The organism is bacterium (genome assembly GCA_041648665.1).
Lineage (GTDB): Bacteria > UBA10199 > UBA10199 > 2-02-FULL-44-16 > JAAZCA01 > JAFGMW01.
Genome location: JBAZOP010000002.1, coordinates 102,678 through 152,044, shown reverse-complemented (window position 1 = coordinate 152,044; position 49,367 = coordinate 102,678). Strand labels below are relative to the sequence as shown.

The window sequence follows — 49,367 nt, the reverse complement described above, 5'->3', positions numbered from 1 at the left end:
ACCGGTAGGGCCCCTCGCTGACGAGGGGCGCAAGCGCAGGACGGCGTATCCGTCCGGGAGGCGGGAGCTGAGTGGGCTCGATGGGGCACAGCAAGCTGTCCGGCCTGATGGCAACAAAACGGGGCGCCGCGTCTCGTCCGCTGCCAAGCGCAAGACAGATCGAAATCCCATCGCCCGCACCGGCCTCCAATTCAAGCGGTGGAAGCAGTGGTGAGCCGACGGGGCCCGCACCAATGAGCGAGGAAGAAGCCATGTCGAAGCAGTTGCTGATCGAGACCACGGCGCCATCGGTGTTCGAGTTGACCGAGGCACGTGGCGCCCCTGGGTCCGGCAAGCTGGTGGCGCGCGGAGAGTTCGGGCGCTGCGATACGCCGACGTTGAACGGCCGAATCTACAGCACCAAGCTGATGGAGCGGGAGATCAAGCGGCTGAAGGAAGACCTGGAGAACCGGCGCGTGCTCGGACAGCTCGACCATCCGCAGAGCGGGAAATCTTCGCTGTCCCTGGTGAGCCACGTGATCACGGATCTGTGGCTGGAGGCGGACGGGCGGGTGATGGGCGAGGCGGAGATACTGAACACCACGACGGGCCGCGACCTGCGGGCGCTGGTGGAGGCGCGGATCCCGGTGCCGGTGTCCAGCCGGGGCTTCGGCAGCACGCGCCCTTCGTCTGGCAAGGTGGAGGGCGAGGAGGTCCAGGACGACTTCGTGCTGCGGACCTACGACTTCGTGGCGGACCCGGCGGTGCGCACGGCCGTGCCCACCATCACCATGGAGTCGGTGGAGGAGGCGGATCCGGCCACGCTGGCCGAGCAGTTCCTGGCGGAGTTCCCCGAGGTGGCGCAGCAGCTCCAGGAGCAGGCGGCGGCGGACGCCGTGGCCAAGGCCAAGGAGAAGGTCGTGGCCGGCGTGGACGCGGCGGTGGAGGCCGAGCGCACACGTGTTCGCACGGAGATGACGGAGGCGTTCGAGGAACGCCTGGCGGCGGCGCTGCTGGAGGCGCGGGAGGACCTGGGGCAGCAGCTGCGCGAGGAGTACGCGGCCGACCCATCGGTGGGCGCGGCCCGGGCCACCCTGGCGCAGATCGCGGAGATGGTGGGCGCTTATCGTACCCAGCCCGACGAGCGGGCGGTGCGGGATGCCATGAAGGCCGAGACGCTGGCGCGCACCGAGGCCGAGGCGGCGCGGGACGCGGCGGTGGCCGAGGCGCAGCAGGTTCGGCTGCAGCTGCTGGTGGAGCGGCAGCTGGGGCAGGGGGAGACGGCGGAGGCCGCCCGCGCCCTGCTGGAGGGCGTGCAGTTCACGTCGGAGCAGGACGTCGAGCAGCGGCTGGCGCTCCTGCATGAGCGGCTACCGGCGCCGGGGCCGTCGGCGGCAGAGCAGCGGCTCCTGGAAGAGAACACGACGCTGCGGGGCGAGATGTCGTCCCTGCAGGAAAAGGTAGCATCGTTGGACGCGCGGTTGGGCAAGGCAGCTGAGTTGAGCCGTGGCATGCTGTCCTCCCTGGAGGAGGCGCAGGCCCAGGCCGAGCAGGCGGAGCAGACCTTGGCCGAGGAGCGCACCCGGTTTGAAGCCCGGGTGGACGCTCTGCGGGCCGAGGCCCTGGACGCCTACAAGGCGGCGAAGGTAGCACAATTGGCGAACGGTAGAGAGGTGTTGGGCCTGATGGAGGACGTCTCCTCCAAGGCCGAGGTTGATGCGGTCGTGACGCGGTACGGACGGACGGACATGTTGGACGAGGACCTGCGGGAGATGCGCCGGCGGCTGCAGCGCGGCCACGGCGACCAGCGGGAACTGTCCGAGGGACGGCGCGGGTCTAGCAGCACCCGAGGGGACAAGGATCCCTTCGGCAACTCCTACGAGGAGATGCAGCGGCTGGCCGGCCTGACCGACTAACCACAAAAGGAGAGAGAGTCATGACCGAAGCACGAGAGATCCTCGAACAGGGCAACAAGGGCAAGGGCACCATCTTCGACGAGAGCTACAGCGCGGCCTGCGAGCAGCGCTGGGCCAAGATGCTGTCGCCCCGCTCGCCGCAGGACCCCATCAACCACCGCTACATCCGCCGGTGCACGGCGATGCTGCTGGAGAACCAGATGGGGCACGTGAAGGAGCTGCAGGAGGACACCCTGAGCACCAACGCGGGCGCGTTCACCAAGTACGCGTTCCCGGTGCTGCGCCGGGTGTTCCCCAACCTCATCGCAAATCAATTGGTATCCGTTCAACCTATGACTTCTCCCGTGGGTGGAATTTTCTACTACGAGAAGAAGTACGACGACCGCAAGGGCACCAAGATCCCGCAGCTGGGCATCACCAACCAGCCGTACAACCAGAACTACGGTGGCCAGCTGGGTGCGGGCGACAACATCAACGAGAACTTCGCGCGCTACTACTCCTCGGAGTACGTGGACTACGACGTGGTCTGCACGCAGACGGGCGGCGGCGCGGGCCCGCTCACCAACGTGTCGGCCAACTGTCGGCTGCCGGCCTGGTCGCCCATGCGGGCCCCGGGCGTGGACGCCCAGCGCACCTTCTCGGTGGTGGCCTACTACCGCACGCGCGACAACGCCACCACGGGCTGGCTGGACATCGTGGCCACGCTGGACCCGACCGGCGTCACCAACAACCTGGTGGACCAGTACGGCACCACGGTGGGCACGCTGGTCGTGGGCACCGGCGCGTGGTCCATCTCCGCGTTCGACGAGACCGGCGTCGCGTCGATCTTCCAGAACAACACGGTCATCTACCTCCAGTACTACGTGAACTGGGAGCAGGTGGGGTCCACCAACGGCGCCGAGGTCCCGTCCATCGGGCTGGACATCGCCCTGTACACGGTGAAGGCCGAGAGCCGCAAGCTCAAGGCGCACTGGTCGGTGGAGGCGGCGGATGACATGCGGGCGCTGCACGGCATCGACGCGGAGACCGAGCTGGTCAGCACGTTCGCCAACGAGGTGCTGCTGGAGGTCGACCGCGAGATCGTGGACGCCCTGGTGACGGGCGCGCGGTTCGCCGCGACCTACACCTACGCCTACACGGCGGGCACCGCGGGCGAGATCGAGACCATCCGCAACCTGATCACCAAGATCAGCGCGGTGGGCGCGGAGATCCACCGGGCCAGCGGTCGGTCGCCGGCCAACTTCATCGTCGTGCCCCCGGGCGTCGGCGCCCTGCTGGACCAGCTCTCGACCCACGGCGACTTCGCCAGCATCGAGCAGAACGTCCAGTCGCCGTCCTACGGGCCGCTGACCTCGGACTTCGGCATCGCCCGCGTCGGCACCCTGCTCAGGCGCTACGCCGTCTACCAGGACCCCTACATGGCCGCCAACAAGGTCCTGGTCGGCCTCAAGGGCAACAGCTACCTGGACGCCGGCTACGTCTACGCCCCCTACGTGCCGCTCCAGATCACCCCGTCCTTCCTCGACCCGGCCGACTTCCGCGTGCGCAAAGGCGTGAGGACCCGTTACGCGAGTCGCATGCTACGGCCGGAGTACTACGGCGTCATCACCTGCGCCGGCCTGCCCACCGTGACCACGGTCTAGCCTCTTTCGTGGCGTAAGCCACGCTTCCCCCTCTACATTTCCATTGGTGCGGCCCCAAACAGGGCCGCGCTATCTCCCCCCTTGCTTTTGTTTCATTGTTTGGTTACCATTCCGGCATGGAATTCAAGGTGGGAAAAATCATGGTGGCGGTGATTGACCTTGGGGATGCATCGGTGCTGTCGAGACTGGCACATGGGTTAGCTGGGGAGCCCGATCAGGTGTTTCTGTTCTCAGATGAATGGGAGCGTCGGAGGCCGCAGTGTGAAGCCTTTGTGCAGGCCCGCGCTGGCCTGTTCGAGAGACGGGTAGGGGCTCGGGCTTGCGCGGTGCGGGAGATTCCACGGGCGCAAGCCACCCCATTCCTGGATCGCTGTCATGTGCAGGGTAGCAACCGGCTGGCCCTGGTGCGGTTCGGCCTGTTCCATGGGGAGGATCTGGTTGGCGTGTTGTCCCTTGGGCGCCACCCGCGACAGATCTCGCAGAACTGGATCGTGCTGGATCGGCTGTGCTTCGCGCCCGGGGTGCAGGTGGTGGGCGGCGCGTCCCGGCTGTTCTCGGCTGCGGTGGCCTGGGCTCGGGAGCGCCAGTACGACGATATCGTGAGCTACAGCGACAACCGCCTTACGCCCGGTGCCGTGTATGAGCGGATTGGGTTCGCGCGGCACAAGACCTACCGGCCCGACTATTTCTACGTGCGGGACGGCCGCCGTGTCTCGAAGCAGAGCCAGCGCAAGAGCCACACGGGGTGTCCGGCGGACCTCACGGAGTGGGAGTGGGCGCAGGAGCGCGGGTTGACGAGGGTGTACGACGCTGGGAAGGTGTGCTGGATCTACTGCCTGAACACAGAGGTGCGGGACCAGCGTCGAGCACGTCGGTCGGCGTCCACTGCTCAGATGCACGCGGATGGCGTGTACAGGCACGCTCATGTGCGTGGGGTGTTTCCCACTGCCAAGGGAGGCGGCGCGGTTTATTTCGGATCATCCTACGAGCTGCGTTGCCTGTTCGAGTTGGACCAGGATCCGCTCGTGGCCGCGGTGCGGCGTTGCGAGACGTTCCAGGCAGCGGACGGTCGCTGGCGCAACCCAGATCTCCTGGTGACTTTTTCGGATGGCCACGAGGAGATCTGGGAGGTCAAGCCGTTCTCGCGATTGGATGAGCCGGACGTCAAGGATCAGCTGGCGGATTCAACTGCCTACGCGATCGCGCGAGGTGTGCCTCTGCGGGTGTGGACGGAGCGTGATAGCGCTCTCGGAAAGGATGCTCGGGTCATAGCGTGGGCCCATCGATATTTGGCCACCCAGCAAGACGATCATACCTACGAGGACCGGGCCAAGGCGCAGCGGAAGGCCATCCGGGACCGGCACTACGCCAAGGAGCAGGCGGCCTCGGTGACGGTGTTCTGTCCCTACTGCGGGGTGGACCACGTGGTGCTGCCGCGGACGTACGCGCGCAACCTGGCCCGGAACGGGGGCGTGTACGTGTGCGAGGCCCTGGGGGGGCACATCGGGGGCAGCAAGCCCAAGCTGGCCCTGCGCAAGGAGAACCCGTACGCCGCGGAGGGCCGGAAGCAGTGCTGCCGGTGCGGCGCCGTGCTGCCCCTGGCCGCGTTTGCCCGGCGGGCCCGGGCCCGGGATGGCCTGTCCGGCGCCTGCCGGGCGTGCTGTAGCGTCGCAGATGCCGCAGCGTACCGCGCTCGGGTGCAGAAAAAGGCCCGCGATTCCGGGTAGTTAGAAACAATCGACCAGGGGGGACGCCAGGGTGGTTGACAAACGCAACCCAAGCGGTTATTGTGTGAGCATGGCAACGCGGCAGGGACGCCGCAGAAGGAGAGAGGGAAAATGCTGCTGTACAACAACGACGAGAGGTTCGGGGACTGCGGGCCGTTCGAGGTCGCGAGCGTGGACGAGCTGGTCGGCGAACTGGCCGAATCGATCCGCACGTGGGCGCACGAGGAGTGGGAGGCCGACGTAACGGAGGGGCCTGGTGTCGCGTTCATCCCCGAGCGGACCGAGTACGAGGCGGTCGCGCGGGAGCGGATCGCTGACGAGTTCCGCGCGGCGCTGTCCGTGGTGTGCCCTCGCTGCGGCGAGCACGGCCCGGCTGGCGACCTGGACTGGGTGTGCGGCTGCTAGGTTCCGGGCCGGTCCTCACCGGCCCCGAGTCGTCGAGGCACCCCGGGAGCCGGGGCCCCTCTTCCCCCGCGGGGTGAGTCCCACTTGACGGCTCGGTGCTGCTGAGGACGCAGCGAGAGGAGGAGTGAGATGGACACGCATGAGATCACCCTGACGGACGACGAGATCGAGGACATCCGGTTCGCGCTGGCGATCGTCGCGGACCGCAACGACGAGATCGGGATGCGGCCTGCGACTGAGCAGGCGGCGCGCCTGCGTGCGCTGGCCCGCCGGATCACGGGGGGAGCATGACACGCGACGAACTTCTATCCAAATTGACCGAGTTGTGCGGCGAGCCGGAATGGACGCGTTTTCCTGATGAACCAGGCAAACACCGATCGTTCGCCACGGCAGATTTCGCGGCGGCGTCCGAAGATCTCCCGCTGATTGCCGAGATGATATCGTCTGCCGCGCCGATCCACGCCGCGATCATGTGGTCGATGGCTGGTGCGACTGTGTGTCTCTACACCGACGCGTCGGATGCGCCGCTGGATGCTGCGGTGTGCTCGTGAGAGGAGGACTGAGCATGACCGCGCACACGTGTTCGCTGCCGCGGGAGGATCGCACGCGGGTGTACCCGAGCTGCTGCACGTCGGCGTTCTGCGGCCGGGAGGCTTGTGCGGGGTGCCGGCACGAGCCGGTGCTGGCCGCGTTCAAGGCGTGGCGCGAGAGAACCAAGGCCGTCGTCACCGACCCGATCTGGTGCCCGACGGTCTGGACGGCCACCCGGGGGGCGCCATGAAGGTGAGTGGACTGTCGGGTTTGGCCGACAGGGGAATCGCCAGTAAGGTTGATTTTGGCGAATGGATTTGGTATTGTGACATGAAGGCGATCAAGCTGCCAACGGTCTCCAAGACCTCTATGGCATTTGGACTTGCCGCCTTCCGTACCGCTTCGGCACGACCGGAGCGGATGGGCTGTGTGTCAAGCAGCCTATCGTGGGGAGCCGTGTTCTGCATGGTTCACTCACAAACCGCCTGCTTAGCAGGAGGTACTTGATGATCCACCGCTGCGCCTGGTGTGGCCGGGTCCGGTCGGGGACCACCTGGGGGATGCCCGTGGCGCCCCTGGACCGCCGCGTGGTCGAGGTGACCGACGGCATCTGCCCGGCCTGCGCGGCGCGGTACGAGGCGGAGCTGGACGCGCAGGCGGCGGAGCTGGCGGCGCACGCGGAGGCGGTCATCGTTGACAAAGCGCACGGAGAGCGGTAAAATGCAGGCCGTGGATGCGAACACGTGTGCGCGGAGGAGGTGCCCGATGCCCACGATCGACCTGACCGACACAAAGCCCTGGACCTGGAAGCAGATCGCGAAGCTGCGCGATGAGAAACTGAAGCAGTTCGTCAGCAACTACGGCTACAGGGGGAAGGCGGCAATCATGGCGGCTTGGATGATGCACGGAGCGCCGTTTACGGCCATCCCGTGTTGTTGGCCATGCGCAAGATGCCCGATGTCTGCTCATCGATTGTATATGCACAATTCGATGATCCGCAATATTTTCGGTTGTGAAAACCGAGCCCTTCCGGTCTACGTCGCGATGACGGCCAAGCTCGGCTACCTGCCGGAGGAGGATCCCCGATGACGCTGAACCTGGATGATCCCCAGCCCTGGACCTGGGCGAAGCTGGCGCGCCTGGGCGACGAGGATCGGGCGGCGCTGGTCTCGGCCTACGGCGCCCGGGGCAAGCTGGCCCTGCTGATCGCGGCCCGGGCCCACCCGCTGAAGCCGGTGCGGAATCCATTCCTGCACAAGCAGTTCGCGTTACCCTGTCGCGGGTGGGAGTGCCGAGGGTGCCCCATGGAGATAGGGGTCCTCTCCATAGGGATCGTGCGCTGCATGGATACGCGGGGTCCCGACCATGCCCGGGAGGCCTACGCACGGCTGGTCGCGGCCGAGGGGCTGCTGCCCACGGGGGCGGCATGACGACGATGACCCCGGGCCAGCAGGCGACCCAGGGCGAGTTCGAGCGCCGCACGCGTTCGCGGCAGGCCAAGTTCGGCTACGCGCCGGCCCAGGCACAGATCTGGAGCTTCCTGGAGATGGCCTACGAGGCCGCGGGCCTGTGGCGCCCCGCAGGGGCCAGCGTGCCCCCGCCGACGGCCCGCCCCACGGTGCCCCCCCCGGTGGCGGCAGCGGCGCCCCCCGGCCCCGCTGCTGCCCCCCTGCCCCCTCGGGGCCGCCCCGTGGCCGCGCCCCAGCCCGAGCGCGCCCCCGCGCCCGTGCAGGACCAGCTCTCGTTGCCGGGCGCGACGCCGCCCAGGAGGTGGACCCCATGACCGTGCAACAGCCCATCGAGGTGCAATTCCGGGCCGACCTGGAGGCCCTGCTGGCGCGCTATGGCGCCGAGATCTCGGCGGAGGTCGACCGCGGGGACGCGGAGGTGCACATGGAGGTGGGCATCGCGCCCGTGTACGACAGCGCGGGCACCCGGCTGCGGGAGGGCACCGTGGTGGCGCTGGGGGTAAGCGTGGGCACCTATCGCTCGCCAGATCCCGACGCGCGCCCCTCCTTCGAGGCGGTCTACATGGCCCTGGCCCGGGAGATCGCGCGGCGCTCGACCTGTCGGCGGCTGCAGGTGGGCACCGTGATCACCTCCACCGACTTCCGCAAGGTGCTGGCCGTGGGCTACAACGGCAACGCCAGCGGCCTGCCCAACACCTGCGATCGTGACGAGTCTGGCGTCTGTGGTTGCCTGCATTCTGAGGAGAACGCGGTCATCAACTGCGACGCGCCGCGCTACGAGAAGAAGATCGTCTTCGTCACGCACATGCCCTGCCCGATGTGCGCCAAGCGGCTGATCAACCTGGGGGGCGTGCAGCGCGTCTGGTACGGCGAGGCATACCGCGACCAGGATGGACTGAAGCTGCTGGCCACCGCTGGCATTCCATACGCTCGGTTTTCCCCCGGCGTTGATCACATCTGATTCTCGTTGACAAACGCGATCCGCTTGTGCCATGGTGGGGGCCGGAAGGAGCCCCCCAAGCGAACACGTGTGCGCCCCCCGGGGGCGCCCGCACCAAGGAGGATCACATGCCACAGTGGAACTACGCCGGCGAGATGACGGTGAGCGCCCTCGAACCCGAGGAACCGCTGACCGTCGTGGGAGACGACGGCGAGCACGCCATCCGCATCAGCGTGAGGACGGATGGGTGCTTGCAGGTCGAGCCGATGATACGGGAGGGCTGCGGGGAGGACGCACCCTTGCTACCCGTTGTCGATGCCCCCATCTCCTTCAGCGCCCTCATCAAGAAGTGCCCCACCTGTGGGGCCTAGCGCCAAGGAGGAACGCATGCGCCCCTTGCTGATCGCCATGCTGGCTTGTCTTGCCAGCGCGGCCTGTGACAACTTCGCCCCCCAGATCACCGACCCAGGCTACGCCTGCGGCCTGGCCGTGGACCGCGTCGTGCCCTGGTCCAGCGAGGAGGCCCCCCGCGCCGAGCGCATGTTCGTGCGCTGCCTGGAGAGCGCCGAGCGCCGCGCCCAGGCACAGGCCTGCCCCCCGTGCCCCCCCTGCGCCGCCACCCCGGACGCCGGCGCCCCATGAAGTGGCGCCACCTCATCAACCGCCAGCTCTACAGCGAGTGCCAACTGGTCGCCGCCCTGAACGCCTACTACGTCCTGACCGGCTGCATCCACTGCCACCTGGGCGACCCCGAGTACGAGCGCCTGGTGGACCTCATCCACGCACGCGACGGAGCCGCCATCCAGGTCGTCCGCGCAGAGCGAGATCTCCAGATCCGCCGCGCCCCCCACCCGGCCTTCACCCACTGGACCGACCTGCGAAATCTCGCGCACCACCCCAACCTGCCCCTCACCATGGACGTCTGGCACAAGCGAACCGGCTACCACCGCGCCCTCATCGTCGCCTACTCGAAGCAGTGCGACGCCATCCGCGTCGCCAACTTCCCCCAGGCCACCACAGACCAAGGATGGATGTTCCTGGAGGACGTCCCAGCCACCCTGATACCAGACACCGCACGCCGCTGCCCCTTCGCCGCCTACACCCTGCGGTGACCCGTGCCATCCCCACGCACCAATCCCCCCCCACGACCCCAGCACCCCCCTTGGTGCGCTCCGCTCCAAAAACGTTGGCGAGGGCGCCCGTGGGAGGCACCAATGCTGCGAATGGGGGCTGGTTTTTTGCTGTTGACAAACGCGAGCGGATTGTGTGGTGCGAAAAAAGAAGGTGCTGTTGTCCCAGGTTGCGTGCCGAACCCGCGTTTCCCCTTCGAACGGCCGAGCAGGCCCACAACGAGAGGAGCGGAAGATGCGACGGGATGACGGGAAGAGGGATGCGCGCGCGGAGTTGTTCGAGGAGGTGGTGCTGGTTCTGGGCGGCGTGTTCGCCGTGCGGGGCACCGACGACGCGACGGTCCGGCAGGTCGCCGCGGGGCTCGAACAGGTGTGGTGGCAGGAGGAGCGCGGCGAGTCTACGCTAGCGGCGATCATTGCGAAGCTGAAGGCGGCCCCGGGGGTGCGGCCGCACCCGGCGATCGTCGCCCTCCTGCGGTTGGTGGATGGGAGGGCGGGGCCGTTGCCGCAGGCCCGGCCAGGGGAGGGAGGGGAGCCCGATCTGGATCCAGAGGAGGAGGAGGACGACGACGAGGACGAGTTCATGCGGGTCCCCGGGTTGTTCCGGCGCTGGGAGATCGAGCGGGTGCTGGAGGCGGGCGCGGACTACCACCTGGAGGACGCGGGTACCACAGCCGATGGCGGCCAGCTCTACGCGGTGTTCCGGCGGGAGGCGGCTCCCCCCGGGGAGGTGGTGGGCGCGGACGGCTGATCGGGGCGGCGCACACGTGTGCGCTTTTTTCCTTTCTACTGTTGACAAATGCGGAGGGGCGTGGTACTGTAGCGGGGTTGACGGGAGGCTGCGCGGCGGGAGCCGCGTAACGCAGGAGGACGGTCATGGAAGAGAACTACGCGCGGATGACGGGGACGGTGGCGGGGTACGAGGTGCGGGTGCCGGGGGAGCTGCTGATGCACGCGGGGCCGCACTTGGCGGCGGCCTGCCGCGCTACACCTGCGACGCCTGCGGGCAAGAGGCGGAGGCGGTGATAGTGTTCCCGCTCCTGTCGAACGAGCACTTCTGCCGGGCGTGCCTGCGGGCGGGGGTGGCCGCGCTGGAGGCGGAAGAGGCGATGCTGGCCGCGGATCCGACGGCCGAGGAGGGGGCGCCAGTGGATGCCGGGCCGCCGGCGGCAGCCTCGGAGGGTGATGATCCTGCGATCAAGTTGCCCGCGGCCATGGAGCAGATGGTGTGGGCGCTGGCGTTCATGCAGGGGGTGAAGAAGTCGTCCAGTCGGTGGCCGAACCGCTATGCGGACAACGGCATCCGGGCGGCCGCCGACATCCTGCGGGCGCTGGAGGACCGGATGAGGATGTCCCCGGATGATGCGGATGCGCCCGTGGGGATCGGCACGCTGTGGCGGATCGCGGGGCGTGCCAGGGGCGTGGCGCTTTGCGACGTGCTCGACCAGGTGCGGCGCAATGCCGCGGGGCGCGCGAAGCAGGGGGGCTAGATGCGCATCGACTGGAGCGGGGACGGGCACGTGATCGAGATCGAGGGATTCTGGCGCGGCAATCGCGTGGCGGTGCGGTACCCGGCGCCGGACGGCTACCACCACCTCATCACCTTGGAGGTGGACGAGACGGGCGCGTTGGTGTTGTACCACCAGTCTGCGAGTTACAAGGGCGGCCCGTTGGAGGACGCGGTCGGCCCGGTGAGCATGGAGGCCTTGGACCACGCCGCGCTGGGTTTACCGCCGGTGAAGGATGTTCCGGACGCGCCCGATCTTCCAGGGACGCAGGAGGCGGTGAATGCCTCCTCTTCCATGGGCTGGCCCACAGCGCAGGACGCGGTCTGCGATCCATTATGCGCCTACTCGGTGGGTGAGAGTCCCATCTGCGACCACTTCGTACCACTCGGGTTCCCGGGAAGCGTCGTGTGCGCGAACTGCAACCACTTCCGGGGGTGCCACGCTAAGAAGGCGGCGGGAGAGGAGGAGCCATGACCCAGCGCACACGTGTTCGCCGACGCGCGGGGGCGCATTTTTCTGTTGACAAACATCCCGCGAAGCGGTAGAATCATGAGCGTTGGATGGGCGTGCCCGCTAAGTTGATCGCACTCCTTCTGTCGGGAGTAGAGGCCCTTGAGGCCCGCGTTCGACGATGAGCGCATGACGCCGCGGGCACGCCGATCCAGCGTGGGGCCAGCCGGGAATGTGGAGGCGGAGCCAAGCACCCCGGGGGCCCCTTTTTAAATCGACAAACCGCGCGTAGCGTGGTATCCCCTAACACGATCTGGATCGCTGCGGGACGGGCCCGCAGCTACAACCACGGTGGAGGCCACCATGTTCAAGACGATGCGCGGATCTCTATTGTTTCCTGAATTGGTGCGGGACGGGGAGGCGGGGGCGGGGCGCCTGGAGGGGCGCCCGGTGTACCGGCTGGACTGGGCTGCGCGGGACGCGCGGCTGCGCGAGCGGCACGAGGCGTGGTGTCGGCAGTACCACCCGGACTTGGACCTGCCGTGGGTGCCGGCGCTGGACGAGGCGTGGACGGCGTGGATGGACGGGTTGAGGTTCGCCCTGGATGAGGCGTACCTGGGCGAGATCCGGCGGACGACCCGGGCCGCCCTGGACGAGTGGGGCATGGCGCGCTTCTTCGACACGATGGTGCGGGACATCTGCCTGCGGCCGGCTGTGTCGTTCGTGTGGGGGGCGTTCTTCCTGCTGGGCGATTGCAGCTACGATCCGGAGGAAGCATACTTCGCGCGCGATGATCGGCGGGGTATTTTCCGGTACGCGGCGCCATACCGCTTCTGGCATGGGCAGACGGGGAGCGGGATGCTGCGGCGCAATGCGCGGTTCGACGACATGGGCCAATGGATGGTAGGCAAGGCGGCGGGCGGGGAAGGGCGCATGCGCGAGGAGGACGCCTTCCGGTCCATGATCGATGCGCAGGAGCGGCGCCGCGAGGAGATCATGGCGGCGTGCTGGAAGGCGAATCCAAGCGCGGAGGCTCCCGTTCTCGTCTGACCCTTTGACCTATCTGTGCAATCCGGGTAGAGTGGGGGCTGTCGAATCGCGGGTGCCATGGAGGGCGCCCGCTGCAAGGAGCAGCCCAAATGACCAAGTACATGCTGGCGCGCGGCTACACGCGGCTGCCCATCGACGGGATCCGGGAGATCCCGCGCGAGGGGCAGGACCCGCTGCGTTGCGCGGAGACGGTGGTGTTCGAGCGGGGCGTGGCCGTGGAGTCGGACCTGGACTTCGGGGACTGGGTGGCGGAGGGCGTGCTGATCCGCATCCGGGAGGAGGGGGAGGCCCCGGCGCCCCCCGGGCCGCCCCCCGCGCCCCCGGCGGCGCCGCAGATGATCCAGCCCCTGCCCGTGCCGGCGGTGGTGGAGGTGGTGCGGGAGGAGGCCCCACCCGAGCCGCCGCCGCGCGCGGTGGTGCTGCCGCCCGAGCCGGATCCCGATCCAGAGCCGGAACCGGAGCCGGAGCCAGCGCCGTCTGCTGCCCGGGAGCCCAAGGCGGAGAAGCGCCGCGGGCGGAGGTAGGGAGATGCTGGCGGAGGCGCAGCGGAGGCTGGACGCAGCGGTGCCCCACGGCACCCTGGGCATCGGCGAGGTGGTGGAGGTGTGCACGCGCATGGGCGCGCGGGTGGCGCGCGGGGAGGTGTGCGCGGCCACGCCGTTCGGCGTGACGCTGCGCGAGGAGGGCACGGTCTCCCACTTCTACCACGGCGACTTCTACCTGTTCCTGCCGGAGGATCCCGAGCTGCCCGAGGAGGCGCCGGACCTGCTGGTGGACGCGCACCCGGACGTGCGCGTGCGCGCGCGGCTCCGGGCGCTGGGCGAGCAGGGGGACGACGCGGAGGCGGCGGGCAACACCGCGGAGCCCGTGGACGCGGGGGCGGAGGCGCCGGCTGAGGAGCCCACGCCGGATGAGCAGGCGGCCGTGGCCGACGACACGAGCAGCGTGGACGTGAACGCGCTGCCCGACGACATCAAGAAGGCCGTGGTCACCGTGCAGCGGCTGGACGGCGACCAGATGAACTACGTGCTGGCCCAGGCGGGCCAGGCGCTGATGAGCGCGCTGCGGCGCTCCAACGTGAGCGAGGCCCAGCTGCACAGCCTGGTGCAGCGCTCCCAGAACGCCATCTACAAGATCCTGACCGGCAAGCCCGCGCGGGACTGGAAGAAGACGGCGGCGGAGAAGTAGAGGTAGCATGGAAACGATGCGGGAGCTGCTGGAGCTGCTGGAGGCGAAGAAGCCGCCTCCCATTGACAGCACGGAACGCGATCGTCGGCGCAGCGAACCGTTCCCACGCGAGCGTCTCGCCAAGGTAGAGGCGGCCATCCGGGCGATGACGGAAGCGTTCGGGCGTGGCCCCGTGGAGGCACAGGATGCGCAGGATCTCGTGCAGGACATCGAGTGGGAGTGTGGCATCGTGCTGAAGGCGCTCAAGCGGAGCCTGTGGGGCAACTAGATGCAGCCTGCCCTGACCGATACCGAGCTGCGGGTGTGGATCAAGCGTCGCTTGGGCGACGGGGTGATCTGCGTGGAGCTGACGGACGAGCAGCTGGACGTGGCCATTCTGACGGCGAAGGATTTCTGGCGGGCCTGGGTGGGCCAGCCCAAGATGGTGTTCCTGACCACCACGGGCACGAGCGAGATCGCGGAAGCGGACATCGCCAGCGACATCGACTGCGTGGTGGACGTCACCTACCCGGTGAGCGACGACCTGACGCGGCTGTTCTCCTGGGCCGACGTGGAGGTCAACCCCTACACCTGGGTCTACACGGGCTACGGCGGCTACTCCACCATCGTGCAGCTGATGCAGTACCGCGAGCTGGGCAAGCGCGTGGTCAGCTCCGACCTGGACTGGGAGTGGGACCGGGCCCGGCGCCTGCTCCTCCTGGCGCCGCCCCCCGACGGGGGCCAGCGCGTGGGCGTCGTCTACCTGTCCACCGAGGTTGACATGCGGCGCCTCAGCAATACGGAGACGTGGCTGTTCCGGGAGTACGCCCTGGTGCAGGCCATGAAGATCCTGGCCATGATCCGCACCAAGTACAGCGACAAGCCGTCGGCCACCGGGTCGTTCGGCATGGATGGCGACGGCATGTACGCCAATGCCGAGGCCAAGGAGCAGGAGCTGACGGAGAAGATCCGCCAGATCCAGATGCCCGTCGGGTTTCTGACGGGATAGGAGCGGGACGAAATGTTGGAGCATCTCGGGGAGCTGCGCGAGGGGGCCAAGCTGCTGGAGGAGATCGCGACGCCGGAGGAGCGGCGGCTGCTGGGGTTCACCGATGCCGCTGAGGTGCGGGCCGATCGCATGCGGGCGGCGGCCCAGCGGGCCATCCAGGAGGACGGCGAGATCGGCAGCATCGAGCACGTGCCGCAGGTGCGCATGCAGGACCGCCGGGACCTGCGCCCGTGGCAGGGCAAGCAGTCCGACGCGGAGTTGGTGTTCGCCTTCGACAACCCCCTGGACGCCCAGGATCTGTACGACTTCGTGCTGGAGACGGGGCTGGTGGTGCCGGGCGAGGTGGCGCTGGTCATGGACGACCAGGCGCACCAGTACAGCGTGCACTTCACGCCATTGGTGCTGGTCCTGAAGCCGGACGTGATCCAGATGGCCATGCTGGCCTACTACGACCAGCTGGAGCCCGAGGACGAGGAGGCGTTCGAGGCGCTGGCCGAGGACGTGGGCGTGGTGCTGGACGAGCGGGCCAAGGCGCTGGCCAAGCGGCCGGCCGCAGCGCTGGCCAAGCGGAAGCCCCGGAAGCCGTCCCCCCGGGGCAGCGCGGAGCCGCGCGCGGAGCGGGGCGTGGACTTCAACCCCTACCACGACACGCGCGGCGTGTTCACCAGCCGCGAGGGGCTCAGCGATGGCGGGTCGTGGTCCGATGGCCGCCAGCGGCGCCTGAAGGCCACCAAGAAGGGCGCCAAGCTGCACTTCGCGGGCACCAAGCGGCCCTGTGGGCGCGAGGCGCGGGGCGCGGGCAAGGACATCCGGTGCTGGGACGGCAAGCAGGGGCAGGGGGGCTACCTCACCAAGACCTTCGCCAAGGCGAAAAGCCGCGAGGGCACGACGCCCATGCCGGGCCGCAAGAAGCACGAGGACGTGTTCAACCATGAGGACTGGCGCACCATCTGGGAGTGCCAGGCCCTGTATGGCATGCGGGAGGGCCGCTACCCCACGGACGACGCCGAGGCGCTGACGCTGGCGCAGCACCAGGCCGCGGCCGATATAGCATTGGATGAGGACAAGAGTCAGAAGCGGGCAAAGCGTGCCTTCCGCGCTCGCGTGCGCTGCATGGAGCCAGACTGTGGCCACCATTTTCAGGTGCGCATCGGGCGCGACACGGACATGGACGAGGATGGGAATCCTGTCGTGCGCTGCCCGGCCTGTGATCGCATGGGGGCGGTGGATGTGCTCTCTACGCAGGAGGACGCGCCAAGTGATCTGGGCAGCATGAGCGATATCCTTGGAGAGATGGAAGAGGGGTTTGGGAGCCGTTCTGGTCGCGGGCGCGATCCCTACTGGATCACGGCAAAGTACGCGGGCAAGGATGCGCAGGGGACGCCCTTCAAGAAGGGGGACCGCGTGTTCTACTACCCCCACGACCGGTCCACCTTGGCGGGCAAGGCGGCCGAACAGGCGGCCCGCGAGTTCCAAGCAGCAAAGGATGATGAGCGCGCCTATAACATGGGCGAGGCGGTCAGCGGGTCTGTGCAGACGGCGCCGCCGAACATCACCTACAAGCAGGACGGCGACCGGATCGAGTACGTCGTGTGGTCGCTCGTGCGGGGCTACTTCGGGGAGGTCCCGGCGAAGGGCGCGATCTACGTGCACACGCGGGGGCGCACGCCGGACGGGATCGACGAGCTGATCGCGCGGCAGCGCAGCATGTATGGCAGCCGCGATGGCCTGATGGGCTTCCGTGGCAAGGAGACGGAGTACCCATACACGCGGGGGCGCTACACCGGCGACACGTACGCCGAGATCAAGAAGATGGGAGGCACCACCGTGCGCGTCCGCGACGGACAGCCGGTGCAGGTGGGGGATCGATAACCATATGAGCGCACATCCAACTACGGGATGTAGAGGAAGAACAATGCGTGCACTTCTTGACAGCATCGAAGAGGCGGTACGGAGGCAGCCGAAGAACGAGGCCAGCAAGTCGTTCGTCTTCCTGACCGCGATCCAGGGGATCTTGGAGCGCCAACTGGACGGGTGGAAGTTCGATATCGACGGGCATCGAGCTGGTACGATGAAGGGGGCTCCGCGTGGGGAAGATGAAAGCGACAGCTTCATGTTGCAGGGCAGCGGGCCAGATCGGGCGTCGCTCATGGTCAGTTCCTCGAACAGCAGGGACGAGCACATGGCGCTGTTTCACGTCTATGGTGCGCGGTCTGCCGGTGGTCTTCACCTGCGCAAGTCCTATGACACGGTGAAGGCTGGGGATGCGAAGGTGGTGGCCAGCGATATCCTGGCAGCATTGAAAAAGGCGGGTGTTCCCGTCGGAAGCAAGTAGAAAGGATCGGCACACATGGGACGGCTACGACACTTGAGCGAGCAACTGGGGAATGCCATGGACGAGATGCGCGGGGTGATCGGCGACCGTGGCATCGAGCAACCAAAGAACACCATCGAGCTGCAACCGAACACCGAGTACTTCCTTGGTGCTTCCTCGTCACCGACTCACATCATCGTGACGAAGGTGGGCAAGGATCGCATCGAGTACGTGCAGGGGCCGGACTACAAGCGCCCGGTGCAGATGGAGCGATGGATTGCCCAGGATCTTATCTCGCGTGGCGTCGAGAACTGGTCGAAGCGCTACGGGGGCGCGTCCTACCCCTGGGCGAAGAAGCTGGAGCGCAACTTCGAGGCGCTGCGGAAGGGGCGCAAGGCGGACACGGTGAAGGTGGCTGACTTCTACCCCGTGCAGGTCACGGTGGAGCCCGTGGGGATGACCCGGGACGAGGCGTGGTCCGAGGCGGAGCGCTACGGCAACGTGGGCGGATCGGGGGACACCCTCCTCATCGACATGCGGTCGGGCGGCGTGGACGAGTTAAAGAAGGACAAGCGGTTCAAGGTGTCGAAGGTCGAGGATCGGTAAACCCATGGCCCTAGTCTACGGCAGCTGCCCCACGGAGATCGCGTACTTCAAGCAGTTGGAGGCGGAGCGCATCGCGCTGGTCGGCCCCACCTGCGAGTACTACTCCCTGAACCGGGGCAAGCACGTGGACCCGCTGTACGGCGAGCCGGACAACGACCCGCTGTACGGCGGCATGGACCCCCGGGGCACGCCGCAGCACCATCCCACCAGCTGGAACTTCTCGCCCGACGTGGCCGGGGGGGAGGCCCCGCTCACGTTCCAGTGCGCCATCGAGTACCAGGAGGCGGACCAGCGCCAGCCCAGCGCCCGGGCCGAGGGCAAGCAGGTCGAGTACGACGCCACCCTGTACGTGGCGGTGCTGCACTGGGAGGCCGCCGTGGCCGGCCGGTCGTTCGCCGCGCGCGTACCCAAAGAGGGCGACGTGACCTACGTGTTCGGCCTGTGGTGGGACGTGGTGAACGCCGGGTCCTCCGGCAACGTGCTGGACACCGCCAGCGTGGTGGGCTGGAAGCTGCTGCTGAAGCGCCGGTCGCAGTTTGTCCCGGAAAGAAAGGTCGGATGATGGATAATAAATTCAAGGTGATGCGCAAGGTTCTTCCGAGGCGTGCGGAACAGGGAACCTGCGTCGTGGTGCGCGGCGAGAAGGTTACGTGGGTGATGCGCATTGCGAAGAAGCCCACCAGGGTCTCGTCGAGCACCTTTGGCAATCCCACGTTGGTGCAACTGTCTGGCACGTTGGTGTACCCGCCCAAGCGGCGCGGCGAGCACGAGTCGATTCCGGTTGATGCCGAGGTTCCGCTGGAAGTGGTGAGCGGAGAGAATTTCGAGGAGAGTAAAATGGATCATCTTTTGCGCTCGATGGAGCAACTTCACGAGGGGAAGAAGGATCGTCCGGGGCAGCACGGACCCATGATCGAATACGACTGGGCAACGGTAGCGCGGGCCATGGGGGCGCGCCTTGTCGGGGTCAGCAAGGCGCGCAAATCCGTTGTCGTGAGCTATGGCAGCAAGTCCTACGAGCTGACGGACAACGGCGGCGAGATCAACATATCTGTCGTGGCGCCGGTCGGGGACAGCGTGCCCTTCTGGTCCAACGCGCACCCAGGTGGCAGCGTGGGGCCGCTGACGCTGGCGTACCGCCTCATGGCGGAGATCGACGGGCGATCCATCGACTACGACAAGGATCTGGACTAGCTGAGATTGATCGGCGCACACGTGTTCGCCGCTGGAGGACGCGATGAAGGACATGCTAGAATCTATGGGGGGGACCATGCGGGCGCTCTTGGAACGGTTGGAGGCGGTGACGCGCACCGGGGTCAAGCTCCAGGTGATCCCCGGGGGACAGGGTGGGGACGAGCAGCCCGCGCGTTCCACGATCTCCTCGGCCAGCGCGGAGCCACCCCAGGGAGGCCCGTCGGCCAAGAAGCGCCCGCTGGGCAACGCGGGTGTCCCGCTGGGGAAGACGGTCGAGCGGGAGGGGTTGCGCCTGCACCGGTACACGAGCGCCCTGCGCGTGACCGACTTGACGAACGCGGGGAAGCGCGGGAAGCAGGTGGACGAGTTCGCGCTGTACAACCTCGACTGGGACTTCTCGTTGCCCGTGGCCAGCCTCTTGGAGAAGGCGCTGGGAGCCATCGCTACGGCGCGCACCTACGCGCAGGCGCTACGCGCGGCCAAGGACGCGGTGCAGGAGGCGACGAAGCTGGGCGGCTCCTATGGTGCGCACGCTGTGGCGGTGGAGGAGACGCGGCTTCGCGGGGTGGACGTGGAGGCCCCAGCGGGGGCGCCTGGGGCCAAGGTGAAGATCGTTACGCCCACGTTCGAGCTGGAAGCCTCGGCGAAGGACTTCTCGGTGCGCCAGCGGGCGAAGGGGCTGGAGGACACCACCAACCACATCCCGCCCGTGCACGGGGCGAAGAGGACGGCCATCGCCAACTTCTATGCGTGGGTGCAGGAGCACGAGGCGCAGATCCGCCGGTGGTCCTACCACGAGCTGGCGCGGGCCATGGCCGACGCGGGGCTGGACTACCACTCGTACAGCACGTATGACTGAGGCGCACACGTGTGCGCGCGAGCAAGAAGGAGTAGGACCATGGCGACGGTACGGATGGCCGACCTGTTCGAGGCGGCGCGGTTCCGTGGTATGGGCGGTGGGGCCAGCGCTGCGGCCCGGGATCGCATGGATGCCGAGCGCGCGGCCAAGCGGAAGGCGGAGTACAGCTGGCGCTCCGATCTCCGGGGAAAGGGGGATGATCCCAGGCAGGCCAACAAGGCTACCCTGAGCAGCAAGTACTCCGATGTCGCCTGGATCACGTGGTGGGACGACGACGAGGCGCGCGACAAGTTCCGGGCCGAGACGGCGGTCCCGGGGGTGCGCGGGCAGACGCAGGTGATCGGGCGCTTCTCCTCGCTGGAGAAGGCCCAGGCGGCCGCCGAGAAGGAACTCGGGCTGTGATCCGCGCCGCGGCATTGGTGCTGGCCGCGCTGCTGGCCGGGGCTTGCACGCCGGCCATCATCCAGCACGCGGAGCAGCGCAACCCGGGCTGCCGGGTGGTGCCGCTGGAGCGGGAGGGCAACTGGGCCAGGGTGCGCGTGATCTGCCCGGGCCGGATGCCGGTGGTGCGCGAGTACGGGCCGCGGCCCAAGGGGTGAGCACGATGACGACGATGAAAGCGGTGTTCGAGGCGATCTCGCGGGAGAAGGTGGTGCCCAACGAGGTGTTCGCGGCGCTGAAGCCGTACGTGAAGCGCATGAAGAAGGAGATCCGAGCGTGGAACATGGGCGATCCCGGGGACGTATCCGATAAGGAACTCATTCAGAGCGCATGGGAAGGCATGCGTCTTGCTGGGTGGATGCCGGAAGACGTGTTGGCGCAGCCGTCGCGCGCGGTAGATGACGTATTGGGGATCTGGCGCAGCAACTAGGGAGGGGGGCGCGATGACCGAGGAGCGAACACGTGTGCGCCCCGTGATCGACGCGGGCACCGGCCTGGGCGCCCTCACGGAGGCCCTGGCCCAGCGCGAGATCGAGACGGGGCTGAGCGCCGTGTGCGCCTGGTGCACCCACTACTGGGAGGCCCGGGAGCAGGCAGCGGGCCGCCCCTGCGCCTGCGCCGTGGCGGACTGCGGGGGGCCGGCGGCGGGCCGGGCCTTCCCGCGCTACCGCGGGCCCCGGCCACACCTGGCCACCTACTGCTTCATCTGCGGCCAACCGGCCGTGTTCGGCGTCACGTTCCACGGCGCCAGCGGGGGCTCCCTGGGGTGCTGCCGCAAGCACGAGCCCCAGCTGCGGCAGATCCTGGCGCGACGTGGCATGCGCGTGGTGGTGAACGAGCGCCTCGTGGCCGCCCCCAAAAAGTGAACAATCCCCGTTGACAAACGGCCACGTTCGCGTTAATATGGCGAGGCATGGAGGGTGCGCTGCTACGATGTAGCACGGGAAGGAAGTGCGCGATGAAGAAGGACGTGGCGATGGAAAAGGACGGCGCGAAGAAGAAGAGCGGAGCGAAGAAGGTGGCCAAGGCGAAAAAGAAGGTCAAGATTCCGAGCTTGGAGGAGGCCGATGTTCAGCGCAGGAAGATGATTCGCGTGCTGGAGGGGGCTATCGCATGCTTGCAGGCAACCGTGCCGCAGCAGTATGTGAACGGCTACATGAATTCGTCGGTGCTTCACCTGCACCGCCACGTGCGCCAGGCGTCCAGCTTCGCTTCCATGATCGTCTCCTCGTCATCGGCACAGCTACAGCCGGATCAGGATCCCCGTTGACAAACGCCACCGGATGTGGCAGGATCGGGGCATCCACCGGGAGGGACGCGATGCAGATACACCTGATCTACCACATGGACGCGGACGGGCACGCCAGCGCGGGCATCGTGCAGGAGCACCTGCGGCGCGAGCGGCCGGGCGCGGAGTTGATCTTTCACCCCATCGACTACGGCATGGCGTGGGACGATGCGGTGATCCAGCAGTACGACCGCGTGTACCTGCTCGACTTCATGCTGCAGCCCGTGGCCCGGATGCGGGCCTTCGTGGAGCACTGTCGGCTCCAGGAGGCGCACCTCACCTGGATCGACCACCACCGCACGTCCCTGGTAGCCGAGGCGGAGGAGCCCCTGCTGCTGGGGGTGCAGGGCGTGCGCGAGGAGGGTCGTGCCGCCTGCGAGCTGACGTGGAACTGGTGCTTCCACGAACGGCAGTTGCCGGAGGTCATCGAGTTGGTGGCGGCCTGGGACGTGTTCCGGCGCGACCACCCGGCCTGGGATCGGCTTGTGCGGCCCCTGCAACTGTACCTGCGCGCCATCGACAGCGACCCCGCGACGAACCATGGTTTCTGGCAGCAGGTGTTCTGCCAAGATGGCGACCGCGCCGTGGTCCAGGACGCACATGAGTACGGCGCCATCCTGATGCGCTACCAGCAGCGGGTGGAGGATGACAGGATGCAGGCCGGCGCCGCGGTGGGGCCGTTCGCGGGCTACCGCGCCCTGGTGGTGAACGCGCCGGGGCTCAATTCGACGCCGTTCGAGCGCGACCCCCGGTCGGCCGAGGTGGACCTGTTCGTGGCGTGGAGTGTCGTGGCCTCGGGGCAGATCTCCGTGAGCATGTACCGGCCCCAGGGCCGGGACGTGCCGGACCTGGGCGCGCTGGCGAAGCAGCTCGGGGCTGCGGGGCCCTACGGCACGGGCGGGGGCCACCCCGGCGCCGCGGGCTTCCAGACCGACTGGGCCCACCTGCAGCGCCTGCTGCATGGCGAGTGAGAGCGCACACGTGTGCGCGAAGGGAGGCAGGGATGGACGACCGTGACAAGGCGCTGGAGCTGTTTGCGAACCCCATCGAGCGGGGGAGGGCCAAGGTGCTGCTGGCCCAGTCCCGCGAGGTGGCCATCCGCCGCAACGACGAGAACGGCGAGTGGATGTGGGCCATCGAGGCGATGGTGGACCGCGAGTTCTGGTTCAACGCGTTCCTGACGCGGGCCGATGCGGAGCGGTGGGCCACCGAGGTGGGGCTGGTGGTGGTGAAGGTGGAGCCGTGAGCGTCGGATCGTGCACCCACGGGGAGGCGTACCTCTTTTCGGCGCCGGGGGAGGACGAGCTGCACTGCGGTGTATGCTTGTTGGTCGAGAACGAGCGGCTGCGTTCGCTCGCCTGTTCCCACGCAGCGGGGTCCGCGCACAACGAGTCCTGCTGCCTCGTGAAGGGGCTAGAGCGCGACCTGGACGCAGCGCGAGCAGAAAGCGCGGAGGCATTCGCGGAATACCTCGATCAGTTCGAAGAGGCCGGAGTCTGCTACGAAGCGAAGGAACAGCTGGAGATGTTCCGCGCCGCCCTCGCCGGGAAGGAGAACGATTGATGGACGACAAGATGACCCGTGAGATTGTGATGGGAGAGCGCGATGGCATCCTGGCGTTCCTACGGCGCAAGGCGACCGATTGCCGCAACATGGCCAGCAACGCGCTGGCGGACTCGATGCAGAATCGACCCAATGCGGAACGCTGGGAGGAGCGGGCGAAGGTGCTAGACGAGACGGCGGAGCAGATCGCTGGCGAATGGCACTGGCAATAAGGAGGCCATATGACCGCATGGCGCGAGACACAAGGCGATCCCACCGGCCGTGAGGTCGTGTACTGGTCTGTCGGCGGCCACGAGACGGAGCTGACGCACGAGACGATGGAGGAGGCCATCGACTACTACCTGGAGGAGTTTGCGCTTCCTGGCGGCAAGTGGGCGGACAACCTGCCGGACGAGATTGAGGTGGTGGGGTTCGCTCGGGTGCAGTTGATGATGCGCCCCGGAGACACGCTGGAGCGGACGCTGGAGTGCATCGACGAGGAGTACGGCGACCCGGACGGAGGGTGGACGGAGCCGACTCCTGCGATGCTGGCGGCCGAGGCGGCCTACCACGCGGTGGTGCTGGCCGAGTACGAGCCGTGGATGTGCGAGCCGGTGGTCCGGCGGCAGGTGGACGTGCGAGCGTGGCTCGCCGAGCACGACGAGAGGGGATGATGCGACAGTACCAGTACAAGGAGGAGCGCCACCCGCTGCACCCGGACGAGGTGCGGCTGCTGGTGACGTGGCCCGGGTACGGCTGGTGGCACAAGCTCGGCCACGTGGTGGACTGGCGCGACGGGATCTGCGACCGGGGCCCCGTGGTCCGGGCGGAGGCGTGGCCCGCTCACGGGCTGCACCCGGACGTGTCGCGACCGTTCAACACGCACGCGGAGGCGGTTGGGTGGCTCAGGCAGCTCTGGGAGGAGCGGCAGGCAAGGAGGCGGGTAGCATGACAAACGACGAAGAAAGAACGCCCATCGAAGTGTGGGCCGAGGCGTGCGAGGGGGCGATCCGCGCCGTCGAGGTGGCGGGCTTCGAGGAGCAAGGGAAGATCGCCGTGGATCAGGCGAATGGCCTGGTGCGTCTGGCATGGAAGCTCGCTGGGCCGAAGATCAGGACGGTCGTTTGTCGGTGCGGAAAGACGTTCACGACGACCAATCCAAACGCGCGGTTCTGCCATAGAGGCTGCTCTTCCAGGAAGATGTGGCTGACCGACGAAGAGCTACTGGATGAGCTGCGCACAAAGACCCAATCGCAGGTCGCCAGGGAGCATGGTGTTACTTCAACGACTGTGTCTGTTCGCCGGAAGAGAGCCGAGAGGCGCAGGGACCGTGCTGCCGAGGTCAAGGAGTTGCCGGGCGGTCGTGTCGAGGATCTGGAGTTGTCCGTTCGCTCGATGAATGGCTTGCAGGGAATGGGCATCGAAATGATCAGCGAGCTGATCCTTTGTACCGAGGAGGATCTGGTTGCATCAAAGATGCTTGGGCGAAAAAGCCTAAAAGAAATCAAAGGGTTGCTCGCTGAAAATGGGATGCAATTGCGAAGATGATGGGAGTTTATTGATGGACACCGAGACGCGCATGACCGAGGAGCAGCTCGCGCACTTGATTGCGCAGCGCGACCCGAAACAGCAGCCAGAGTGCGAGCACTGCCTGTACGCGTTCAACCGGCGCAACTGTGTCAACTGCACAGTGCAGGGCGGGACCGGCGAGGAGGCATGGCTGCCATTCGGCGGATGGGAGTGACGATGGCCCGGTCACCGGAGGAGATTGTAGCTGAGTTGGATGCTCTCGTGGCGGTTGGCCGTGCGAGAATGGAGGCTTCGAAAGATCCGTGCATCCGAGGGTTGCACATGTCGGAGTCAGAGTGGTTATCGAGGGAGGAGTTTGAGCGTCTGAACGAACTACACCTTGAGTGGGCCAGGTCCCAGCCGACGCTTGCGGAGGTGCGCGAGCGGGTGGCGCGGAAGCGCGCGGCACGGCTGGCACGGATGCTGGAGGGAGCGCCATGAAGGTGAAAGTCGCGGTGGAGGCGAGTGTCTCGTTGGATCGGAAGCGGTGCGGTCGCTGTTCCTGGTGGGTCTGGAGGTCATCGTTCGAGCAGGACTTTTGCGATCTGTTCGGGTGGCCCATATCGAAGGACAGCCGAGGACGCCCGCTGCGATGTCGGAAGTGCATCGTTCGGGAGGTGAAGCCATGACCTTGCAAGACGGAAAGGTGTACGCGGTCACCGTGATCAAGGTCTCGACTGCTGAGATCCGCGATTGTGGCTGGGGATGCCCGCACCTTGCGATTAACAGACATGGGCGCAAGAAGGTGCGGACGTGCTACCTCAACGCCTTCGATCCGGTGGAGCTGCTGCCGCCGAGGAAGCGGAAGGGTGACCAGGATGACGAGAACGCACGCCAGGCCGCGCAGAGATCGAGTAAGTGCCTGAAGGCGGCAACATGGGTAGCGGACAACCTGAGAATGCAGGCCATCAACAGGATGATCGGATGCTGAGTTTCACTCGCCGGGAAGAGGTAGTGAGATGCGAACAGACCTGCGCAACAGAGCGGAGGCGGTGGTTGCTGCTGGCGGCGATCAATCGACTCTCGTAGCTGAGATCCTTGTAAAGTACGACTCTCTCGCATGGACGGCGAAGCGCCTGACAGACGAACGTGACGAGGCGCGGGAGGAGAACGAGCGGCTGCGGCAGGTGGTCGATGACCACGAGTGTCGGTGTCCTGTATGCGGATACAAGGCACCATGTGCCCGCAAGTGCGCCTTCCTCACTAGGAAGGAGTAGGAGATGGAGATCAAGGTTGGAACGAGGATTCACGATAACGACCCCCGGTGCACGGTCTACCGGGAGGGCAAGGTGATTGAGATCCTTTCGGAGGAGAGGGTCTTGGTGAAGTGGTTCCCGCGTGGGCGCACGACCCGGGTCAAGAAGAGCCGCATTCGCCCGCGTGCCAAGGCCCGGAGCACCGACTACGTGATCTTGGAGGAGGGGGGCCAGTCATGACGCTGCGCGACTTGGTGGGCAAGCGCGTGGAGCTGCTGCAGGACGAGCGCTGGGCTGCCCACGCCGCCCCCATCCGCGCCGGCCACCGCGGCACCGTGGCGGTGACGCCGCCCCCCGAGGCCGCGGGGTCCCTCGTCCACATCTGCTTCGACCGCATCCAGCCCCGCCCTGGCGGCTTCTTCGGGCTGGGCGCGCCAGACTGGGACTTCACCCCCTCCCGCCAGCAGATGATCCGCGTGCTGGAGGGGGACGCGCCATGACGGTGCCCGTGGACTGGGCGGCGCTGCCGACCCTGGGCGTGCTGCCGGACCGCGAGATCGCGCGGGAGCTGGGCTGCACGAGTGCCACCGTGGGCCACCACCGGCGCCGGCTGGGCATTCGCCGTTGCTACCATCCGAAGAAGAAGGTGGTGCCCCCCTGGCAGGCGAAGGTGGAGCCTCTGCTCGGCACGATGACTGATGTCGACGTGGCGTGTCGCGTGGGGGTGTCCGTGAGCACCGTGGGCTGCTTCCGGCGGCGTCTGGGCCTGCCCCGCTGCAAGCGATCTGCAATACTGCTTCCACCGTGGGATGATCAGCCCCTCGGGCAGGTGTCGGACACGGAGATCGCGCGCCGGCTGGGCGTGACGCGCCAGGCTGTGCACCAGGTGCGCAAGCGCATGGGCATCCCGGCGTGTTGGCCCCCAGGTAGCGCTGGCCCCTTAGCCTCGAATCTGCCGCCGGACCTGCCCTACGGCCAGGTGCTGGATGTAGACCTTGCGCAGCAGCAGGGCGTGTCCGCGAGCGTGATCAGCAAGCAGCGTCGCCGGCTGGGTATCCCCCCGTACTGGCATCTCTGGCGCGCCGTGGCCACGCCCCTGCTGGGCACCATGTCTGACTCCGCCGTGGCCAGAATCGCTGGCGTGCACCCGCTGGTCGTGTTCCGCCTGCGCCGCGCCCTGGGTATCCCCGCCTACGGACGCCGCCGAACGGCGCTCTCCCAGGGCGCCCCGTCCGATCCCACGCCCTAGCGAGCGCGCCCCCCGTTGACCGAGCCCCCGCCTCCGTGCCCCCCAGGGGACGCCCACGGGGCACGCTGGCGGCCGGACGCGCCCCATGCATCCACCCCCCCAGCGCCCTGAACAGAAGCCCCCCACGCCCAAACGTGCCTTCCCCCGCACCAATGACCAGAACACGCGCCACCCCCCTTGGTGCGACTCCCATCCGAAAACGTTGCCGGGCAGGGCGGACGCAAACGCCGGATTTTCCGCGGGCCCGGGCCTGGACCTGTTGACAAACGCGCAATAGGTGTGCTAGGATGGGTAGTGGCAGGGTTTAGAGGTTGACACGCAGCAATGCGGTCTTATGTTACCAGCGTGGTCCGTTCCTACCGATACCGGCTTGCGCCGACGCAGGCCCAGCAGCGCATCCTAAAGACGTGGTTGGCCCTCACGCGGGCGTTGTACAACGCTGCGTTGCAGCAGCGGCGGGAGGCATGGGATCGGCAGCGGCGCGGGCTTTCCTGCTATGCGCAGATGGGGGAGCTGCCCGCGCTGCGCCTGGAGTGCCCGGAGTTTGCGGGGGTGCCCGTGATGGTCCTCCGGGGGGCGCTGGTGCGGTTAGAGCGGGCGTTCCATGGGTTCTTCCGGCGGTGCAAGCAGGGGGGCCGACCAGGGTATCCGCGCTTTCGGGGAGCGCATCGCTGGGACACGTTGATGATCGAGGATCTGGGGGGCCGCGTGCCGATCTGCGGGGGCGGCAAGCGGGTGCAGGTTCCGTTGCTGGGCAAGGTGAAGTTCCGGCAGCATCGGCCACTGGAGGGCGTGCCGAAGGCTATGCGTCTCACGCGGGATGCGGGGGGGCGGTGGTTCGTGACATTCGCGTGCGTGGAAGTGCCGCGAAAGGCGCTGCCGCCCTCCTCCATCGACGTGGGGGTGGACCTGGGGTTGGCGCACTTCGCGGTGACCAGCGATGGCGAGGTGTTCGAGAACCCGCGGCCGCTGGAGGCAGCACAGCGGGCGCTTGCCCGAGCACAGCGGCGGGTGGCGCGCCGGAAGCGGGGTAGCCAGCGGCGCCGGGCGGCGGTGCTGCTGCTGGCGCGGCGCTACGAGCACGTGGCCAACGTGCGGCGGGAGGGGCACATCAAGGTGGCGCGGGAGCTGGTAGCGACGTATGGGGTGATCTGCGTGGAGGATCTGAACATTCGCGGGATGGCCACGGGGCGGCTAGCGCGATCTGTACATGACGCCGGGTGGGGTTCCTTCCTACACTGGCTTCGCGTCAAAGCGGAAGAGGCTGGGCGCGAGGTGGTGGGAGTGGACCCACGTGGGACGTCACAGGGGTGCAGCGGGTGCGGCGCTCTGGTGCCGAAGTCATTGGCGACGCGCGTGCACCGGTGCCCATCATGCGGGCTGGTCCTGGATCGGGACCTGAATGCAGCAAGGAACATCGTATGGCTCGGTAGGAGCCAGCGGGGAGCCGCGCCTCGGTCTGGAGGACGGCCAGGATCCGCGAAGGCCGAGTCGTGAGCCCAGGAACGGACCACACTGTTCGCAGGGCGCACGGCGCTTCAAAACAGGCCACTACCCGGCACGTGCACGGGTGTGGGGGGGGGGCGACGTGTTGGGAGGTGGAGCAGGCGCTGAAGCTGTCGCACCAGACGGCGAGCCCGCGGATCTGGGAGCTGAAGCGGCTGGGGCTGGTGGTGGCGACGGGGGCGCGGCGGAAGACGGGGAGCGGGCGGGGGGCGGAGGTGCTGGTGGCGCCGCGGGTGGTGGTGGACGCGGCGGTGGGGGCGGCGCGGGCGCCGACGCTGCGGGAGCGGGTGCGGGAGCTGGAGGCGGCGTTGGCGGACCGGGACCGGGCCATCGCGCGGCTGCAGATGCAGCTGGCGTTGCGGGACAGGAAGCGGGTTGTGGGCGTGCGGCAGATGCCGTTGCGGGGGCTGGGCCGGGACCGGGACCCCGAGGGGGAGGATCCCGAGGGTTGACAAACGCGATCGTGTGTGCTAAGATGGGGGTGCTCGCGCGGCGTGGGGGCCGGGCGAGGCAGCGCGGTGGGACGCGCGGAAGGGGAGAACGCATGGAGACGAAGGTTGGCATCGCGGGGTGGCGTCTGGCGGCGGTGCCCGACGTGGAGGAGGGGGCGCAGGGCTACTTCTGGGCGTGGGTGGTCGAGGATGCTCTGGACGCCTACGGGGGCATCGTCACGGCGCGCGAGCCGGAGGTGGTCCGCGTGACCGGCGCGATCGAGGCGTGCGACCGGCGCATCTACCGGACGGCGTCGGGGCCGGGCTTGTCCCCGGCCAGCTTCCGGGGCATGAACCGCGTGCTGGTGCTGTGGCGGGGGCCGCTGACCCCCGCGACCACGTAGGAGGAGGCGCGATGCGGACGTTTTTTTGCTACCAGTGCGATGATTTCGGCATGGTTAGCGGCCCGTGCATGATCCAGTGCGCTGAAACCGCAAACCCGCCGCACTGGTGCCCGTTCGTGACGGAGCGCAAGGCGGGCGAGGTGCTGCCCGCGACCGAGGCAACGTGGACGACGGAGCGGCGGCGCGAGCCGAGAGAGGAGTAGGACGATGGAGCGATTCCAGGCGACCACCCATGCTACGATCAGGGACACGAGTACCGGCCTCGAATGGCGCACGGACTACGCCACGGATCTGTCGTGGGACGAGGCCATGACCTATGCCGCGAAGCTCGGAGACGGATGGCGACTGCCGACCATCGAGGAGCTGGTCACGCTGATCGACTTCAAGCAAGTCGCTCCTGCATCTGAGTTTCCGGACCAACCGTCCGAGTGGTTCTGGTCGTCGTCGCTGCCCCGTGCTGCGTCCACGTCCTACGCTTGGTACGTGCACTTCAACAACGGCAGCGTGGACTTCTACGACAAGACGCGACGCAGCCATGCTCGTTGTGTTCGAGGTGGACCGTCTGCTACCCCGGAGGAGTAGGAGGAGAGATGCTGTACGGAGTTGAGAAATCAACGGACCTGCGCAACCCGCAGACGGTCGTCAAAAAATTCCTGAGTCGCAAGGAACTGCTGCAGTGGATGGATCAGCGCAGCGGCGAGTACACGCACGCCGACCCCGAGGCGGCCCAGAACTGGCATCACACGTTCCGGAGCGGGTACGAGCTGCGCGGGCGGATCAACCGCAAGGACCGGATCTTCGACAACCACGGATCCTCGACGTACCCGCAGGGGCGCGCGGACAACGAGGCGGACTACCTCGTGCGGTACGGGACGGAGGTGCGCCGATGAGCGGGGGCCACTTTGGCGACACGCCTTACTACCTGATCGCCGACGAGATCGAGCAGGTGATCGCGGAGAACGACTCGACGGAGGTGAACCGGTACGGGGATCACAAGGGGCGCCACTATCCGGCGGAGGTCCTCGCGCGGTTCAGGGAGGGCGTGGCGTGCCTTCGCTGCGCACACGTGTTCGTCCGGCGCATCGACTATCTGCTGTCGAGCGACGATGGCCCCGAGCAGTTCCTCGAACGGCTGAAAGAGGATCTGGACGTGGTGCTGCGTGGCACGGTGAGCGAGGTACTTGGGGATCTTTCCGCCAAGATCAACGACGGCCGGTACAGCGACGAGCACATCGGGCGACTGGTCCGAGCCGCCCTCGCGGGGAAGGATAGACCGTGAGCTGCACATGTCAGGAGTGCGGGCATCGCTATCGGGTGGACATCGACCTGCCCGATGTGCTGTGGGATCGCATCCGGCCCGCGGGCAAGGAACCTGGCGCGGGGATGCTGTGTGGCGCATGCATCGTGCAGCGCATCGAGGGGTTGGGCGAGTACGGTGTGCTGCGAATTATAGCAGCGGAAGGTGTTGCCGACTTTGCGGGGAAGGAGTGAGAGATGAGCGAAAAAATGAGTCCAATCAGGTGCGAATGCATCATGTCCGCAGACGAGGTGGATCGGATGGACGAGGAACGTGCCTCGCTCCGTGCCGAGGTCGAGCGGATGAAGGCTCGGGTGGTCGAGTTGGAGGACAATCTCAGCATCACCGCCGGGAAGGCCAGCACAACGCGGGAAAAGGTCGAGCGGCTGACAGCTGCACTAAACCATATTGTCGCAACCTGGACGGACATGGATCAGAAAGTGGTGGACAGATACGCGCCGAGCAAGGGCCTGGCAATGCTGGATTCGCCATGCGATGATCCCGACTGGAACTACGCGATGGGAAAAAAGAAGGCGATCAGCATCGCCAGCGTCGCCCTCGCAGTGGAGAAGTGAGTGATGCACATACTGCATCACGGGACATCTGCGGAGGCGGCCGATCTGATCCTGCGGGATGGCTTTCGGGCCGGCACCTACTTCACCGCCCAGTTCGACTCGGCGGTGCTGATGGGTGGCAACTACGTGTTCAGCGTAGTACTGGATGGCGAGGCGCCACGCTGCTGGGAGTGGATCTGCCCGGAGCCCGTGCCCCCCGAGCGCATCCTGGCGCTGCGCACGGTGGCGATCCAGTTGCTGCACTACCAGCCTGCCGCGCAGGCTCTGCTGCGCCGGGAAGGCAAGGTGCGCCCGTGCTCGCGCTGCGACGCCCACGGGGAGCTGGGCTACCCGGACGATGGCCACCACCTGCTGCCGGGCGGGAGCGCGTGGGGCAACCGGCCGATCACGGTGTGCCCGGATTGCCGAGGATGGGGGGATCTGGCGCACCCCAACTTACAGGAGGGATGAAGATGCGGACGATCGCGTGGATTTTCGGGGCGCTGCTGCTCGGGTGTGCCCCCGAGGCCGCGGACGTGTCGGCGCTGGCCTCTGGGGACGCGCGCGCAGCGGATCTGGCTGAGGCCCGGGCGGACTGCTTCTACCCAGTGGCCCCCTGTGTGGGCGGATCGGGGGACTGCCCGGCGCGGCTGTCGGCGCGCCAGCGGGATCTGCTGGTGATGCGGTACCTCGTGTCGGGGCAGTGTGCGCGGCTCGTCACGGAGGCGGACAGGGCGCGGATAGGAAGGAGGGCTCCATGAAGGTGCGCCGGTGGGTGACGATCGACCACGAGGTGGAGGTGGAGGTGGGGCCCGAGGATGTCGCGCAGATCCTGGCGGAGCCGGGGGCGCGCGAAGCTCCCGCGCGCATGGCCGTGCATGCGATCCAGGTGCTCCGCGCGGTGGCCCCGGCGGCGCTGAACACGTCGGAGCGGCGCACGATCGCGGGCGCGCTCCGGGAACAGGCGGATCGGTTCGAGCAGGAGGGCTGATGTGCGGGACGACGGGCGCGCTTGCGGGGCCTGCGGCAAGTGCCGCGCCCTGGATGATGCCCGGGCCGAGCTGGCGCGGAAGGCCCGCGAGGCCCAGCGCCAGATCGTCGATCCCAGCGAACACGTGTGCGCTCAAAGGAACAAGAGGAAGCATGGAAGCCAAAGTGACTGATGCAGAGATCCTGGCCGCCTACTATCGGCGCTGGGGGGACGGCGATGAGGGGCCCGACCACCAGGCGGAGATCGTTGCGGCGGTGCGGCGGTGCTGGCGTGCCACGACACGGGACAGCCGGTTGGCCGCGTTTGAGGACTGGGGGGATCCGAGCGATGCCGTTCGCTATTGGATGCTGCGGCGGGGACGCGCGGGGAAGACCCCGAAGCGGAAGAGACGGGAGCTGAAGGGCGCGGCCCTCCAGCACCGATGGGAGTCGTCGCGCGAGGCGCGCCTGCGCGAGCTACAGAGGCGCATCGATGATCTCCGCCGCGAGCAGGATCTGCTGATCCGGGAGCACAGCGGGGAGGGCTGCATGGCGCTGGTGCAGGGGATCGCGCCCAACAAGTGCCCCCACTTCTCGTGGGCCCCAGCGCGGGGGAGCACCTGCGCGCACCAGCCGGTGCCGCGCGGGCCGCGGTCCGGTGATCCTGTCGTGTGCAAGCCGGCGTGGGAAGAACTGCGCCAGCGCGGGCTGGTTGAGGATGAGGGAGGAATGCCATGAGCGACGAGATCAACTTCATCCAGGTGATCACCCCGCCAAACGAGTGCGCCCGGCACGGGAAGGACCACATGCTCGTCGCGCTGCACAAGCGCAGCAACGTCCCGCACGTGAACGGGGTGCCGATGGGCGAAGGCGATCCGTACTACGCCTGCGAGGCGTGCCTGCTGGGGCAGATCGATCAACTGCGGGAACGCCTCCGGACGACGGCGCAGATCCTGATCGGGGCGGTGGGGGCCGAGGGTCCGATGGACGCCGAGGACGCGGCACGGCGGGCGGTAGCAGAGGTAGACCGGCTTGATAGATGGAAGGGGGAGGCGCTGCGAGTCGAACGCGAGTGGAATATACAGGCGCTTGCCAAGATGCTTGGCGCCGCACCTGGAGACCATTGCCGACGGTTTATTGGTAAGATGGTGCCGCAGTTGATCCGCGAGCGCGACGAGGCGCTGGCCGAGAACGAGCGGCTGAGAAAAACGCTAACCGTGATCGAGTGCGAAACCAAGTGTGAAGACGCAGCGGGATGGGCCCGCGCCGCCCTCGCGGGGAAGGGGGAGGAGGGCGAGCCGTGCTTCGTCCCAGCTGGGCGCGTCGAAGCCGTGGGCATTGCTCGCAATTGCGCAGGCACGGGCTGGTACCGGTGCGCGGAGTGTGCCCAGTACGACGCGGCGGCGGCCGAAGCGGTATGGAGGTCGAGATGAGCGCAGAGCAACGACCGTGCCGAGGATTGAAGCCCTGGAAATACGGCAGGTTAGCCGCGTCTCAAGCCGGCGAGGAAAGCCGGAAGGCGCGTGAGGAAAGTCTGGAGCGGGTCCAGGAAAGTCGTCAGGCGAAGCGCATCGCCGAACTGGAGGCCGAGGTTGCCCGCCTGACCGCCGAACGCGACGAGGCGCTGAAAAGTGAGAGTGACCTTGAAGCCGCCTCGTTCGAAGACGCCGGGCAACTGCGGGCCGAGGTCGAGCGGTTGATGGTGGCGCTGCGCGAGGTGAACGCGCACGCGCACGCGGCGGTCGTGCAGTCCATCGAGACGGACGACCAGATCATCATCGGGCACCTGCGGGATATCGAGGAGCTGTCCCGCGCCGCCCTCAAGTAGAGTCGCCAGCAGCGCGCCCCCGTGCTATCCTGGGGGCATGCAGCGTGTCCGCTACCGCCGCCCCCCGCTGGCTACGATGTCCACGGCGCCCGCGGTCTACCCGCTACGGGAGACGGTGGAGACCTACAACCGGGTGGTGGCGCACCTGCCCGAGCGCGTGGATCGGGGGCGCTACCTCTTCCTGCTGTCCCTGGCCGGCTTCCTGCGCGATCGCCTGCGGGCGCACGCGCCCGAGGTGCACCTCAACGGCACGGACCAGCGCTACGCGGAGGACCTGCGCATCGCCCTGGTGCAGGGCGGTGACCAGGACGAGGACGCGGTGGCGATCTACTTCGCCCACCAGACGGCCGTGCTGGCGGAGGGGCAGGCGCCCCGGAGCGCCCTCTACGTGCGGCCGCACTCGGCGTCGCCCGGCTGGGTGAGCGTGCTGACGCGCTGGGGGCCCTGGCCTGCGGAGCTGCTGCCGGTGCAGCTGGCGCCCAATGACGCCCGGGTGATCCTGCGGACGGCGCGTCCCGACGAGATCCAGGCGTTGACGCGCCGGATCCAGGGCCAGCGCGAGCGCATCCTGGCGGAGCTGCTGGAGGCGGGGGCGAAGAGCCCCAAGCTGGAGCGCACGGTGGGCGGCCAGCGCATCGAGGTGCAGCAGGACCTGGCCCATGCCGTGCTGCGCCGGGAGTTCGGCCTGGACGGCGACGCGCCCCGCGCGCACTGGCGGCCGGCCATCGTGGAGACGCTGAACGCCGTGCCGGATGCTCTCCGGCGCTTGGAGCGCTATGTGGAAACGGGGCGCGAGAACGTCTTCGTCTTGCCAGATGTCGAAGACCGGATTAGTATGGACCAGTTGCGCGCGGGTGCGCCCTTCATGGCGGAGCTGGCGCCCTTCGTACCGAGACGGTAGCGCAGAAGACACAGAGGAGGTTCTAGGATGCCGACGACACAGGATGAGAAGCTGCGGACGCTGAACCACTCGCTGGGGGCCATCGAGAACGAGCTGTTGCACCGGCGGCTGGCCTCCCGCGAGGCCGACCTGGACGATGCCGTGGACGTGATCAACGATCTCGCGGCCCAGGGCCACGTGGACATCTGCCCCTGCGAGGGCGAATAGCCCAGGGTTGCCCAGCAGCGAACACGTGTTCGCTAAGCCCATTGCGTGAAGGCTGCGGTGCGCATCGATAGGAACACGATATGACCATCCTCGGCACGCTGAACGCCCGGAGCTGGGATGCCGGCGTGCCGCTGACGCTGGGCGCGGAGGTGGCCACCTACGAGGTGGACGGTGACCTTCGCGGGGTCAACGTGCTGGCGGTCCCGGGCGTGCGCTCCGAGCTGGCCCACCTGGACGATCGGGTCCCCCTGCTGTACCTGGAGCCCGAGGATGCTTACCAGTCGTTCGTGCTGCCCTGCGTCACCTTCAAGATGACATCCATGACCCCGGCCTTTGATCGGCACCCGTGGTACCAGTGGGTGGCCCGGGCGCCCGCGAAGGGGGCCCAGAAAATCACGCTTCCCGATGGGACGGTGGGCTACGACCGCTACGAGAATCAGTGGCGGGGCACCCCGATGGACCTGGCCTACGATCTTCAGGTCATGGCGCGGCGTCGCCAGGAGGCTCACCTTATCCTGCACTACGTGTTGCGGCGCTGCCTGCCCCCCTGGTTCATCTTCCGGGTGATTGACAGCTTAGGCGATGTGCGAGAATATGACGCAGGAGAGATCAGCGTGTCGGAGACATCCGAACTTGCTGACATCGCAGACAGGACAGCGGCATGGACCATTTCTTTCACGGTACGCGCAGAAATCGACCTTCACGATCCCGTGGAGATGCCGGCCGTGCAACAGGTGGTGTCCGACGTGACCTACGCCAGGTACCGTCCGTCATGATGAATCCGCAACAGCTTCCAGAGGACATTGGAGAAGTGACGCCTGTGGAGAGGGGAGCGCTGGCGCGCACACGTGTGCGCGTGCAACTTTTGAGTTTGCAATGCCAGCGAGGTGGCCTGAAAACCTCGACGCCGGTGCGCACCGTTGCGCGCCAGAAAGATAGCAGGACTGCATGAGCTGGTACTACTACTCCGGTAGCGTTCCGACAGGGATCCCAGTGAGCCGCACCAAGTCCGTGGCTGTGGCGCCGCACACCAAGGTGGAGATCGTGGATATGACGCCTGCGGCGCAGGCTCTCCTGCGCCGGGGCGTGCTGCGGCGCACGGGGCGGCCCGCGGGGGCGCCCCTCCGCACCAACGTGGCGGTCACCGACCAGAAGGTGGCGGACGTGGTGCCGAAGTCCGCTCTGGCCCGGTACTTCGCGGAGAAGGGCGTCACGAAGTCCAAGGAGATGCCCCCCAAGAAGCCGGTGGGCAAGCCGGAGTTCACGGAGCACGAGCTGGCGGTGGTGGCGGGGGAAGCTGCTGCGGCGCCGGTCGCACATGGATCTGATGCGCCGGTGGAAGAAGCCGGCGCGGAGGCGGTGGATCACAAGGACGGCGAGCGGCGGGGCAGCAAGCGGCGGCGCCACTTCTGATCTAGCAAGGCCAGCGAGGTGGCCTGAAATCCTCGACGACTGAGGACCGGTCATGATGCACGCGAGAAAATTCTCCGAGCCGAACAAGGAGGCAATCCGTGTCTGAATTCACTTACCCGGGCGTCTACATCAAGGAGGTCTCCAGCGGACCCGGCCCGATCTCGGGCGTGACGACTTCCAACCTGGGCCTGATCGGCTTCACCACGCGGGGCGAGGTGGACTATCCGGTCCTGTGCACGTCGTTCACCGAGTTCGTCACCAAGTTCGGCAGCTTCACCGAGAAGGGGCTGCTGCCCACCATGGCGTACGCCTTCTTCCAGAATGGCGGCCAGCGCCTGTACGTGGTGCGCGCCACGCACGACGACGCGGACAACGCCTCCTGGGACTACGAGCTGGACGCCGTGGACGAGCAGCTGAGCGTGACCGCCGACCCGGCGGGCCACTACGAGCTGCAGGTCGACCACGTGCCGGTGACGCCCGGAACCGCGACGGTGACGTTCGAGAACGCCAACCCGGCGCTGGTGAACGCGTTCGCGGACGATGGCGCGGGCACCATGGTGCACGTCCTCGGCACGGGCACGGGCGGCGCGGGCAGCATCGACTACGACTCGGGCGAGATCACCATCGACCTGGCGGTGCCCGGAGAGTACACGGGCACGCCGCGGCGCATCCTGGCCGACTACACCTACCGCGTGCTGCGGTTCGAGATGCAGTGGCCGGGCCTCGTGGGCAACTACTTCCGCGTCCTGATCACGCCGGGCAGCGACGACTATCTCACCTCCTCGACAGCCAGCTGGTCGCGGTTCACGATCACCATCCAGGAGGATCTCAACCAGGATCCGACCGACCGCGCGTGGAGCACGCTGGAGACCTTCTCCGATGTCGTGTTCGACGACGAGACCAGCAAGAACTACATCGTGACCGTGATGAACGACGCCATCAACGGGTCGCAGTACGTCACCGTCACGGACTACGGCAACGCCCAGAACCCGCCTGAGCTGGCTGGTACCGCGTACCTCAACGAGAACCTTTACACCTACCAGCAGCACAGCGACGGGTCCTCGCTGGTCGTGCCAGACCCGTACGATGGCGTCTGGAAGGGCTGGCAGTACCAGCTCGCGCACGACGTGTTCCCGACCACGTTCGTGGCCGAGTTCCGCTTCATCGAGCACCTCACCCGCATCGGCACGGGCACCAACCCGATCACGGCGGTGCCCAACCTGACGTGGACCCCGGCGGCGCTGGTGGCGGGCAGCGTGCTGATCACCGCCAACCTCACGGGCGGCGGCCCTGGCAGCGTGCTGGTAGACGACGGCGCTGGAAACCTGACCTATGGCGGGTTCGGCGTCGGCACCATCACCTACACCACCGGCGCCATCGCGATCGACCTCACGCCAGCGGCTGACACATTCGTGGTGGACTCCGCGGTGCTGATCGATTGCACCTATGCGCAGCCCGTGACGGTGATCGACGATGGCAACGGCGTGCTGAGCATCGCCGACCCGGCCACGCTGACGCCTCCGGTGGTGGGATCCCCGACCAAGTTCGAGCTGAACACGTCGGGCACCAACACGATCGACTACGACACCGGCGAGATCGTGCTGACCTGGAAGATCGCGGGCGACCCCGCGGCCGGGCCGGCCGGCACGTTCACCACGGCCACGGCCGCATCGAAGACCTCGACGGCGGGGCCGTGGGTCCTCACTCCTGGCTGCAGCTTCGATCTCGACGCAAACGGCCTGGGCGCCCCCGCCACGATCACGTTCAACGCCACGCAGGGGTACCTCACCGAGTCGACGGTGTGGGGTGCGGGCCTCTTGCTGGATGGCCTGACGACGATCCTGGACATCGGCGGGACGCAGCGCACGGTGACGTTCACGCCGCCGCTGGGTGGCGTGTGGGCGGTTGCGGATGCGATCAACGCGGTCAACGCGCAGGTGCCCGGGGCGTTCGCGTCCCTGGACGGCGTCAACATGCGCGTCACGTCCGACGTGTGGGGGCTCAACTCCACCGTGGCCCACGTCGCTGGCGGGACGGCGGACGCGCTGCTGGATTGGCTTAACCCGCCCGTGAATGGCACCGGCGACGTGGACGACATCGAAGCGGTGCGCGCGGATGAATACGAGGCGCTGGTCGAGGCCGGGTTGCCCGGGGTCGTGGTGGTGGATGACAACGGCGACGGCACGCAGACCACCCGCACGCTGCTGACCGGGGCGACAGCCGAGCTGACCTTCTCCAACCCGGTGCCCGCGGGTACGCTCACCGCGTTGGGCATCACGGCGCCGCTGGACGTGTTCGGTGCCGATTCCCTCACGGGCGGCGAGCTGGCGGACTACTACGCCGAGCCGGATTCGTCCATCGAGGGTCTGCTGACCGGCGGCTTGGATGGATCCGCTACCGACAGCGACGACATCGTGAGCCCGCTGCTGGCGGCCGACATGCGCGGCCTGTACGCCTTCGGCAAGGTGGACGAGCTGATGCAGCTGGTGGCGGCCGACTTCCAGACCGACCCCTACGTCATCGACGCGCTGCTCACCTACGCTGAGCTGATGAAGGACAAGTTCGTCATCTGCGCGGTGCCGTTCGGCCTGGAGTACCAGGAGGCCGTGACCTGGAAGCGCTTCACGCTCAACCGCTACAGCTCCTTCGGCGCCATCTACTACCCGCACATCAAGGTGCGCGACCCGATCACCTCCACCGTGGTGGACGTGCCCCCGGGCGGCCACGTCGCGGGCGTGTACGCGCGCACGGACAGCAACAAGAACGTGGGCAAGGCGCCCGGCGGCATGGAGGACGGATCCCTGTCCTGGTCGCAGGGCCTGGAGTACACGCTCACGCAGGCCCAGGTGGGCTACTGCACCGAGAACAAGATCAACTGCCTCGTAGAGTGGCCCATCACTGGCCGCGTGGTCTGGGGCGTGCGCTCCCTGGACGTGGCCGGTGGCGAGTGGCCCTACATCCAGATGCGGCGGCTGTTCATGTTCGTCGAGAAGAGCGTGTTCAACGCCACCCACATCCACGTCTTCAAGAACAACGGGCCGCCGCTCTGGAACGCGATCACCACCCAGCTGACCAACTTCCTGTCCGGCCTCTACCAGGGCGGCTACTTCGCCGGCAGCACCCCCGAGGAGGCCTTCTTCGTGATCTGCAACCGGTCCAACAACCCGCAGAACACAGTCGACCAGGGCATCGTCTACTGCGACGTGGGCATCGCCTGCAACAAGCCGGCGGAATATATTTGTTTCCGGTTCAGCCAACGTTCGATTGGTTAGGCACATGACTGGAAGATGTGTAAATAGGTTCGAGGTGGAGCATGGCTGAGATCCGGCGCATCCCGCAGGTGATGGTCCACGAGATCGCGGCGGGCAACCAGCTCACGGGGGTGGCCCCCGACGGGACCGACAGCGAGGAGACGCTGTTCCGGGGCGGCTACCGGCGCTGGATGGCGTGCACGGTGGCGGGCCTGTTCCAGCTGCCGGTGGGCTTCGGGAACGGGTGGCGCCTGGAGCGGGTGGTGTGGAACCTGAACGGCGGCGGCAACATCACGATCAACTTGGTGGACCCGGACGGCGTGATCTACCAGTTGAACCAGGTGGCGGCGGCGTCGGGCGAGTACGTGTCGCGCGAGGGGGGCGGAATCCTGGTGCCGCCGGGATGGGCGATCCAGGTGACCTCGGCGGCAGTGATGGCGCCGGGCAACGGCCGGGTGGTCGTGTTCACGGGGCCGGGTTGGAGCCAGAACACGTTTGACATGGCGCCCATCCTGGGCGCGGAGAGCTACCCGCCCGGGCGGTAGCGCGAGCGAAGGAGAGTGACATGCGCGCGACGGTAGACGATCTCATGCAGGGCTTCCGGTTCCACGCTTCGGCGGTGAACGAGGATGGGACAGATCTGCTCCAGACGCCCGAGCGTGGGGCAAGCCTCGAACCGTTCGAGGGTGGCGGCCAGGCGGGCTTCCAGTCGGTGACCATCCCCGAGATCTCGCTGGAGGCGTCGGAGTACAGGGAGGGCACCTGGACCTGGACGCAGAAGTACGCGGGGCCTCCCACCGTGTCCGACTGCACGCTGATGCGGGGCGTGGCGAAGCGGGATATGGCGTTCTACGACTGGGTGATGCGGGCTGTCACTGGCGAGAAGTTCCGGTCTGACGTGACCATCTGGCACTACCAGCGCGCGGAAATGGCCGATGCAGCGCAATCTGCGCAGAGCACGGATTTCCGGCGCGTCGTGTGCCACAACTGCATCCCCATGCGCGTGAAGCCGTCCGCGGACTTCGACTCGATGTCTGGCGAGGTGTCGCTGGCCGAGGTGGACTTCGCCCTGGAGAAGGTCGAGCTGCTCAACTCCTAGTCCCCGGCGGGCGAGGAGGCGCCCAAGATGCCGAATCGTCACCCGCTGGAGGACCTCCTCCAAAGTCACCGCTTCTGGCTGCTGGACCTGGTGCCCTCGTCCACGTTCCCCTTCTTCGTGCTGGGGTCGCCCATCATGGGCTACCAGAGCATCACGATGCCCGAGCTGACGCTGGAGGTGGACGAGGTCAAGCAGGTCAACTCCATGTACAAAAAGTACGTGTACAGCGGGGGGAGCGTGGGCGCGATCACGCTGATGCGCGGCGCGCGCTGCTACGACGACACGTTCTACCAGTGGATCACGCGCGCGCTCCGCGGTATCGACATGGTGCCGCGCAACCTGCTGCTGATCCAGTTCACGAACATCAACACAAAGAACAAGGACGATTTGGAAGTTATGCTTCCGATTGCTATTGAGGCATGGGAATCATCGCAGTTTCTTCCAGGTAGAGTTTGGTTATTGTGGAACGCAATTCCGACCAGGTACAAGCCAGGGTCTGATATGGATGCCACCTCTGGCGAGGTCAGCATCATGGAACTCGATGTTCAAGTTGAAGCGTTCACCGAACTGCGGATCTTCTCTGCGAGAGAGGGATTAGCTGGGAGGTTCTAAATCATGAGGCACTTGATCGAGCAGTTGGACCGAGCGGTGAACGAGGGCTTCGCCTCGACGCTGCGCATCGCGGCCACGAAGGGGCTGCTGGACTTCATCTGGCACCCCCTGGACGGGGCACTGGAGATCGGCCTGGGGGGCGAGTGGTGGAACGGCCGGGGGCCGCTGCGGGAGCGCGAGGTGGCGGAGTTCCACCACCGGAAGGAGGGTGGAGACCCGGCGTACCGGCCGGTGCAGGTGCGGTGGGAGCGGCAGGGGGACGGCGTGCTGTTCCGCATCACGGGCGGCTTCCTGAGCGACGAGACGACGGTGGTCATTGGCGCGACCAAGGTTGTCAGCGAGGACATCGTTGCCGAGGCTGTTGGCACGCGGATGCTGTGCAACGAGTGTGGCGCGCGCTTTCGGAAGAAGCTGGGCAAGAGCACGTTCGAGGTGAAGTGTCCGAAGTGCGGTGGATACGATACCGAGCCAGACGAAGTTTAGGAGAGGTGTACCGTGGCGAAGACCGACAAGCAGAGTGGAATTTCCGAGATCGCGGAGAAGGCTTCCATGTTGAAGCGTGCTGGGCTCCCTACGGTTGCAGTCCTTCTTGTGGCGGCCATGGGGGTGCCAGGGTTCTGGGAATTCTTGGACGACACGGATGACAAGGCGGAGGCCAAGGCGGATGTGGCGTACCAGCTGCTGAAGGCGCGCATAGAGTCGATGTGCGAGCGCATGGAGCGGATGGATGCTGCGGAAACTGCATTGCGCGAGACGGTGAACGCGATGTTGCTCCAGCGTGCGTCTGTGAGCACGGGCTACATGCGGATGCCCATGGTGGCCGGGGCTGGCCAGGGGGGAGCGGTTCCTCCGGTGGTGGAGGTAGTGCCCGTGACTGCTGCGCCCATGCCAGCGCGCGCGGCTTCGTTGCCGAAGGATCTGGACCAGCTAGCGGCGCGTGCGCTACAAGAGGAAGCAGAGTAGGAGGGTCGCCATGAGGACGATGCAGGACGTGTTTGAGGGAATCGAGGGGGGGCCGCTGTTCGAGGTCGAGGGGGAGGAGGCGCTGGCGCTCCTCATGGAGGCGGACGGCGACATGCTGGCAGATCTCTTCGAGGAGGCGGACGCGGATCGGCTGGACTTCCTGGCGGACCTGCTGGAGGCGGCTGCGGATGGCCCGCTGACGGCGCAGCAGGAGCTGGCGCTGGAGGGGCTGGGCAGCTGGCTCAAGGGCAAGGCGGCGGCCGTCAAGAAGAAGCTGCCGCCCGGGACCAAGATGGTCTTCGGCAAGATCGTGAAGGTGGGCAAGGGGGTCGCGGGCGCGGCCAAGGCCGTGGGCAAGGCGGCCGTCACGGCCAAGCGGGGGGTGCAGGCGCACAGCTTCCGCTTCACACAGGCGGGCAAGCAGGCCCGGCAGGCGGCCAAGAAGGTGCGCGACGTGAAGGGGCGGGCCGCTGGCAAGGCGTCCTACGCGGCGGCCAAGGGGACCTACCAAGCGGCGTCCCGGGCAGGCGAGACGCACGCGTTCGCGTCCGGGCAGGCCGCGCGCGCGCAGGAGCGAGCGGGCAAGGGAGCCCGGGCGGCGTCGTACGGCCCGGGCGGCGCGGCGAAGGCGCCGGCCAAGAAGCGGGCTCCCCAGGCCGCTGCGGCGCCCGCGAAGGGCGCCCGGAAGGCCCCCGCTAAGAAGGGGGCGGCCCCGGGCAAGAAGAAGGGTGCGCCGGCCGTGGCGCCCAAGCGCGGGGCGGCGCCCAAGGGGAGGAGCAAGGGGAAGGCGCGGGTCCGCAAGGAGTCGATGGAGGACGTGTTCCGTGTGCTGGAGGAGCGCGCGTAGTAGATGGCGAACACGTGTTCGCTGAGAAAAAGGAGAAGCTGATGGGAACGTTGCGGCAGCTGGGGCAGCAGATCTGCGAAGCGGTAGGGAAGCGGCAGGGGCAGGTGTTGCCCACGGAGAACACGTCGTGGGGGTTCTTCGGGACAATGTCGAGCAGACTATCAGACGCTCCGTCTGGATCTGTACCTCCGGATGAGGCGTGGAACGGAGCGTTCCGGGTGTTCGTGCAGAAGTATCAGGGCATCCCATCCAAGGCCATCCGGGAGTTCCTGGATGGGAAGGGCGGCCGCCACTTCGCGGATGCCGTGATCGACGAGCTTCCGTCTGACAAGCCCATCGACAAGTTCAAGATCGACCGGGCTGTTCGAAGGGTGCTTGACAGCGCGCGGGACGGCAAGTGGATCGCCAAGGATCTGGCATCGCTGGCTGGCGTGCCAGCGCCAGAAGCGTCGCACGGGTCCCAGGCCGCACTGGCTAGCATCGTGAATGGGTTGGGCGATGCGTGGAAGGAGGTCGCGCTGCAGGAGGCCAAAAAGAACTGGAAGCAGCACGAGGCTGCCATGCACGCGCTGGAGGACAAGGCCCAGGCGTTGCTGGACGGCGTGCGGGCGTGGTTCAGCAACTCGGGCCGGGTGCCGACCTACCCGGTGAAGCACAGCGCGGGGAAGACCGTGCGCGTGACGATCCCAGAGGCGGCGGCGGCCGATCCCAAGCGGGCGCTGATGGAGGAGAGCCGGGAGGGGGCGCGGTTCTCGCTTGCGCTGTCCGAGCTGCAGCGGCACTGGCAGGAGATCCAGCATCTGCGGGCGCGCATCTACGGGGCTGGGACGCCGATGGATGCCAAGGACAAGCGCGAGCGCGAGGAGCTGAACAAGCAGCACGACGAGGAGGTGGACGCGCTGGAGGCCATGCTGAAGCAGGCCCAGAAGCTCTTCGCCTCCTGGAAAGCAGGGTGATGCCATGTCGGTGACGATGGAGCAGGTGTTCGAGGCGCTGGAGGAGGCGGGGGGCGCGGAGAAGCTCTGGAATGCGCTGCGGAAGGCCAAGCGCAGGACGGTCTCCAAGAAGGTCGGCGACGACACGTGGGAGTTCCAGGGCAAGAAGGGGCACTGGCGCACGGTGAACGGCAGCGAGATCTTCTTCCCGGACGACGGCGGGGAGCCACTTGGCATGCCGAAGGCCATGAAGAAGGCCCGGAAGAAGGACACCAGTCCGGAGGGGCTGCGGCGGGAGCTGAGCGCGAAGCGCAAGGCCGGGAAGATCTGACGTGGATGCGCGGACGGCAGTAGCGGCGGGCATTCTTGACCGCATCATGGAGGCGATCTTCGACCGCCGCCTGGCGGCCCGGGCGCGCCTGCCACAGCGGCCGTCCGACGGGGTGGCCCGGGCGACGGCGCGCTTCGCCTCGCGCCTGCGGGGGCCCAAGGGCAAGGAGGTGGGCGACCTGCGCGTGGTCGTCCTGGTGCCCCACGATCCGGCGGGGCCCGCAACGGCGACCGTGCGTTGGACGCGGGACGCCTACGGATTCTGGTTCGAGAAGGAGGGGAAGCTCGGGGCCGTGGAGGCGCCCGAGGATGCCGACCTCGTGGGCGTGGGCATGGTCCTGACGGCGGTCCAGTGGACGGCGGAGGGCAGCGTGCCGCTGCGGTCCATGGTCCGGGCGTTCCGGCGCATCCGGAAGGCAGGAGGTGTCATTTGAGCGAGCCATCGAACAACCTCATCGTGCGTGGCGAGCGCTTGCCGCTGCCACGGATCGTGCTGGAGGCGGGGGGCACGGCGCGCAACTGGAAGGACGACGGCGAGCCGCACCTGGCCAACGCCGAGCGCCTGAAGCTGCTGACCACCTTCGTGCTGCACGAGACGGCGGGCAACTCGGCGACGGGCTGCGCGGACACGATCCGGCGCCGCAAGCTGGGCATCCACCTCGTGCTGGGGAAGGACGGCGTGATCCACAACCACGCGGACTTGGCGACGGAGGTGTGCTGGCACGCGGGGCAGGTCAACAAGGTGTCGGTGGGCCTGGAGGTGGTGAACCCGTACCGGCCGGAGCTGGCGCGGGAGCCGCACGGCATCATCGTGTCGGCGCCGTGGTGGTGCTGGGTGCCCAAGGGGGCCAAGCGCCTCTACGTGACTCCGCTGCCGATCCAGCTGGCGGTGACGGTGGTCCTGGTGCCCTGGCTGTGCGACCACCTGGGGATCCCCGTGGTGTTCCCCACGCGCGACCTGGGGGCGCCCCAGCCGCGGATCCGGGGGTGGCGCAAGCCCCCACTGGGGTGGTCCGCGAAGCCGGGCCCTGGCATCGTGGCGCACCGCGACTTCGCTGGGCATGCAGATGGCCGCTACCTGCTGGACCATCTCATGGATGCGATCCCGTGAGCATGGCCCGCGAGAGCGAGCGCCTGCGGGCGCTCCTGGACGAGGTTCCCCCGGTCGCGGCAGCAAAGGAGCGCGCCCTCACGCGCACGGAGAGCCGGTTGCTGAGCTTCCTGCGCATGCGTGGGGAGCGCGCGGTGCGGGGGCGGCTGGTGTCCAGTTATAGGTTTGCAGCGCGCCCCACGCCGGCGGGACCCATGGCGATCACGATGCAGATCGAGGGGCGCCACGCCATGATGGTAGCCCAGCAGCTTGCCAAGATCTTCGCGATGGTGGAAGATGTTGATCGCGCGGATGCGCAGCGCACGGATCGCGGAGCGGAGGTGGCCCTGCGGCCACGGGAGCGAGGTCGGTGAAGGGTATCGTGGACATGCAGCAGGGAAAACGTCGGCGCCGTCGGCGGGACCCGCGCTTACGTCAGACCAGCGGGATTGTCCCGCTGCCCGTGTCGGTGAGCACCGGCGCGCCGCTGCCCGCGGTTTCGCCTACGGGATCCCCGTAGGGATCTGGAGGAATGGATCATGGGAAGCATGCGAGAGATCCTGGAGCAGGTCGAGGTGGAAGTGCTGATGGCCGAGGCCGACGAGCCGTGCAAGGCCAAGTACATCGACTCGGAGACGGGCCGGTTCAAGGGGGAGAAGGGGGAGCGCTTCCAGAGCTGCGTCGAGTTTATGCGCTGTAAGGGCGGCGTGGACGACCCGGAGGCGCTGTGCGCCAAGATCGCCCGGGCCAAGGGGGCGGCTCCGGGGGCGACGCAGGAGGAGATGGACGAGGCGCTGGGGCGCGGGTGTCCGCCTGGAATGAAGATGGTCTTCGGGAAGTGTGTGAAGGCCAGTGTGGTCGGTCACTTTGAACGGGGGCAAAAAAATACCTTGCTCAAAGTGAACAAGGCTCGGGAGAAAAAGAGGAAGGCAGAGAAGAAGACAGTTGCCCAGAGGCCCGGTGCTGCTGCGCCATCCGCTCCGGCGCGCGCCCCAATGGGGGTTCGCTTCGAGGACATCCTGCGCGAGCTGGATGGCGTGGACGAGGCGGTCAGCGCGGGCGTCGTGGGGCGGATGGCGGAGGCCATGCTGGGGGCGCCCAAGCTGGAGGTGCTGCTCACCCGGACCTTCGACGACGAGGGGCAGGCGCAGATGTTCGCGGGCATGATCCAGGGCCCGCTGGAGGCGCTGGTGGCCAAGGCGCTGGCGGCGGCCGGGGCCACGGTGTCGGCAGGGGTGCTCTCCAAGGGCGCGCGCGAGCTGAAGGGCGCGGCCCGCAGCTAGTGAACGAAAGGACGGTGCGACGATGTTGACGGAGAAGGCACGGCAGTTGCGGCAGCTCATGCGGGAGTCCACTCGGGAGCCCCGCCAGGAGTCCTTGGAGGAGGGCGCGCCCGCGTTCCGCACCAGCCAGGCGGAGGTGGAGCGCCTCCTGGAGGCGCTGCTGGGAGGGAGCCAGGTCAAGCCCCGCCTCCAGGCCGTGGTGGGCAAGGAGGGGGACGCGGGGGCCGTCCTGGCGGAGCTGCGGCAGGCGCTCTACCCCGTGATCGTGAACTGCCTCCAGCGGGTGGGCGGCAAGGTGAGCGGCGCCAGCGCCGCGTCCGTGCGGACCGCCCTGCGGGGCATGGCCCAGGCCGAGGAGGCGCCCGGGCCCGCCCCCGATCCCACCGTCGATCCAGCCGCCGATCCCGTGCTGTCTCCTGCGCAGTAGTGGTTACGCGGCGTGCCGCCGGCGGCTGCGGGCCCGGCCGGTGCGCGGGTAGCGGTCGAACAGGCATCCCGGCTCGTCCTCGTCGTAGAGGTCGCGCCAGCGCAGGTCGGGCGCCAGGCGCAGCGGGGGGGCCGCGCTGAGGGGCTCGTCGGGGCAGGCCGCCCAGATCTCGGCGTCGAGGTTGATCACCAGGGTCGTGTCGGTTCCCAAGTCGCTGCGGTCCATCTTTCTTCTCCTTCGCCCGGCCATGCCGGACCTCGCAGGTTCTGCCCAGGGGGAGGGGGGATCCTCCGCACCTACCGCGCCACGGCGATCGCCTGGTACAGCGTCTTCTGGAGCTGCTGCATCAGGTCGTCCGCCGACTTGACCTTTCGCGTGTCGCGCCGCTCCCAGGCGAACGTCAGGGCCACCGCGTCCCGAAGGGCATCGACCCGGTGGACGTTGGCCTGGCGGACCATGGCCAGGTTGCGCTCCGCGATCTCGGCCCGCTGCGTGGCGGCGGCGGCCCGGGCGTCGGCCTCCCCGTGCGCGACCGTGGCCAGCCGCGCGGCGGCATCGGACTGGGCGCAGCGCTCGGTGATGGTCTGGGCGGCCTCGGCCCGGATCGTGGCGATGCGCTCCGCGACGCCGGCCTCCGCGGTGGCGATCTGGGCAGCTGCGTCGGCCTGGGCGGCGGCGATGGCCCGGTCGCGCTCGGCGCAGATCTCGACGACGCGCGCCTCGTACCGCTCGTCCGCCCGGGCGTCCACGGCGATCAGGTTCTTGCGCATCTGCTCGCACTTGTCGCGGAGCTTCTGGATCTCGATGCGCTTGGCCCGCCACTCCTCGTCCAGGGCGCGCGCGTCGCGCTCGGCCTCGGCCAGCTGGAGCCGGGCCGCGAGGTCGGCGACCGCGGCCTTGTACCCCGTGGCGGCCCCCTCGGCGGAGGCCACGAGCACCTGCAGGGTCTCGCAGGTCGCCTCCAGCGCCAGCTTCTCCTGGAGCACGCGGCCGTAGTCGGCCAGGGCGTCGTCGCGGCGCTCCTCGGCCTCCTGCAGCTCCACGATCAGCCCGTCGATCGTCTTGGGGGTCTCGGTCTCGTTCATGGCTTCTCCTCCTGGTTGAACGGTGCGTGGCACCGTTGTGGGCACGATCATGCGCACACGTGTGCGCGTCCAGTTCCCTACGCTTTCACCAGCGTCACGGTGTAGCCGCGCGCGCCCAGCGCGAGCGCGAGCGCGCTGGCCCGGGCCTCCATCTCCGGGGAGCGGCCGTCGTAGGTGATCTGCATGACCCGGCGTCGGATGCGTTCGATCTTCATTGGATCCTCCTCGGTTGGCCTGGGCTTAGCGCCCGGCATCTTGGGACTATAATAATGCCTCCATTGCGTTTGTCAACCCTATGCCTGCACTTTTTTGGGGCCGGATGGTTGACCGCGTGCGCAGATCATGCGTAGACTGTGCGCAGGAGGTAGCATGTCGAGGCTCAATATGGAAATCCAAGAGGACGTGCTGGTGGAGTTCCGGGATCGCGCGGATCGCCTGGGGCGGTCGCTCTCGGACGTGGTGCGCGAGTTGATCGTCGGCTGGGTGCGGCAGGAGCGCCGCGCCGAAGCAGAGCTGCTGTCGCTGGATGCGCAGCGGGCACATAGAAAGGTGCAAGAGCAATGACGGATCAGGATCAGAAGGGCGAGCAGGGGGCGCCGGAGGCGCCGATCGTGCCGACCAAGGAGAAGCTGGCAGCGGTGCAGCAGGACTGGGATCGGTCCGATATCCGCCCCACCGTGCTGACGGTGGAGCTGCCGTGCGGCTACCTGGACCGGGAGGGGAGCGTGCACAGCGAGCTGGTGGTGGGCGAGA

90 protein-coding genes (2 of these 90 cut by a window edge) are annotated in these 49,367 nt (G+C 67.6%); 86 read left to right on the top strand and 4 right to left on the bottom strand.

The features are described from left to right. The 11 genes from WC683_02070 to WC683_02020 all read left to right on the top strand — a co-directional run. Nucleotides 1-8, top strand: the 3' portion of a protein-coding gene (locus tag WC683_02070) for a hypothetical protein (GenBank protein MFA4971370.1). Its footprint begins 943 nt before the window's first position; the window shows 8 of its 951 coding nt (coding positions 944-951); the start codon falls outside the window, past its left edge; its stop codon occupies nt 6-8. 225 nt (nt 9-233) lie between these two features. Continuing rightward, on the top strand, nt 234-1,895 hold the full coding sequence (locus tag WC683_02065) for a hypothetical protein (protein MFA4971369.1): 1,662 nt from the start codon (nt 234-236) through the stop codon (nt 1,893-1,895). 20 nt (nt 1,896-1,915) lie between these two features. After that, entirely contained in the window at nt 1,916-3,538 is a 1,623-nt protein-coding gene (locus tag WC683_02060; GenBank protein MFA4971368.1) for a hypothetical protein, read from the top strand. Between the two features lie 116 nt (nt 3,539-3,654). Then, nucleotides 3,655-5,265 (top strand): GNAT family N-acetyltransferase, encoded by a 1,611-nt coding sequence (locus WC683_02055; GenBank protein MFA4971367.1) that lies wholly within the window; start codon nt 3,655-3,657, stop codon nt 5,263-5,265. 111 nt (nt 5,266-5,376) lie between these two features. Continuing rightward, the gene (locus WC683_02050) at nt 5,377-5,670 is read left to right on the top strand and encodes a hypothetical protein (GenBank protein MFA4971366.1); all 294 of its coding nucleotides are present in this window, start codon (nt 5,377-5,379) and stop codon (nt 5,668-5,670) included. 129 nt (nt 5,671-5,799) lie between these two features. After that, nucleotides 5,800-5,961 (top strand): hypothetical protein, encoded by a 162-nt coding sequence (locus WC683_02045; GenBank protein ID MFA4971365.1) that lies wholly within the window; start codon nt 5,800-5,802, stop codon nt 5,959-5,961. After that, a complete protein-coding gene (locus WC683_02040) occupies nt 5,958-6,221 on the top strand; it encodes a hypothetical protein (GenBank protein ID MFA4971364.1) in 264 nt (87 codons plus the stop codon). The genes WC683_02045 and WC683_02040 overlap by 4 nt, the downstream gene beginning before the upstream one ends. Further along, nucleotides 6,218-6,451 carry a hypothetical protein gene (locus WC683_02035; protein ID MFA4971363.1) on the top strand — a complete coding sequence of 78 codons (234 nt, stop codon included), beginning with the start codon at nt 6,218-6,220 and terminating at the stop codon, nt 6,449-6,451. The genes WC683_02040 and WC683_02035 overlap by 4 nt, the downstream gene beginning before the upstream one ends. Nucleotides 6,452-6,707: 256 nt before the next feature. Further along, nucleotides 6,708-6,920 carry a hypothetical protein gene (locus WC683_02030; GenBank protein ID MFA4971362.1) on the top strand — a complete coding sequence of 71 codons (213 nt, stop codon included), beginning with the start codon at nt 6,708-6,710 and terminating at the stop codon, nt 6,918-6,920. Nucleotides 6,921-6,966: 46 nt separating this feature from the next. Beyond that, nucleotides 6,967-7,290, top strand: coding sequence for a hypothetical protein (locus tag WC683_02025; GenBank protein ID MFA4971361.1), 324 nt, complete (start codon nt 6,967-6,969; stop codon nt 7,288-7,290). Beyond that, entirely contained in the window at nt 7,287-7,631 is a 345-nt protein-coding gene (locus tag WC683_02020) for a hypothetical protein (protein MFA4971360.1), read from the top strand. Before WC683_02025 ends, WC683_02020 begins: the two co-directional genes overlap by 4 nt. 121 nt (nt 7,632-7,752) lie before the next feature. On the opposite strand, the gene WC683_02015 is transcribed toward WC683_02020, so the two are convergent. Next, nucleotides 7,753-7,992, bottom strand: a complete 240-nt coding sequence (locus WC683_02015; GenBank protein MFA4971359.1) for a hypothetical protein — start codon at nt 7,990-7,992, stop codon at nt 7,753-7,755. Here WC683_02015 and WC683_02010 point away from each other — a divergent pair. The 73 genes from WC683_02010 to WC683_01650 all read left to right on the top strand — a co-directional run bounded on the left by WC683_02010 (nt 7,981) and on the right by WC683_01650 (nt 47,529). Further along, nucleotides 7,981-8,631: a deaminase gene (locus tag WC683_02010; protein ID MFA4971358.1), complete on the top strand. Its 651-nt coding sequence runs from the start codon at nt 7,981-7,983 to the stop codon at nt 8,629-8,631. The genes WC683_02015 and WC683_02010 overlap by 12 nt on opposite strands. Nucleotides 8,632-8,738: 107 nt before the next feature. Beyond that, nucleotides 8,739-8,981, top strand: coding sequence for a hypothetical protein (locus tag WC683_02005; GenBank protein MFA4971357.1), 243 nt, complete (start codon nt 8,739-8,741; stop codon nt 8,979-8,981). After that, complete coding sequence (locus tag WC683_02000) at nt 8,926-9,252, top strand: hypothetical protein (GenBank protein ID MFA4971356.1); 327 nt, start codon at nt 8,926-8,928, stop codon at nt 9,250-9,252. Before WC683_02005 ends, WC683_02000 begins: the two co-directional genes overlap by 56 nt. Then, nucleotides 9,249-9,722, top strand: a complete 474-nt coding sequence (locus WC683_01995; GenBank protein ID MFA4971355.1) for a hypothetical protein — start codon at nt 9,249-9,251, stop codon at nt 9,720-9,722. Before WC683_02000 ends, WC683_01995 begins: the two co-directional genes overlap by 4 nt. A gap of 253 nt (nt 9,723-9,975) precedes the next feature. Then, the gene (locus tag WC683_01990; GenBank protein ID MFA4971354.1) at nt 9,976-10,491 is read left to right on the top strand and encodes a hypothetical protein; all 516 of its coding nucleotides are present in this window, start codon (nt 9,976-9,978) and stop codon (nt 10,489-10,491) included. 125 nt (nt 10,492-10,616) lie between these two features. Next, nucleotides 10,617-10,766, top strand: a complete 150-nt coding sequence (locus WC683_01985; protein ID MFA4971353.1) for a hypothetical protein — start codon at nt 10,617-10,619, stop codon at nt 10,764-10,766. Beyond that, a complete protein-coding gene (locus tag WC683_01980; GenBank protein ID MFA4971352.1) occupies nt 10,763-11,230 on the top strand; it encodes a hypothetical protein in 468 nt (155 codons plus the stop codon). The genes WC683_01985 and WC683_01980 overlap by 4 nt, the downstream gene beginning before the upstream one ends. Next, a complete protein-coding gene (locus WC683_01975; GenBank protein ID MFA4971351.1) occupies nt 11,231-11,722 on the top strand; it encodes a hypothetical protein in 492 nt (163 codons plus the stop codon). Between the two features lie 339 nt (nt 11,723-12,061). Next, on the top strand, nt 12,062-12,748 hold the full coding sequence (locus WC683_01970; protein ID MFA4971350.1) for a hypothetical protein: 687 nt from the start codon (nt 12,062-12,064) through the stop codon (nt 12,746-12,748). Nucleotides 12,749-12,837: 89 nt separating this feature from the next. Further along, complete coding sequence (locus tag WC683_01965; GenBank protein ID MFA4971349.1) at nt 12,838-13,272, top strand: hypothetical protein; 435 nt, start codon at nt 12,838-12,840, stop codon at nt 13,270-13,272. Between the two features lie 4 nt (nt 13,273-13,276). Beyond that, a complete protein-coding gene (locus tag WC683_01960; GenBank protein MFA4971348.1) occupies nt 13,277-13,936 on the top strand; it encodes a hypothetical protein in 660 nt (219 codons plus the stop codon). A gap of 7 nt (nt 13,937-13,943) precedes the next feature. Beyond that, nucleotides 13,944-14,204: a hypothetical protein gene (locus tag WC683_01955; GenBank protein ID MFA4971347.1), complete on the top strand. Its 261-nt coding sequence runs from the start codon at nt 13,944-13,946 to the stop codon at nt 14,202-14,204. Between the two features lie 33 nt (nt 14,205-14,237). Then, the gene (locus WC683_01950; GenBank protein ID MFA4971346.1) at nt 14,238-14,924 is read left to right on the top strand and encodes a hypothetical protein; all 687 of its coding nucleotides are present in this window, start codon (nt 14,238-14,240) and stop codon (nt 14,922-14,924) included. 12 nt (nt 14,925-14,936) lie between these two features. Then, nucleotides 14,937-16,796: a hypothetical protein gene (locus tag WC683_01945; GenBank protein MFA4971345.1), complete on the top strand. Its 1,860-nt coding sequence runs from the start codon at nt 14,937-14,939 to the stop codon at nt 16,794-16,796. Between the two features lie 43 nt (nt 16,797-16,839). Next, nucleotides 16,840-17,259: a hypothetical protein gene (locus WC683_01940; protein MFA4971344.1), complete on the top strand. Its 420-nt coding sequence runs from the start codon at nt 16,840-16,842 to the stop codon at nt 17,257-17,259. 15 nt (nt 17,260-17,274) lie between these two features. Continuing rightward, on the top strand, nt 17,275-17,844 hold the full coding sequence (locus tag WC683_01935) for a hypothetical protein (protein MFA4971343.1): 570 nt from the start codon (nt 17,275-17,277) through the stop codon (nt 17,842-17,844). Between the two features lie 4 nt (nt 17,845-17,848). Further along, entirely contained in the window at nt 17,849-18,406 is a 558-nt protein-coding gene (locus tag WC683_01930) for a hypothetical protein (GenBank protein ID MFA4971342.1), read from the top strand. Then, nucleotides 18,406-19,038 (top strand): hypothetical protein, encoded by a 633-nt coding sequence (locus tag WC683_01925; GenBank protein MFA4971341.1) that lies wholly within the window; start codon nt 18,406-18,408, stop codon nt 19,036-19,038. The genes WC683_01930 and WC683_01925 overlap by 1 nt, the downstream gene beginning before the upstream one ends. Nucleotides 19,039-19,081: 43 nt before the next feature. Beyond that, complete coding sequence (locus tag WC683_01920; protein MFA4971340.1) at nt 19,082-19,897, top strand: hypothetical protein; 816 nt, start codon at nt 19,082-19,084, stop codon at nt 19,895-19,897. A 39-nt stretch (nt 19,898-19,936) separates the two neighbouring features. Next, complete coding sequence (locus WC683_01915) at nt 19,937-20,299, top strand: hypothetical protein (protein ID MFA4971339.1); 363 nt, start codon at nt 19,937-19,939, stop codon at nt 20,297-20,299. Beyond that, nucleotides 20,296-20,496 (top strand): hypothetical protein, encoded by a 201-nt coding sequence (locus tag WC683_01910; GenBank protein ID MFA4971338.1) that lies wholly within the window; start codon nt 20,296-20,298, stop codon nt 20,494-20,496. The genes WC683_01915 and WC683_01910 overlap by 4 nt, the downstream gene beginning before the upstream one ends. Before the next feature lie 5 nt (nt 20,497-20,501). Beyond that, on the top strand, nt 20,502-20,768 hold the full coding sequence (locus WC683_01905) for a hypothetical protein (protein MFA4971337.1): 267 nt from the start codon (nt 20,502-20,504) through the stop codon (nt 20,766-20,768). Then, the gene (locus WC683_01900; protein MFA4971336.1) at nt 20,737-21,204 is read left to right on the top strand and encodes a hypothetical protein; all 468 of its coding nucleotides are present in this window, start codon (nt 20,737-20,739) and stop codon (nt 21,202-21,204) included. Before WC683_01905 ends, WC683_01900 begins: the two co-directional genes overlap by 32 nt. Nucleotides 21,205-21,296: 92 nt before the next feature. Further along, nucleotides 21,297-21,608 (top strand): hypothetical protein, encoded by a 312-nt coding sequence (locus tag WC683_01895; GenBank protein MFA4971335.1) that lies wholly within the window; start codon nt 21,297-21,299, stop codon nt 21,606-21,608. A gap of 50 nt (nt 21,609-21,658) precedes the next feature. Continuing rightward, complete coding sequence (locus WC683_01890; protein MFA4971334.1) at nt 21,659-22,597, top strand: hypothetical protein; 939 nt, start codon at nt 21,659-21,661, stop codon at nt 22,595-22,597. Beyond that, entirely contained in the window at nt 22,594-22,872 is a 279-nt protein-coding gene (locus WC683_01885; GenBank protein ID MFA4971333.1) for a hypothetical protein, read from the top strand. The genes WC683_01890 and WC683_01885 overlap by 4 nt, the downstream gene beginning before the upstream one ends. After that, on the top strand, nt 22,869-23,189 hold the full coding sequence (locus WC683_01880; GenBank protein ID MFA4971332.1) for a hypothetical protein: 321 nt from the start codon (nt 22,869-22,871) through the stop codon (nt 23,187-23,189). Before WC683_01885 ends, WC683_01880 begins: the two co-directional genes overlap by 4 nt. Further along, a complete protein-coding gene (locus WC683_01875) occupies nt 23,189-23,401 on the top strand; it encodes a hypothetical protein (protein ID MFA4971331.1) in 213 nt (70 codons plus the stop codon). Before WC683_01880 ends, WC683_01875 begins: the two co-directional genes overlap by 1 nt. Before the next feature lie 9 nt (nt 23,402-23,410). Further along, nucleotides 23,411-23,842, top strand: a complete 432-nt coding sequence (locus tag WC683_01870) for a hypothetical protein (protein ID MFA4971330.1) — start codon at nt 23,411-23,413, stop codon at nt 23,840-23,842. Then, entirely contained in the window at nt 23,842-24,120 is a 279-nt protein-coding gene (locus tag WC683_01865; GenBank protein MFA4971329.1) for a hypothetical protein, read from the top strand. The genes WC683_01870 and WC683_01865 overlap by 1 nt, the downstream gene beginning before the upstream one ends. After that, nucleotides 24,117-24,716, top strand: coding sequence for a DNA-directed RNA polymerase subunit alpha C-terminal domain-containing protein (locus WC683_01860; GenBank protein MFA4971328.1), 600 nt, complete (start codon nt 24,117-24,119; stop codon nt 24,714-24,716). Before WC683_01865 ends, WC683_01860 begins: the two co-directional genes overlap by 4 nt. 13 nt (nt 24,717-24,729) lie before the next feature. Further along, nucleotides 24,730-24,912, top strand: a complete 183-nt coding sequence (locus WC683_01855) for a hypothetical protein (protein MFA4971327.1) — start codon at nt 24,730-24,732, stop codon at nt 24,910-24,912. Further along, the gene (locus tag WC683_01850; protein ID MFA4971326.1) at nt 24,885-25,178 is read left to right on the top strand and encodes a hypothetical protein; all 294 of its coding nucleotides are present in this window, start codon (nt 24,885-24,887) and stop codon (nt 25,176-25,178) included. Before WC683_01855 ends, WC683_01850 begins: the two co-directional genes overlap by 28 nt. Beyond that, a complete protein-coding gene (locus tag WC683_01845) occupies nt 25,175-25,366 on the top strand; it encodes a hypothetical protein (GenBank protein ID MFA4971325.1) in 192 nt (63 codons plus the stop codon). The genes WC683_01850 and WC683_01845 overlap by 4 nt, the downstream gene beginning before the upstream one ends. Further along, a complete protein-coding gene (locus WC683_01840) occupies nt 25,363-25,668 on the top strand; it encodes a hypothetical protein (protein MFA4971324.1) in 306 nt (101 codons plus the stop codon). The genes WC683_01845 and WC683_01840 overlap by 4 nt, the downstream gene beginning before the upstream one ends. Before the next feature lie 28 nt (nt 25,669-25,696). Beyond that, nucleotides 25,697-25,954, top strand: a complete 258-nt coding sequence (locus tag WC683_01835) for a hypothetical protein (protein ID MFA4971323.1) — start codon at nt 25,697-25,699, stop codon at nt 25,952-25,954. Nucleotides 25,955-25,957: 3 nt separating this feature from the next. Next, nucleotides 25,958-26,173, top strand: coding sequence for a hypothetical protein (locus tag WC683_01830; protein ID MFA4971322.1), 216 nt, complete (start codon nt 25,958-25,960; stop codon nt 26,171-26,173). Next, complete coding sequence (locus WC683_01825) at nt 26,170-26,433, top strand: hypothetical protein (GenBank protein MFA4971321.1); 264 nt, start codon at nt 26,170-26,172, stop codon at nt 26,431-26,433. The genes WC683_01830 and WC683_01825 overlap by 4 nt, the downstream gene beginning before the upstream one ends. A 149-nt stretch (nt 26,434-26,582) precedes the next feature. Beyond that, on the top strand, nt 26,583-27,182 hold the full coding sequence (locus tag WC683_01820; GenBank protein ID MFA4971320.1) for a hypothetical protein: 600 nt from the start codon (nt 26,583-26,585) through the stop codon (nt 27,180-27,182). 345 nt (nt 27,183-27,527) lie between these two features. Further along, the gene (locus WC683_01815) at nt 27,528-28,679 is read left to right on the top strand and encodes a transposase (GenBank protein MFA4971319.1); all 1,152 of its coding nucleotides are present in this window, start codon (nt 27,528-27,530) and stop codon (nt 28,677-28,679) included. Between the two features lie 101 nt (nt 28,680-28,780). Beyond that, a complete protein-coding gene (locus tag WC683_01810) occupies nt 28,781-29,140 on the top strand; it encodes a hypothetical protein (GenBank protein MFA4971318.1) in 360 nt (119 codons plus the stop codon). Then, nucleotides 29,137-29,523, top strand: coding sequence for a hypothetical protein (locus tag WC683_01805; protein MFA4971317.1), 387 nt, complete (start codon nt 29,137-29,139; stop codon nt 29,521-29,523). Before WC683_01810 ends, WC683_01805 begins: the two co-directional genes overlap by 4 nt. 11 nt (nt 29,524-29,534) lie before the next feature. Beyond that, complete coding sequence (locus WC683_01800; protein ID MFA4971316.1) at nt 29,535-29,726, top strand: hypothetical protein; 192 nt, start codon at nt 29,535-29,537, stop codon at nt 29,724-29,726. Nucleotides 29,727-29,730: 4 nt separating this feature from the next. Next, a complete protein-coding gene (locus WC683_01795) occupies nt 29,731-30,105 on the top strand; it encodes a DUF1566 domain-containing protein (protein ID MFA4971315.1) in 375 nt (124 codons plus the stop codon). Nucleotides 30,106-30,113: 8 nt separating this feature from the next. Beyond that, entirely contained in the window at nt 30,114-30,413 is a 300-nt protein-coding gene (locus WC683_01790) for a hypothetical protein (GenBank protein ID MFA4971314.1), read from the top strand. Further along, nucleotides 30,410-30,802 carry a hypothetical protein gene (locus WC683_01785; GenBank protein MFA4971313.1) on the top strand — a complete coding sequence of 131 codons (393 nt, stop codon included), beginning with the start codon at nt 30,410-30,412 and terminating at the stop codon, nt 30,800-30,802. Before WC683_01790 ends, WC683_01785 begins: the two co-directional genes overlap by 4 nt. Continuing rightward, nucleotides 30,799-31,014 carry a hypothetical protein gene (locus WC683_01780; protein ID MFA4971312.1) on the top strand — a complete coding sequence of 72 codons (216 nt, stop codon included), beginning with the start codon at nt 30,799-30,801 and terminating at the stop codon, nt 31,012-31,014. The genes WC683_01785 and WC683_01780 overlap by 4 nt, the downstream gene beginning before the upstream one ends. A gap of 3 nt (nt 31,015-31,017) precedes the next feature. Beyond that, nucleotides 31,018-31,395, top strand: coding sequence for a hypothetical protein (locus tag WC683_01775; GenBank protein MFA4971311.1), 378 nt, complete (start codon nt 31,018-31,020; stop codon nt 31,393-31,395). Further along, nucleotides 31,396-31,845 carry a hypothetical protein gene (locus WC683_01770; protein ID MFA4971310.1) on the top strand — a complete coding sequence of 150 codons (450 nt, stop codon included), beginning with the start codon at nt 31,396-31,398 and terminating at the stop codon, nt 31,843-31,845. Continuing rightward, entirely contained in the window at nt 31,806-32,135 is a 330-nt protein-coding gene (locus WC683_01765; GenBank protein MFA4971309.1) for a hypothetical protein, read from the top strand. The genes WC683_01770 and WC683_01765 overlap by 40 nt, the downstream gene beginning before the upstream one ends. Continuing rightward, a complete protein-coding gene (locus WC683_01760; GenBank protein MFA4971308.1) occupies nt 32,132-32,365 on the top strand; it encodes a hypothetical protein in 234 nt (77 codons plus the stop codon). Before WC683_01765 ends, WC683_01760 begins: the two co-directional genes overlap by 4 nt. A 1-nt stretch (nt 32,366) precedes the next feature. Beyond that, the gene (locus WC683_01755; GenBank protein ID MFA4971307.1) at nt 32,367-32,537 is read left to right on the top strand and encodes a hypothetical protein; all 171 of its coding nucleotides are present in this window, start codon (nt 32,367-32,369) and stop codon (nt 32,535-32,537) included. Next, entirely contained in the window at nt 32,518-33,081 is a 564-nt protein-coding gene (locus tag WC683_01750; protein MFA4971306.1) for a hypothetical protein, read from the top strand. The genes WC683_01755 and WC683_01750 overlap by 20 nt, the downstream gene beginning before the upstream one ends. Then, nucleotides 33,078-33,776, top strand: a complete 699-nt coding sequence (locus WC683_01745) for a hypothetical protein (GenBank protein ID MFA4971305.1) — start codon at nt 33,078-33,080, stop codon at nt 33,774-33,776. The genes WC683_01750 and WC683_01745 overlap by 4 nt, the downstream gene beginning before the upstream one ends. Then, on the top strand, nt 33,773-34,171 hold the full coding sequence (locus WC683_01740; GenBank protein ID MFA4971304.1) for a hypothetical protein: 399 nt from the start codon (nt 33,773-33,775) through the stop codon (nt 34,169-34,171). Before WC683_01745 ends, WC683_01740 begins: the two co-directional genes overlap by 4 nt. Before the next feature lie 115 nt (nt 34,172-34,286). Beyond that, a complete protein-coding gene (locus WC683_01735; protein ID MFA4971303.1) occupies nt 34,287-35,072 on the top strand; it encodes a hypothetical protein in 786 nt (261 codons plus the stop codon). A 27-nt stretch (nt 35,073-35,099) separates the two neighbouring features. Then, nucleotides 35,100-35,279: a hypothetical protein gene (locus WC683_01730; GenBank protein MFA4971302.1), complete on the top strand. Its 180-nt coding sequence runs from the start codon at nt 35,100-35,102 to the stop codon at nt 35,277-35,279. 80 nt (nt 35,280-35,359) lie between these two features. After that, the gene (locus tag WC683_01725; GenBank protein MFA4971301.1) at nt 35,360-36,055 is read left to right on the top strand and encodes a hypothetical protein; all 696 of its coding nucleotides are present in this window, start codon (nt 35,360-35,362) and stop codon (nt 36,053-36,055) included. A gap of 172 nt (nt 36,056-36,227) precedes the next feature. Further along, the gene (locus WC683_01720) at nt 36,228-36,692 is read left to right on the top strand and encodes a hypothetical protein (GenBank protein MFA4971300.1); all 465 of its coding nucleotides are present in this window, start codon (nt 36,228-36,230) and stop codon (nt 36,690-36,692) included. Between the two features lie 98 nt (nt 36,693-36,790). Continuing rightward, complete coding sequence (locus WC683_01715; protein MFA4971299.1) at nt 36,791-39,964, top strand: hypothetical protein; 3,174 nt, start codon at nt 36,791-36,793, stop codon at nt 39,962-39,964. A 41-nt stretch (nt 39,965-40,005) separates the two neighbouring features. Then, nucleotides 40,006-40,488, top strand: a complete 483-nt coding sequence (locus tag WC683_01710) for a hypothetical protein (GenBank protein ID MFA4971298.1) — start codon at nt 40,006-40,008, stop codon at nt 40,486-40,488. Between the two features lie 20 nt (nt 40,489-40,508). Beyond that, nucleotides 40,509-41,042, top strand: a complete 534-nt coding sequence (locus tag WC683_01705) for a phage tail protein (GenBank protein ID MFA4971297.1) — start codon at nt 40,509-40,511, stop codon at nt 41,040-41,042. Nucleotides 41,043-41,069: 27 nt separating this feature from the next. Next, on the top strand, nt 41,070-41,654 hold the full coding sequence (locus WC683_01700) for a phage tail protein (GenBank protein MFA4971296.1): 585 nt from the start codon (nt 41,070-41,072) through the stop codon (nt 41,652-41,654). A gap of 3 nt (nt 41,655-41,657) precedes the next feature. Then, nucleotides 41,658-42,137 (top strand): hypothetical protein, encoded by a 480-nt coding sequence (locus tag WC683_01695; GenBank protein ID MFA4971295.1) that lies wholly within the window; start codon nt 41,658-41,660, stop codon nt 42,135-42,137. A gap of 12 nt (nt 42,138-42,149) precedes the next feature. Then, on the top strand, nt 42,150-42,617 hold the full coding sequence (locus WC683_01690) for a hypothetical protein (protein MFA4971294.1): 468 nt from the start codon (nt 42,150-42,152) through the stop codon (nt 42,615-42,617). Between the two features lie 10 nt (nt 42,618-42,627). Next, entirely contained in the window at nt 42,628-43,464 is an 837-nt protein-coding gene (locus WC683_01685; protein ID MFA4971293.1) for a hypothetical protein, read from the top strand. 41 nt (nt 43,465-43,505) lie between these two features. Beyond that, nucleotides 43,506-44,420: a hypothetical protein gene (locus WC683_01680; protein MFA4971292.1), complete on the top strand. Its 915-nt coding sequence runs from the start codon at nt 43,506-43,508 to the stop codon at nt 44,418-44,420. A 4-nt stretch (nt 44,421-44,424) separates the two neighbouring features. Then, a complete protein-coding gene (locus WC683_01675) occupies nt 44,425-44,730 on the top strand; it encodes a hypothetical protein (GenBank protein ID MFA4971291.1) in 306 nt (101 codons plus the stop codon). Between the two features lie 112 nt (nt 44,731-44,842). Beyond that, the gene (locus tag WC683_01670) at nt 44,843-45,163 is read left to right on the top strand and encodes a hypothetical protein (protein ID MFA4971290.1); all 321 of its coding nucleotides are present in this window, start codon (nt 44,843-44,845) and stop codon (nt 45,161-45,163) included. Then, nucleotides 45,160-45,840: an N-acetylmuramoyl-L-alanine amidase gene (locus WC683_01665; GenBank protein ID MFA4971289.1), complete on the top strand. Its 681-nt coding sequence runs from the start codon at nt 45,160-45,162 to the stop codon at nt 45,838-45,840. The genes WC683_01670 and WC683_01665 overlap by 4 nt, the downstream gene beginning before the upstream one ends. Next, complete coding sequence (locus WC683_01660) at nt 45,837-46,193, top strand: hypothetical protein (GenBank protein MFA4971288.1); 357 nt, start codon at nt 45,837-45,839, stop codon at nt 46,191-46,193. The genes WC683_01665 and WC683_01660 overlap by 4 nt, the downstream gene beginning before the upstream one ends. Nucleotides 46,194-46,358: 165 nt before the next feature. Then, a complete protein-coding gene (locus WC683_01655; GenBank protein MFA4971287.1) occupies nt 46,359-47,102 on the top strand; it encodes a hypothetical protein in 744 nt (247 codons plus the stop codon). A 22-nt stretch (nt 47,103-47,124) separates the two neighbouring features. Further along, a complete protein-coding gene (locus WC683_01650; protein MFA4971286.1) occupies nt 47,125-47,529 on the top strand; it encodes a hypothetical protein in 405 nt (134 codons plus the stop codon). A gap of 3 nt (nt 47,530-47,532) precedes the next feature. Here the strand turns inward: WC683_01650 and WC683_01645 are convergent, their stop codons facing one another. The 3 genes from WC683_01645 to WC683_01635 form a co-directional block, all read right to left on the bottom strand. Then, nucleotides 47,533-47,754 carry a hypothetical protein gene (locus WC683_01645; GenBank protein ID MFA4971285.1) on the bottom strand — a complete coding sequence of 74 codons (222 nt, stop codon included), beginning with the start codon at nt 47,752-47,754 and terminating at the stop codon, nt 47,533-47,535. Nucleotides 47,755-47,825: 71 nt separating this feature from the next. After that, nucleotides 47,826-48,614 (bottom strand): hypothetical protein, encoded by a 789-nt coding sequence (locus WC683_01640; protein MFA4971284.1) that lies wholly within the window; start codon nt 48,612-48,614, stop codon nt 47,826-47,828. A 77-nt stretch (nt 48,615-48,691) separates the two neighbouring features. Then, nucleotides 48,692-48,829, bottom strand: a complete 138-nt coding sequence (locus tag WC683_01635) for a hypothetical protein (protein ID MFA4971283.1) — start codon at nt 48,827-48,829, stop codon at nt 48,692-48,694. 154 nt (nt 48,830-48,983) lie between these two features. Here WC683_01635 and WC683_01630 point away from each other — a divergent pair, with 154 nt between their 5' ends. Continuing rightward, nucleotides 48,984-49,178 carry a hypothetical protein gene (locus tag WC683_01630; protein ID MFA4971282.1) on the top strand — a complete coding sequence of 65 codons (195 nt, stop codon included), beginning with the start codon at nt 48,984-48,986 and terminating at the stop codon, nt 49,176-49,178. Then, nucleotides 49,175-49,367, top strand: the 5' portion of a protein-coding gene (locus WC683_01625; GenBank protein MFA4971281.1) for a hypothetical protein. The gene runs 665 nt beyond the window's last position; only the first 193 of its 858 coding nucleotides appear in the window; the start codon lies at nt 49,175-49,177; its stop codon lies beyond the right edge, outside the window. The genes WC683_01630 and WC683_01625 overlap by 4 nt, the downstream gene beginning before the upstream one ends.

Excerpts from the sequence above, each read along its gene's own strand:
- WC683_02065 (MFA4971369.1), top strand. The coding sequence starts at position 234 with ATGAGCGAGGAAGAAGCCATGTCGAAGCAGTTGCTGATCGAGACCACG.
- WC683_02060 (MFA4971368.1), top strand. The coding sequence starts at position 1,916 with ATGACCGAAGCACGAGAGATCCTCGAACAGGGCAACAAGGGCAAGGGC.
- WC683_02055 (MFA4971367.1), top strand. The coding sequence starts at position 3,655 with ATGGAATTCAAGGTGGGAAAAATCATGGTGGCGGTGATTGACCTTGGG.
- WC683_02050 (MFA4971366.1), top strand. The coding sequence starts at position 5,377 with ATGCTGCTGTACAACAACGACGAGAGGTTCGGGGACTGCGGGCCGTTC.
- WC683_02045 (MFA4971365.1), top strand. The coding sequence starts at position 5,800 with ATGGACACGCATGAGATCACCCTGACGGACGACGAGATCGAGGACATC.
- WC683_02040 (MFA4971364.1), top strand. The coding sequence starts at position 5,958 with ATGACACGCGACGAACTTCTATCCAAATTGACCGAGTTGTGCGGCGAG.
- WC683_02030 (MFA4971362.1), top strand. The coding sequence starts at position 6,708 with ATGATCCACCGCTGCGCCTGGTGTGGCCGGGTCCGGTCGGGGACCACC.
- WC683_02025 (MFA4971361.1), top strand. The coding sequence starts at position 6,967 with ATGCCCACGATCGACCTGACCGACACAAAGCCCTGGACCTGGAAGCAG.
- WC683_02020 (MFA4971360.1), top strand. The coding sequence starts at position 7,287 with ATGACGCTGAACCTGGATGATCCCCAGCCCTGGACCTGGGCGAAGCTG.
- WC683_02010 (MFA4971358.1), top strand. The coding sequence starts at position 7,981 with ATGACCGTGCAACAGCCCATCGAGGTGCAATTCCGGGCCGACCTGGAG.
- WC683_02005 (MFA4971357.1), top strand. The coding sequence starts at position 8,739 with ATGCCACAGTGGAACTACGCCGGCGAGATGACGGTGAGCGCCCTCGAA.
- WC683_02000 (MFA4971356.1), top strand. The coding sequence starts at position 8,926 with ATGCCCCCATCTCCTTCAGCGCCCTCATCAAGAAGTGCCCCACCTGTG.
- WC683_01995 (MFA4971355.1), top strand. The coding sequence starts at position 9,249 with ATGAAGTGGCGCCACCTCATCAACCGCCAGCTCTACAGCGAGTGCCAA.
- WC683_01990 (MFA4971354.1), top strand. The coding sequence starts at position 9,976 with ATGCGACGGGATGACGGGAAGAGGGATGCGCGCGCGGAGTTGTTCGAG.
- WC683_01985 (MFA4971353.1), top strand. The coding sequence starts at position 10,617 with ATGGAAGAGAACTACGCGCGGATGACGGGGACGGTGGCGGGGTACGAG.
- WC683_01975 (MFA4971351.1), top strand. The coding sequence starts at position 11,231 with ATGCGCATCGACTGGAGCGGGGACGGGCACGTGATCGAGATCGAGGGA.
- WC683_01970 (MFA4971350.1), top strand. The coding sequence starts at position 12,062 with ATGTTCAAGACGATGCGCGGATCTCTATTGTTTCCTGAATTGGTGCGG.
- WC683_01965 (MFA4971349.1), top strand. The coding sequence starts at position 12,838 with ATGACCAAGTACATGCTGGCGCGCGGCTACACGCGGCTGCCCATCGAC.
- WC683_01960 (MFA4971348.1), top strand. The coding sequence starts at position 13,277 with ATGCTGGCGGAGGCGCAGCGGAGGCTGGACGCAGCGGTGCCCCACGGC.
- WC683_01955 (MFA4971347.1), top strand. The coding sequence starts at position 13,944 with ATGGAAACGATGCGGGAGCTGCTGGAGCTGCTGGAGGCGAAGAAGCCG.
- WC683_01945 (MFA4971345.1), top strand. The coding sequence starts at position 14,937 with ATGTTGGAGCATCTCGGGGAGCTGCGCGAGGGGGCCAAGCTGCTGGAG.
- WC683_01940 (MFA4971344.1), top strand. The coding sequence starts at position 16,840 with ATGCGTGCACTTCTTGACAGCATCGAAGAGGCGGTACGGAGGCAGCCG.
- WC683_01935 (MFA4971343.1), top strand. The coding sequence starts at position 17,275 with ATGGGACGGCTACGACACTTGAGCGAGCAACTGGGGAATGCCATGGAC.
- WC683_01930 (MFA4971342.1), top strand. The coding sequence starts at position 17,849 with ATGGCCCTAGTCTACGGCAGCTGCCCCACGGAGATCGCGTACTTCAAG.
- WC683_01925 (MFA4971341.1), top strand. The coding sequence starts at position 18,406 with ATGGATAATAAATTCAAGGTGATGCGCAAGGTTCTTCCGAGGCGTGCG.
- WC683_01920 (MFA4971340.1), top strand. The coding sequence starts at position 19,082 with ATGAAGGACATGCTAGAATCTATGGGGGGGACCATGCGGGCGCTCTTG.
- WC683_01915 (MFA4971339.1), top strand. The coding sequence starts at position 19,937 with ATGGCGACGGTACGGATGGCCGACCTGTTCGAGGCGGCGCGGTTCCGT.
- WC683_01905 (MFA4971337.1), top strand. The coding sequence starts at position 20,502 with ATGACGACGATGAAAGCGGTGTTCGAGGCGATCTCGCGGGAGAAGGTG.
- WC683_01900 (MFA4971336.1), top strand. The coding sequence starts at position 20,737 with ATGACGTATTGGGGATCTGGCGCAGCAACTAGGGAGGGGGGCGCGATG.
- WC683_01895 (MFA4971335.1), top strand. The coding sequence starts at position 21,297 with ATGAAGAAGGACGTGGCGATGGAAAAGGACGGCGCGAAGAAGAAGAGC.
- WC683_01890 (MFA4971334.1), top strand. The coding sequence starts at position 21,659 with ATGCAGATACACCTGATCTACCACATGGACGCGGACGGGCACGCCAGC.
- WC683_01875 (MFA4971331.1), top strand. The coding sequence starts at position 23,189 with ATGGACGACAAGATGACCCGTGAGATTGTGATGGGAGAGCGCGATGGC.
- WC683_01870 (MFA4971330.1), top strand. The coding sequence starts at position 23,411 with ATGACCGCATGGCGCGAGACACAAGGCGATCCCACCGGCCGTGAGGTC.
- WC683_01865 (MFA4971329.1), top strand. The coding sequence starts at position 23,842 with ATGCGACAGTACCAGTACAAGGAGGAGCGCCACCCGCTGCACCCGGAC.
- WC683_01860 (MFA4971328.1), top strand. The coding sequence starts at position 24,117 with ATGACAAACGACGAAGAAAGAACGCCCATCGAAGTGTGGGCCGAGGCG.
- WC683_01855 (MFA4971327.1), top strand. The coding sequence starts at position 24,730 with ATGGACACCGAGACGCGCATGACCGAGGAGCAGCTCGCGCACTTGATT.
- WC683_01850 (MFA4971326.1), top strand. The coding sequence starts at position 24,885 with ATGGCTGCCATTCGGCGGATGGGAGTGACGATGGCCCGGTCACCGGAG.
- WC683_01845 (MFA4971325.1), top strand. The coding sequence starts at position 25,175 with ATGAAGGTGAAAGTCGCGGTGGAGGCGAGTGTCTCGTTGGATCGGAAG.
- WC683_01840 (MFA4971324.1), top strand. The coding sequence starts at position 25,363 with ATGACCTTGCAAGACGGAAAGGTGTACGCGGTCACCGTGATCAAGGTC.
- WC683_01835 (MFA4971323.1), top strand. The coding sequence starts at position 25,697 with ATGCGAACAGACCTGCGCAACAGAGCGGAGGCGGTGGTTGCTGCTGGC.
- WC683_01830 (MFA4971322.1), top strand. The coding sequence starts at position 25,958 with ATGGAGATCAAGGTTGGAACGAGGATTCACGATAACGACCCCCGGTGC.
- WC683_01825 (MFA4971321.1), top strand. The coding sequence starts at position 26,170 with ATGACGCTGCGCGACTTGGTGGGCAAGCGCGTGGAGCTGCTGCAGGAC.
- WC683_01800 (MFA4971316.1), top strand. The coding sequence starts at position 29,535 with ATGCGGACGTTTTTTTGCTACCAGTGCGATGATTTCGGCATGGTTAGC.
- WC683_01795 (MFA4971315.1), top strand. The coding sequence starts at position 29,731 with ATGGAGCGATTCCAGGCGACCACCCATGCTACGATCAGGGACACGAGT.
- WC683_01790 (MFA4971314.1), top strand. The coding sequence starts at position 30,114 with ATGCTGTACGGAGTTGAGAAATCAACGGACCTGCGCAACCCGCAGACG.
- WC683_01785 (MFA4971313.1), top strand. The coding sequence starts at position 30,410 with ATGAGCGGGGGCCACTTTGGCGACACGCCTTACTACCTGATCGCCGAC.
- WC683_01775 (MFA4971311.1), top strand. The coding sequence starts at position 31,018 with ATGAGCGAAAAAATGAGTCCAATCAGGTGCGAATGCATCATGTCCGCA.
- WC683_01765 (MFA4971309.1), top strand. The coding sequence starts at position 31,806 with ATGGGGGGATCTGGCGCACCCCAACTTACAGGAGGGATGAAGATGCGG.
- WC683_01760 (MFA4971308.1), top strand. The coding sequence starts at position 32,132 with ATGAAGGTGCGCCGGTGGGTGACGATCGACCACGAGGTGGAGGTGGAG.
- WC683_01750 (MFA4971306.1), top strand. The coding sequence starts at position 32,518 with ATGGAAGCCAAAGTGACTGATGCAGAGATCCTGGCCGCCTACTATCGG.
- WC683_01745 (MFA4971305.1), top strand. The coding sequence starts at position 33,078 with ATGAGCGACGAGATCAACTTCATCCAGGTGATCACCCCGCCAAACGAG.
- WC683_01740 (MFA4971304.1), top strand. The coding sequence starts at position 33,773 with ATGAGCGCAGAGCAACGACCGTGCCGAGGATTGAAGCCCTGGAAATAC.
- WC683_01730 (MFA4971302.1), top strand. The coding sequence starts at position 35,100 with ATGCCGACGACACAGGATGAGAAGCTGCGGACGCTGAACCACTCGCTG.
- WC683_01725 (MFA4971301.1), top strand. The coding sequence starts at position 35,360 with ATGACCATCCTCGGCACGCTGAACGCCCGGAGCTGGGATGCCGGCGTG.
- WC683_01720 (MFA4971300.1), top strand. The coding sequence starts at position 36,228 with ATGAGCTGGTACTACTACTCCGGTAGCGTTCCGACAGGGATCCCAGTG.
- WC683_01710 (MFA4971298.1), top strand. The coding sequence starts at position 40,006 with ATGGCTGAGATCCGGCGCATCCCGCAGGTGATGGTCCACGAGATCGCG.
- WC683_01705 (MFA4971297.1), top strand. The coding sequence starts at position 40,509 with ATGCGCGCGACGGTAGACGATCTCATGCAGGGCTTCCGGTTCCACGCT.
- WC683_01700 (MFA4971296.1), top strand. The coding sequence starts at position 41,070 with ATGCCGAATCGTCACCCGCTGGAGGACCTCCTCCAAAGTCACCGCTTC.
- WC683_01695 (MFA4971295.1), top strand. The coding sequence starts at position 41,658 with ATGAGGCACTTGATCGAGCAGTTGGACCGAGCGGTGAACGAGGGCTTC.
- WC683_01685 (MFA4971293.1), top strand. The coding sequence starts at position 42,628 with ATGAGGACGATGCAGGACGTGTTTGAGGGAATCGAGGGGGGGCCGCTG.
- WC683_01680 (MFA4971292.1), top strand. The coding sequence starts at position 43,506 with ATGGGAACGTTGCGGCAGCTGGGGCAGCAGATCTGCGAAGCGGTAGGG.
- WC683_01675 (MFA4971291.1), top strand. The coding sequence starts at position 44,425 with ATGTCGGTGACGATGGAGCAGGTGTTCGAGGCGCTGGAGGAGGCGGGG.
- WC683_01655 (MFA4971287.1), top strand. The coding sequence starts at position 46,359 with ATGGGAAGCATGCGAGAGATCCTGGAGCAGGTCGAGGTGGAAGTGCTG.
- WC683_01650 (MFA4971286.1), top strand. The coding sequence starts at position 47,125 with ATGTTGACGGAGAAGGCACGGCAGTTGCGGCAGCTCATGCGGGAGTCC.
- WC683_01645 (MFA4971285.1), bottom strand. The coding sequence starts at position 47,754 with ATGGACCGCAGCGACTTGGGAACCGACACGACCCTGGTGATCAACCTC.
- WC683_01640 (MFA4971284.1), bottom strand. The coding sequence starts at position 48,614 with ATGAACGAGACCGAGACCCCCAAGACGATCGACGGGCTGATCGTGGAG.
- WC683_01635 (MFA4971283.1), bottom strand. The coding sequence starts at position 48,829 with ATGAAGATCGAACGCATCCGACGCCGGGTCATGCAGATCACCTACGAC.
- WC683_01630 (MFA4971282.1), top strand. The coding sequence starts at position 48,984 with ATGTCGAGGCTCAATATGGAAATCCAAGAGGACGTGCTGGTGGAGTTC.